Raw genomic sequence first — 52275 nt, forward strand, 5'->3', positions numbered from 1 at the left:
AACGGCTGGTGCGGCTGAAGGTGCCGGACACGGTGATCGTGCTCGGCTGGGAAATGAACGGCACCACGTACACCCATCGTTGCGGGCCCGACCCGCAGGCCTGGAAGACGTACTGGAACAGGATCGTCACGGCCATGCGTGCGGTGCCGGGGCAGAGGTTCCGGTTCGACTTCGCGCCGTCCCGGGGGCGGGACGCCGTGCCCTGGACGCAGTGTTATCCGGGTGACGACTCGGTCGACATCGTTGGCATGGATTCCTACGACCAGCCGGCCGGGGTGACATTCGACGAACAGGTGAATGAGCCCTACGGCCTTCAGGCACAGGTGAATTTCGCCAAGGCCCACGGAAAGCCCGTCTCCTATCCGGAATGGGGACTGTTCCGCAACGGGGACAACGCCGAGTACATGCGGCGCATGCTCGCCTGGATGAACGAGCACAAGCCGCTCTACAACACCCTGACCGACTACTGCCCGCACGGTGTGTGGCAGTGCCCGGACAACCCGAGGGCGGCAGAGATCTACCGGTCCCTCCTCTCCGGCACCATCACCGACCCCGTCACGGAACCGGCCGAGCCCACCGATCCCGTTACGGAACCGGTCGAGCCCACCGACCCCGTCACGGAGCCGGCCGAGCCCACCGTCCCCGCCAGCCCGACGAGTCCGACGAGTCCGCCCAAGTGCTCGCCGTTGGATCTGGGTGACTGGGTCGAGTACTGGCTCGGCGGCAAGCTGTGCCTGCGCTTCGACTGGTTGACGCGCAACCGGTAGCGCGGCCGGCCGGTGGCGGCGGACTCCCTCAGGACCCGCCGCCACCGTGGCGCTCCTTCCGCTCCTGCCAGTGGAGCAGCAGTTCCTTGCCCCGCCGCCGCGCGGCCACGTCGCACTCGACCGCCGCCAGCAGCGGGGCCGTGCGGCGGCGGGCCAGCAGCAGCCGCTGGTTGACGACCGCCTCGGGCCGCCAGTGGTGCTTGTACGGCTCGTTGCCGCGCAGCAGGCTCAGCGCGCCGTGCCCGCCGTCCTGGGTGTGCCGGCTGCACGCGTCGAGCAGCATCACCGCCACGTCCGCCCTGCGTTCCCGCAGACACGGGTGGGCGCCGTACAGGTAGCCGCCCGCGAGCCGCCGCGACAGCAGGGTCAGGTCCACGGCCACCACGTCGTCGTCGAGGCGGAACTCGGTGACCACCGCGTCCCCGGAGCGCACCATCGGCGCGACCGAGCGCACCAGGTGTTCGCGGAACCGCGGCCGCAGATGCTCGGGCGTCACCCCGCGGCCCTCCCACTGGAGTGCGTGCAGTTCGATGAGCCGCCGCAGCGCCTTGTCCACCTCGTCCGGTGTCACGGTGTGCCGCTGGATCCCGAGCGCGGTCAGCTTGCGCAGCTTGGCGCGGACCCGCTGCTGGGCCTTGGCCGTGGGCAGGCGCGTGATCAGTTCGTCCATGGACACGGCGGGCAGTTCCAGGCACACCGAGTCGTCCACCCGGCGTCGGGGCCCGCTCCAGTGGCCGTAGATCCGCTCGGCGGCCCCGCCCGGGCGGACCTCGCGGAGGTCGATCAGGGCGGTGCGAGCGGCCGCGGACAGGCCCCCGGCGAGCGCGGTGACCGCCTCCGGGCCGCGCTCGTCGTCCAGCAGGACGTCCCCGTAGTCGGAGATGGACCCGCCGAGCGGCACCAGCGAGGGCACCGGGCGGTCCACGCGCATCAGCGGCGCGGCGGCGGCCAGCTCGGCCCCGTCGCGCACCAGCACCAGCCGCAGCCGCCCGCGTCTGCCGTACGACAGCCACCAGGAGTGCAGCCAGGCGTGACTCTGGAAGGGGGTGGCGGCCCCGCACCGGCGGTACAGGTCACCCCACTGCGCCGCCAGTTGGGCGAAGTCCCGCTCTGTGGTGACGAGTTCCGCCCGGTACGTCACAGCTGCCCGTGGGTGTCGGCGGCCAGGGCCGGACCCGGTACGGACGCGGGGCGCCCGGACGCGTCCCCGGCACGCCTGGGCCGGGCCAGCAGCGCCAGCCCGCCGAGCAGGCCGCCCGCGCTCGCACCCACCAGGCCGATCAGGGTCGGGGAGGCGGAGGACGGCTCGCTGGGCTTGATGGCCCGGGCGAACTGCTGAAGCTCGACGCGGGTGGCGTCCTTGGTGTCGTTCGCGTGCCGGGTCAGCGCGCGGGAGACGGCGTTGGCCATGTCGGCGGCGAGGTCGGGGCGGGTGGAGGTGGCCGTGATGGCGACCATCGGGGCGTCCGGCGAGGTCGCCGTCCGCACGCTCGACTTCAGCGTACGCACCGGCACCCCGGCCCACACCTGCGCGTCCCCGAGCACCGCGAGCTGCGTGGCGACCCGGCCGTAGGCCTGCGCGAAGCCGGTCGCGGACGCCGGGTCGGACTTCGCGGTCGGGACGGCGACGACGTAGGACGTGGCGGTGTACTCGGGCGGCTCGGCGAGGCCGTACACCCCGCCGAGCAGGCCCCCGACGAGGGTTCCGGCCGCGAGCAGGGACCAGGGCGGCAGCGTCCTGACGCGGGCCAGGCCCGTGGCCGGGTGGCTCGGTCCGGTGGGGTTCTCGGTCATGAGGAAGGGACTCCCTGAGGTGATGGAGACATGGAAGGGGCGGCCACCGCGGCCGTGTAGACGTTCATCAGGCGATCGGCGCTGCGGGTGATGCTGTAGCGGTCGGCGGCCTCGGGCGCGGTGCGCGGGCCCGGGCCCATGGCCCGGGTCGCGGTGACGGCCCGCGCGAAGGCGTCGGGGCCGCCCCGGACGAGGCGCGCGGCCGCCGCGGTGTGCGTGGGCAGCTCCTCGATCGCCGGGCAGGAGGAGTAGAGGACGGGCAGCCCCGACGCCAGCGCCTCCACCATCGCCAGACCGAAGGTCTCCTCCGGGCAGGCTGAGGCGAGCAGGTCCATCGCCGAGGTGAGGGAGGGCAGGTCGGGGCCGGGGGTGCCGTCGGGGACGTAGGGGCGTTCGCCGGTGAACAGCACGCGGTCCATGACCCCGGCGTCCTGAGCGGTCCGCCGCAGCGCGTGCTCCTCCGGTCCGCCGCCGACCAGCAACAGCCAGTGGTCCGCGGGGAGTCGGGCAAGCGCCCGGATCAGGACGTCGAAGCGTTTGGCGGCCGTGAGGCGGCCGATGCCGCCGATGAGATAGGCCGTCTCGGGCAGGCCCAGCCGCTGTCGGGTGCGCAGGCGCCGGTCCGGGTCGAAGCGGAAGCGGTCCAGGTCGACGCCGTTGGGGACGACCTCGATCCGGGGGGCCGGAACGCCCCAGCGCCGCAGCCGTTCGGCGACGGTCGGGGAGACGGCGACCGTGGTCCGGCCCAGGCGCTCACTGGCCAGGTAGAGCCCACGTACCCCCGCCGTCAGCGGGCGGCCCTCCATCTGTGAGTCGCCCAGGGAGTGTTCGGTGGCGACGATCGCCCGGACGCCCGCGAGGCGCGCGGCGAGCCGGCCGTAGACGCAGGCACGGTAGAGGTGGGTGTGCACGAGGTCGTAGCCGCCCGAGCGGATCAGCCGGACCAGGCGGGGCAGTGCGCCCAGGTCCCGGTTTCCGGCCATCCCCAGGTGGGTCACCCGTACCCCGTCGGCGGCCAGCCCGTCGGCGACGGCGCCCGGGTTGGTGAGCGTGACGACCTCGGAGTCGACCGGCAGGTGCCGCAGCAGGAGCCGGAGCTGCTGCTCGGCACCGCCGACGCCCAGGCCGGTGATGACCTGAAGGACCCGCATGTCAGACCCCCTCGACAGGGCGTCGGCGCAGGCGGTGCAGCCGGTACTTCAGAAACAGGCGTACGGCGTTGTCGCCCTGCCCGACGTACAGGCGGGGCAGTGCGTACGGGCCGTTCAGAGGGCCGGGGTCGATCGCGCAGGCGTAGGTGTAACCGGCGTCGCGGACGGCGTCCACGGCACGCTGGTCGATCGAGCCGTACGGGTAGCAGAAGCCGTTGACGGGAGAGCCCGTCAACTGCTCGAGCGTGGCCCGGCTCTCGACGACCTCGGCCTTCACCAGGGCGTCGTCCGCCTTGGTCAGGTCGACGTGGGTCAGCCCGTGCGAGCCGATCTCCACCCCCTCGGCCGCCGCCTGCCGGATGCCGTCCGCGGTGAGCAGCGGCTTGCGCGGACCCAGCCGGTCCCAGGCGTTGTCCCCGCCGAGCCGGCCCGGCAGCGCGAAGAGCGTGGCGCCGAAGCCGTACCGGCGCAGTACCGGCAGGGCGTGGTCGACGAAGTCGGCGTAACCGTCGTCGAAGGTGAGTCCGACCAGCTTGCGTCCCTCGCCTCGGGCGCGGGCGGCCAGCAGGTCGGACACGGAGACACCGGTGAGGCCGCGTCCGCGCAGCCAGCGCAGCTGCCGGTCCAGCCGCTCGGGCGTGACCGTGACGCGGTAGGGGTCGTTCGAGTCGTCGCCCACGGAGTGGTACATCGCCACCCAGGGCACCGGGCCTCTGGGAGGGGCGCTGTCAGCGGAAACGGGCATACGGGAGCCTTCGGGTGACGGTGCGTACGGAACGCAGTGCGGAAGCCACGCCCTGGACGTTCAGGGCCCTGGCGAACAGGACGAAGACGGCGACCACGGTCGTGGAACCCGCGGCCAGACCCGGTACCGCCGCCTCGAACCGGCTCGCCGCGAACGCGCCGGCGACGGTCGCGGCGACCGCCGCGCACAGCGTCCTGCTCAGCCCGGTGAGAACCCGCCGGGTGCGGATCGGGACGTTGCGCTCACCCATGCCGGCGAGCAGCACCATGGCCGTGACGGTGATGCCGACGGCGTTGGCGGCGGCGATCCCGGCCACTCCCCACGGACCCACCGTGCAGGTGCCGACGCCGGCGGTGGTGACGATGCCGAGGGCCATCGCGCCGAGCGGATACCACGTGGAGCGGCCCGCCGAGAAGTGCGACCGGACCAGGCACCCGACCAGCGTCTGACTGAGCAGCCCGAGTGCGTACACGCGCATGACCTCCGCGGTCGCCGCCGTGTCCGCCGCGGTGAACTCGCCTCGCTGGAAGAGGAGTTCGACCATCTGCGGGGCGCAGGCGATCACCGTGGCCGCGCCGAGCAGCACCAGACACGCGGCCAGCGCCAGGTCCCGCTCCACGCGGTCCCGGGCCCGTTCCGTGTCGCCGTCGGCCAGTGCCCGCGCCACCACCGGGAAGGTGACCGTGCACAGCATCAGCGACAGCGTCATCGGGATCTGTGCCACCTTCTGCGCGTAGTTGAGGTGCGAGATGGCGCCGGCCGGGAGGGCGGAGGCGAGGAAGCGTTCGATGAGGACCTGGGACTGCCGGCACAGGGCGAAGAGGAGCACGGTGGCGACCATGGCCAGCGTCATGCTCTGCCCGGGCGCCCCGGCGGACGCGATCCGGGGCGCTGCCCGGCGTCGCGACTGCCGCCAGACGGACGGCAGTTGGATCGCCACCATCAGTCCGCCGCCCACCGCGACCCCGACGGCCGCCGAGCGCACGCCCCACTGCCCGCCGAGCACGAACATCGCGGTGATGATGCCGGCGTTGTAGGCCACGTAGATGGCGGCCGGCGCGAGGAAGGTCCGGTGCGCCCTGAGGGCTGCACTGCAGTACCCGGCGAGACCGAAGCCCAGCACGCTCAGCGCGGTCAGCCGGGTGCAGTCGACGGCGAGGCCCGGGTCGGGCAGCCCCGGTGCCAGGGCCTGGACCAGGTAGGGGGCGGCGCCGATGACCGTCGCGGACACACCGACGAAGGCCAGCGCCAGCCAGGGGAGCGTGGCGGCCACCAGCGAGCGGACCGGGTCGCCGGGAGCGCCCTGCGCACGGCGGGCCAGTGCCAGGCTGAACGCCGGGATCAGCGCGAAGGACAGCCCGTCCTCGATGAACAGGGTGGAGGCGAACTCGGGCACGGTCCAGGCCACCAGGAAGGCGTCCGTCTCGCTCCCGGCACCGAACAGCCGGGCCAGCGCCTGGTCACGGACCAGCCCGAGCAGGGCTCCGACGATCGAGAGGGCGGCCGTGATCAGGGTGGCCTTGGCGAGGAACCCCCCGGAGACGGGGGCGAGTTCGCTCGCGTCGGCGGTGCGTGCGGGGGGAACCACCATGGTGTCGGCGTGCGCGTCGGGCCTGGAGGGTGTCACCTTCATCGCACCGTGGCCCTTGCCGTCGTTCCGGCGCTCGCGATCAGCGCCCACCACGCCACCAGCCCGAAGCACACCGCTGTCAGCACGGTCGAGGGGCCGCCGATGTCGGCGTACAGGAAGTCGGTCAGCTGCCAGATCAACAGGCCGCAGGCGACGAGTGCGCAGTCGAGCCCCGGGCCGTCACGCCGTACCCGGAACAGCCCGTACAGCCCGCGCGTCAGAAGGCCCAGCCAGCAGCCCACGAGCGCGAGCAGACCGAGCAGGCCCTGTTCGGCGAGGACGAGGAGGTACATGTTGTGCGGGGACAGCAGCGGCTGCTTGCGGAAGTCCGCGCCCGCGCCCTCCGTGTCGCTGCCCGCGGACAGCGCGAGCGAGGAGTGCGCGTCCCGGTGCTCGGGGAAACCCTTCAACCCGACGCCGGTGAGCGGCTGTTCGCGCCACATGCCGGCCGCCGCCGCCCACAGGGTGTAGCGGTCGGTGACGGACTGGTCGGGTGCGTCGGTGACCCGTGTGACGCTGTCGATCCGCTCCTGGAGCAGCGCCGAGCCCCATCCGAGCCCGCCCACCAGGATCACGCCCGTCGCGGCCGCGGCCGCCACCACCTTCAGCGCCCGCCGCGGCCCGGCCAGCACCAGCTGTGCCCCGCACGCCACGGCCGTCGCGATCCAGGCGCCCCGGCTGAGGGACAGCGCGAGCGGCAGCACCAGCGCGACCGCGCAGCAGGCGGCAACCGCCCGCTGGCGTACGGAGGTCCGGCCCAGAGCCAGTCCCACCGCGCACACCAGCCCGAAGGCGACGACGGTCGCCATCCCCATCACGTCGCTCGCCCCGAAGGTACCGACGGCCCGGATGTCCTCGCCCTGGTACGAGGCGCCGGTCCCCGTCACGTACTGATGCGTGCCGACCGCGCCCTGCCACAGCGCGAGCCCCACGAACGCCCAGGCCAGCAACCGGAAGTCACCCCGGTCGCGGATCAGCAGCATGACGGCGGCCGGGACCAGCACGAACACCTGGAGGTAGCGGCCCATGCCGCCGATCCCCGCGCCCGGCGAGGCCGCCCCCGTCGCGGCGAGCGCGAGCCCGGCCACGGGCAGGCCCAGCAGTACGACCGCCGTACGGGACAGGGGGCGCCGCCGGTCCCGTACGAGACGGATCCCGCAGTACACGACGACGAGCGCGGAGAGCGCGTCGGCCGGTCCCGGGCCGCCGTCGTCGCCCGGTGTGAGCGGCAGCGCGAGCAGGGCGACCACGGCGACCACGGGCAGGACGGGGGGCCACTGCCGCACGCGGGGCAGGGTCAGGGCGTGGGTCATGTGCTCAGCTCCCCGTCGGGCGCACGAGCGCGGCCGCGGTGCGCAGCAGGATGCAGATGTCCTGCCACAGCGACCAGTTGTCGATGTAGGCGTTGTCGAAGCGGGCCCGGTCCTCGATGGAGGTGTCCCCGCGCAGACCGTGGATCTGGGAGAGACCGGTGATGCCGGTCTGCATACGGTGGCGGGCCGCGTAACCCGGGTGGGCCTGGCTGAACTTGGCGACGAAGTACGGGCGTTCGGGGCGCGGTCCGACCAGGCTCATGTCGCCCCACAGGACGTTCCACAGCTGGAGCAACTCGTCCAGTGAGGTGCGGCGCAGGAAGCGGCAGAACCACGGCATGCGGTGTTCGTTCGCCACACTCCAGCGGGTCGCCGCCTCGTGCTCGTCGACCGGGCGGTGGGTGCGGAACTTCAGCAGGGTGAAGGGCCGGCCGTCCCTGCCGATGCGCTCCTGCCGGAACACCACACCCGGCCCGCCGGTCAGCCGCAGCGCCACCGCGCACACCAGCAGAAGCGGGCTGACCATCAGCAACAGCGTCCCGGAGACGGCCACGTCCAGCGCCCGCTTGCCGAGGCCGCCGCGCCGCCGCGAGCCCATGTCCAGCCGGCGACAGGAGAACCCGGCGAGCTGGTCCTTCGAGGCGTACGACGGTGAGTCCGGCTCCACCTCCCACACCGTGCAGCCCGACTCGGCGAGCGCGCGCAGCAGCGGCCCCTGGGCGGACCGTACGGAGGGATGGACGATCAGGACGTCCCGTACACCGTTCTGGATGAGGGCCCGCTCGACCTCCTCGCCGGTCGTCAGCACCGGCAACTGGCCGCCGCCGTCCGGCTGTTCGGTCACGATCCCCACCGGCCGCACCCCGCACCGCGGATGCCGCAGCACGGCGGCGGCCACCCGCTGCGCGGTCCCGGCCGGGCCGACGACCAGCGCGGCCCGCGGCCGGGCGTGCCGCAGCACGCGCCGCCGCCAGTGCACGGTGCCCCGGGTCGCGCAGGCCGTCGCCGACTGGAGCACGAAGCCCGCGGCGAGGGTGCGGGCGGACAGGGCGTGGTGGGGTGCGTACGCGGCGACGAGCGCCGCGACCGCCAGCCAGGCGACCGCGATCCGGCCGCACACGGCGGGCAGTTCGTCGAGGATCCCCGGTACCGGCCGGGTCGGGTGCCGGCGCAGCAGCATCGACGCGGTCACCAGCAGTGCCACCAGCAGCACTTGGTGCTCGGTGCCGGCGAGCGGCACCGCGCCGAGCAGGGCGGCGACGCTGTCCGCGGCGAGCAGCGGGGCGGGGGAGGCGGGGCGGGACGGGGGTCTGCGGGCCGGGAAGCGGAAGCCGGCTGCGGGGCCGCGTGACGGCTTGACGAACAGGGGCGCGAAACCGGGATCCCGTGGCTGGGCACCGGGCGAGGGGACGGTACTTTCCGCGGTCACGAGTGGATGAACTCCCTGTACTCGGTGGGCACGGCGCTTGCGGCGGCCGGGCCGCCGAGCACGGCGCGGTACACGGCCGCCACCGCCTCGGCGGTGAGCCGTACGTCGTGCGTGGACAGGACGTGGCGGCGCCCCTGGTGGCCGAGCGCCTCGCGCAGCAACGGGTCGAGCAGCAGCGTGGTGACCGCCTCGGCGAGCGGTCTCGGATCACCCGGTGGCACCAGGCAGCGGGGGACGAGCGCGGGCGGCAGGCTCTCCCTGGCACCGTCCACGTCCGTCAGCACCACGGGCCGCCCGCAGGACATCGCCTCCAGCGGGGCGAGCGCCATGCCCTCCCAGAGCGAGGGCAGTACGACCAGGTCGGCGGCCTGGTACCAGGGCGCGGTGTCGGTGACGGCCCCGGCGAACAGCACGGAACGCGGTGCGCGGGCGCGCAGCCGTTCCTGGTCGGGCCCGTCACCGACGAGCACGAGCCGGGCGTCCGGAACACGCCGCGACACGCTGTCCCAGGCGTCCAGCAGGACGTCCTGCCCCTTCTGCCGGCACAGCCGCCCCACGCACACCACGAGGGGCGCCGCCGGATCGACGCCGGGAAGGACACCGGACCGTACGGTGTCGACGGGGGCGGGGTGGAAGCGTTCGGGCCGGATGCCGTTGGGAACGACCGTGCAGCGCCCGCCGATCCCGGCGCGCACGCCGGTCGCGCGCTCCGCCGCGCTCACACACACCACTTGCGAGGCCCAGCGCGCCCCCCATCGCTCCCACCGCAGTGCGAGCGCCGCCGTCATCCCGCCGACCGCCTCGAACGACCAGGCGTGCGGCTGGAAAACGGTCGGGATCCGCCCCCGTACCGCGAGCCGGCCGACCAGGCCGGCCTTCGCGCTGTGGGCGTGCACCAGGTCGGGCCGCACGTCCTCGAGCACCTGACCGAGCCGCCGTACCTCCCGTACGAGGGCCGGACCCGGTGAGCGGGTGGCGTGCCAGTGCCGTACGTCGGCGCCGAGCCCGCGCACGGCGGGGGCGAGGGGACCGTCCGGGCAGGCGACCGTCACGTGCAGACCGGCCGCGAGCTGGGCTCGGGCCAGGTCCGTCACCACACGGGCGACCCCGCCGTCCACGGGCTGGGTCAGATGCAGAACCCGCGGCCGGGGGTCGGGGGCTGACTGGTGCATGCGCGTTTTCCTCGCTCACGGACGGCGCTCGGGACGGGAGGGAAGGCGCCTACGCGCGGGCGGCAACAGCGACGAGGAGCACGCCGGCCCAGGCCGCGTCGCGCTGGGAAACGAGCCGGAAGGCCAACTGGTCACCACCGGACGGCAGCGCCTTGCCGAGTTCGGACAGATCGGAGGCGTGATCGAGGGCGTTCACGCCGAGGCCGTGCAACCGCTTCCGCATCCCGGTCCGGGAGTTGAGAACCTCGAACCCGCCGAAGCCGTTGTCCGCCGAGCGGACGCCGCCCCTCGCAACGTGGCACAGCGGGACCCGGGAAATACGCATGACCGGCATTGCCCTTTCGGGAAGGTGACGTGACGAATGCGATGTGCTGGCTGCATGGGTGCCTCAAGAGCTTCGCAACCCTATCCGGTATGCGCATTTAGTCCGTGAAACCCGACATGTGTGTCGGAGCGGTGAGGCACGTTCGTTCGTGAGATCACCCCATTGGCGGCACAACCCGCGCGGGCGCCACGCGTTGACACAGCGCCGGGCATCCCCGCCCGGTTGTTTGTGTCAACCCAAGGAGCACCTCTCCATGTCGCGTATCGCGAAGGGCCTGGCCCTGACCACCGTTGCGGCCGCCGCCGTTGCGGGCACCGCAGGCATCGCCGCCGCCGACAGCGGCGCGCAGGGCGTTGCCGCCCACTCCCCGGGCTTCCTGTCGGGCAACGTCATCCAGGTCCCGATCCACGTCCCGATCAACGTCTGCGGCAACACCGTCAACGGCATCGCCGCGCTGAACCCCGCGTTCGGCAACAAGTGCGAGAACGACTGACGTCGGCTCTCCGTCTTCGCCGGCCGCCCTCCCGTGGACCTCTCCACGGGAGGGCGGCCGGTTCGCGTTTCCCCGGATGGGGGTGGCCTGCGGAGAGGGTGGTCCTCGTCTTGACGCGCCTTTCACCAGGGGCGATGCGCGAGGAGCGCAGGTGGGGCGGTGTCAGGGTGTGATCGCTGGGTTGCAGGGCGCGGTGGTCGCTTCCACCGTGGGCTCAAGATCCGTACGCACATCGAAAGGAACACCCATGCGTGGTCTGCCCGCACGGTGTATCACCTCCTGCGCACTCTGCGCCGCGCTTCTCGTCGCGGTCGCCGGTCCCTCCGCGGCGGCCTCCCGTGGGCCCGTGCCCGTCCCCCACGCGGACGCGCTGCGCCCCCAGGTCGAGGCCCTGGCCGAGCTGGGCGGCGTGCTCACCCCGGTCACCGACCTGCTGAACACCGTGCTCAAGGCCGACAACGGCCAGATCTCCGTCGAGCAGGCGGCCAAGCTCGGGGACGCCGTCAAGGACGCCACCGCGAAGATCACCGAAGAGGCCTCGGCGGCCGCCGTCACCCCGCCCGCCACGGGCATGACGACGACGCCGAGCACGACGACCGGCACTACGGCGACGTCCAGCACTACGACGGACGGCACGACGGTGCCGACCCCCTCCCTGCTGCTCACGCTCATCCAGAACGCCGGCGACTCCGGGGCGCGGTCCGTCAAGGCGCCGGCCGACCTGCTGGACGACGCGATCGAGGCCCTGGAGAAGGCGATCGACGCCCTGATCACGGCGGTCACCTCCGGAGAGTCCACCCAGGTCGAGTCCACCCTCCCCGCCGTGATCAACGGCCTGGTCGACGCCGTCGCCGCCACCATGCTCGACACCGAACTGCCCGCTCCCGACCTGGCGGGCCTGTCCTCCCTGCCCAGCAGCTCGCAACTGCCCGTGTCGTGAGACGCGCGCACTCGGCATTTTCATGAAAGCCCAATATCCGCGCACGGAGTTTCCGCTCCGGCCGGGACTCGTTGGACACGGTGTCGGACTGCCCGCCCGATGACATGAATTGCCGAGAAGAGGAACATGATGAAGTCCCTGAAGGTCGCTGCTGTCGTTGCCGGTTCCCTGGTTCTCGCCGGTGCCGCCGCGCCCGCGTTCGCCCAGGACACCGCCGACCTCACACCCACCAGCCTCAACGGTGCCCTCAACACGCTCACCAAGGGCCCCCTCGACGTGCGGCCGCTGCAGCACCAGTCGGACGTGCTGAACACCGAGAAGAAGAAGTCGCCGCTCCACACCGCCAAGAAGGCGACCGCCAAGCTGAACTCCAAGCCCGGACTCCTCGGCGGGCTTCCCCTGGGGAAGTGACGTCATCTCCACGCCGGGGCCGATTCCCCAGCGGCGGCTGCCGCCCGGGATCGGCCCTTCGTGCTGTTCGAGCCGGACAGCACGGCGCGGCGGCGCCTCCCTCGTTCGGATGGAGAGGACATCAGCGCTCCCCCGCCCGAGTGAGAAACGGCCCGCTCCCGGTGCGGCCCGTGGATACGGTCGCGCGGTGACCACAACCTCCAGCGAATCCCGCCCCCTGCGCACCGCCGATCTCGGCACTCTCGTGATCATGGCCTGGAGCGGCGAGGCTCCCGACGGCCACGACATGCCCTACCTCCTCGCGTGTTCCCTCGGGGACGCCCCCGACGGTCCCGAGGCCGCGACCGCCGCTGTCGAGAGGCTGCTGAACGACAACGGCCTGCCCGTCGGCGGTGACCTTGTCGACGGCAACGCCAGGCCGAGCCTGCCGGTCTCCCTGCTCGTGGTGGCCGGGCACGCCGTCGTCACCATGCCGGGGCTGAACGCCAAGTGCCCGGTACGGCCGCCATGGCTCGCGGCGGTCGCCAAGCGCGGTTACGCCTGCCTCGTGTTCACCACCCGCCCCTGGCCCGAGGCCTCGGGCCCGTCCGTCACCCCGGACCAACTGGCCGCGTTCGCGGGGTCCGACGAGACATTGAAGGCCGCCGCCCACATCGTCCTGCCGGCGCGCAGCCTGCGCTCCTGATGCGGCGGGCCGAGAGCGGCGGCCGCGGATTCGCCCTGCTCCTGCTGCTCACCGGCGCGGCGGGGCTGCTGGCCTCCTGGGTCATCACCCTCGACAAGTTCAAGCTGCTGCAGGACCCCGACTTCACCCCAGGGTGCAGCCTGAACCCGGTGGTGTCCTGCGGCAGCGTCATGGAGAGCGACCAGGCCGAGGCCTTCGGCTTCCCCAACCCGATGCTCGGCCTGGTGGCGTACGGCATCGTGATCTGCGTCGGCATGAGCCTGCTGGCCGGCGCCGCCTTCCCACGCTGGTACTGGCTGACCTTCGACGCCGGCTGCCTGTTCGGCGTCGGCTTCGTGTCGTGGCTGCAGTTCGAGTCGCTGTACCGGATCAATGCCCTGTGTCTGTGGTGCGCCCTGGCATGGGTCGCCACGATCGTCCTGTTCTGGTACGTCACCTCGTTCGCCGTCCGCCACGCGTTCCTGCCCGCGCCCGGCTGGTCGCGGGCTCTCTTCGCCGAGTTCACCTGGGTGATCCCGCTGTCGCACGTCGGGATCGTCGGCATGTTGGTCCTGACCCGCTGGTGGGACTTCTGGACGAGCTGACCGCCGTACGTCGTACTACTGCGGCAACCGGGGGAATCTCGCGCTGGTCAGCGCACCAGGATCGTTACCGGTACGGACGTTGAGCCTGCCGAAACCTGAAAGGGACCGAATCTGCCATGAGGTCGACCACCCGAGGAACCCTTGCCGTTGTCATCACGGGCATCGCGGCCGCGGTGGGGGCTGCCGCGTCCCCCGCCGCGGCGGTGGGCACGGTCCCCGTACCCGTGCCGCTGGAGGGCGCCGAGCGCGCTCTCCACATGGAGCTGCCGGAGGTCGGCGGGAAGATCCCGGTGGCGACGCCGGGCGTCCCCGAGGCGCCGAAGTTCGTCGAGGGCCGGATCATGCCGGAGCGGACGATTCCGCGCGTGCCGGTCAACGGCGGGCTGCCCGGCGCCGACCTGACCGCGCCGGTGCCGCACGTCCTCGACGACGACTTCGACCACCTCGGCCTCGACGCGCCCGCCGCCGACGTGCGCACGCTGACGCCGGGCCTGGCCCTGGACGCCCCGCTGACCGTCCCCAAGCCCGGCAGCGGCGCTCTGCCGCAGCCGAAGCTCCCCGAGGCGGGCGTCCTGCTGCCGATGGTGCAGGCCGCGCCGGGCGCCGACCTGACCACGGGGCCCGGACTGTAGAGCGCGTCGACCCTTCCGACGGGGCCCGGACCATGGCACGGTCCGGGCCCCGTCGGCGCTCCGGGCGCGGAGTTCACCCCCTTGGGCCCTCGGACGGTGACCGCGCAGGCCGTCGGGCGGTTACCGGTACGGACAACGGAACCCGACCCCGCTTGCGTACGAGACGAGGAGCACACGATGGTCATGAGCGTCGGCCGAGAACCGGTGGGCGCCGATCCCTCCCGGGCGAGCCCGGAGGGCGGCGCTCCCGCCCGCCGGAGCAGGCGGGGCCTGCTGCTCGGGCTCTTCGGCCCGGCCGCCGTAGCGGTGGCGCTCACCCCGGTCGTCCTCGCCTCGCGGGTGCCGCACGCGGCCGAACGGGCCGCCCGCCTCGTCTTCGACGAGACGTACCGGGGCCGCCGGATCCGCGGAGTCCGCACCGCCGCGGCCGCCGCCCGCGGCGCTCTCGGCGCCGGAGGGTGGCACGTCACCGTGGACGGACGCCCGCTGCATCTGATGCGCCGCGCCGACGGCACCTGGCTGAGCATGGTCGACCACTACCGGTCCTACGCCACCGTGCTGGACGCCGCCCGGGCGGCCGTCGACGAACTGGGACCCGGACAGCAGCTGCGGGAGACGTACAGCGACGGGGCGGACATGGGGGGACACAGTGGCGTACACGCGTAAGGACGTCAGCACACTGACCGCGGCCGAGAAACGGCGGTTCGTGCGGGCGATGCTGGAGCTGAAACGGCGCGGCGAGTACGACGAGTTCGTACGGATGCACATCGACTTCTACGTCTCGGACGGCGAGGACGGACTGCGTACGGCGCACATGGCGCCCTCCTTCCTGCCCTGGCACCGTCGCTTCCTGCTGGAGCTGGAGCGGGCCCTGCGGCGCGTCGACTCCTCGGTGACCGTGCCGTACTGGGACTGGACGCGCGACCGCACGACGAGCGCGGCGCCCTGGACGGACGATCTGCTCGGCGGCACCGGCCGGCCCCCGGACCGGCGGGTGACGACCGGACCGTTCGCCTACGCGACCGGCAACTGGACGCTCAAGGAGCGCATCACCGACGAGGACTACCTCACCCGGGAACTCGGGCGTCCCGCCGATCCGATCGAGCTGCCCACGCGCAGCGACCTCGAGTGGGCCCTGCAGGACCCCGTCTACGACACCTCGCCCTGGAACTCGACGTCCACCAAGGGGTTCCGCAACAAGCTGGAGGGGTGGGGGAGAGGCCAGGGCGCGGCCGCCTGGCGCAACCACAACCGGGTGCACCGCTGGGTCGGCGGGGTGATGGTGAGCGGCGCCTCCGTCAACGACCCGGTCTTCTGGATGCACCACGCCTTCGTCGACCTGTGCTGGTCGCGCTGGCAGCGACGGCACCGCGACCACCGCTATCTGCCCGCGGGCCCACCCGGCCGGGGCAGCGCCCAGCGCGGTCGCATCGTCGCCCGCCACGAGAAGCTCCCGCCGTGGGACGTGACCCCGGACGAGCTCGAGGACCACGGCGGGATCTACCGGTACGCGTAGGCCGTACGGCGGCACGGAACCACGCGTCCGGACACACAAGAGCCCCGGCGCCGGAAGGTGCCGGGGCTCTGGGGTGGGTACGGGCGATCAGCCGCCGTAACCCTGCCCGTGGCCGCTCTTGTGGCCACCGGCGCGGTGCTCCTTGTGGGCGCCGTTCTTCTTGTCGGCGTCCTTCGTCTCCTTGTGGTCACCACTGCCGTTCTCGCAGTGGTTGCCGAACGCCGGGTTCAGCAGGCCGAACACGTTGACGGTGTTGCCGCACACGTTGACCGGGATGTGGATCGGGACCTGGATGACGTTGCCCGACAGGAAGCCGGGCGAGTGGACGGCTGCGGCGTTGGCGCCCGCGTCCGCCATGGCCATGCCGGCGCCGCCGATCATGACGGCACCGGTGCCGAGGGCGACTCCGGCTGCCTTCGCGATGCGAGACATCACGTTCTCCTTTGGTTCGGGGGGTACGACGGCAGGACGCGCCGTCGCACTCCCCTTCAACGCCGCCCGTCACGGCTGGTAACGGCGCTTCGGTGCAGATCACCCGTTTTGAACAAGGACGGGGAGTGACGTCAGGGCAGTCGACGTATCGGGGAGCCCGAGAGGAAGGCCTGGATGTCCTCGACGGCCTGGCCGTAGTACGTCGTGTAGTTGGCGCGGGAGACGTATCCGAGGTGGGGGGTGGCGAGCAGGCGGGGGGCCGTGCGCATCGGGTGGTCGGCGGGCAGGGGCTCGGTGTCGAAGACGTCGACGCCCGCGCCGGCGATGCGGCCCTCGTGCAGGGCGGCGAGGAGGGCGTCCTGGTCGACGATGGCGGCGCGCGAGGTGTTGATCAGGTAGGCGGTCGGCTTGAGGAGGGCGAGCTCGGCCGGGCCGAGCAGACCGCGGGTGCGGTCGCCGAGGGCCAGGTGGACGGAGACGAAGTCGCTGGTGGCGAGGAGGTCGTGCAAGGAGGGGGCCAGGTCGGCGCCCGCCGCGTCGGCGCGCTCTTCGGTGAGGTTCTGGCTCCAGGCGCTGACCTGCATGCCGAAGGCGAGGCCGACCCGCGCCACCTGGCTGCCGATCTTCCCGAGGCCGAGCAGCCCGAGCCGGCGGCCGTGCAGATCGGCGCCGACCGTCCGCTGCCAGGGGCCGTTCTCGCGCAGGGCCCTGCTCTCCTCGACGATCCCCCGGGCGAGGCCGAGCAACAGGGCCCAGGTCAGCTCGACGGGCGGGGTGGAGGAGCTCGCCGTACCGCACACGGTGACGCCGTGCTTCTCGGCGGCGGCGTAGTCGATGACGGTGTTGCGCATGCCGGAGGCGACGATCAGCTTCAGCCGGGGCAGGCGGGTGATCAACGAGCCGGGAAAAGCGACGCGTTCGCGCAGGGTGACCACGATGTCGACGTCGACGAGGGCCGCGGCGAGCGCGTCCTCGCTGGGGAAGTGGGTGTCAAAGGTGACGACGTCGACCTCGTCGGCCAGCGGTGACCAGTCGGCGACCTCGGTCGCCACGTCCTGGAAGTCGTCCAGCACAGCACAACGCAGCCGCACGTCGGGTCCCTTCGGTTCCGCTTCATCGTCAACGAGGGCGACTTTACGTGGGGGACGGCCGGCGAGGCGCATGACCGAACACCGCTGTGCGTGCTGGACATGAGAAAGCCCCCCACCTGTCGTTGCTGGTGAGAGGGTGTTGGCGCCCCCGGCAGGACTCGAACCTGCGGCCAAGCGCTTAGAAGGCGCCTGAGCGGACCACCGGATGAGCAGGCCTGACCTGGCCGTTTCCGGGCGCTGAGTGCGGACGTTCGGCGACTTCGACACGCATTCGGCAGACAGCTTCCGCCGGGTCGGTTGTCAGTCGCCGGAGCATCCTTCCCGGTCAGTACGGGTGAGAATAGAACCCAGCGGAACCACGTCATTGGCTTCCCTGACAGTGCATGGGAGTGAAACCTCCTTCAGTCTGCCCTCATGCAGCATCCAGAGCCCGAAGCAGTCGTCGTCCTGGTCCCGAAGCAGGACTTGGACCGAGCCAGGGAAGGGCCAAGGCATCTTCTCCAAGTGAGGCAGAAGCCCTGTCCAGTTGGGCCGCCAGAAGTCGATGGCCCATGCCTCCATGCCGGGGATCGGTTCGAAGCACTGGTGCCACGCGCGATGTTCGTCGGGCTGGGTAAGGGGCTCCATCACCTCTCGGGCTCCGAACGCGATAACAATCACTTCGCAATCTCTGCTCATACGTGCCATGTTCGAGCTTGTGTTGAGACGAGGTCAACGTCCGCCTGCGCACGAGTGGCCCCATCGGGTGGCAGGCTCGCCGCTGGCTAGCGGTTGATCGGGATCTCGTAGACGATCTCGCAGTGAGCGGCAGGCACCACGATGTCCGCCGTCTCCACGGGCCGCCCCTCGTCGCTGTAGTACGTCCGCCGAATGTGCGTGACGAGGGCGGCCTTCTGGATGCCAAGGAGTGACGCCTCCTCGGCGGTCGCCTGCCTCGGCTCCGGCTGCTCCACGGCGTGGCCGACGGTGATGCCGATCGCGGCCATGCGGTTCACGACGCCCGCCCCGGCGTGCGGCCCTCCCTCGGGGAGGACGACGAGGGTGCCGGCCGTGAGGTCGTACGGCTCCCAACTCGTCGACAACTGCACGGGCCTGCCGTTCGCCAGAAACTCGTACGTCGTACGCACGCACAGCTCGCCCTCGGCGATGCCCAGCCGTGCCGCGATCTCCGCAGGCGCCGGCACCTTGGCGTCGGTCCGGCTCTCCCAGTCCCCTTGCCTGCCGACAGCCTTCATGTCCGCACGGAAGGGCGACCCGTCGGGCTGCTCACGCGCCGAGGAACGGACCACCCGCACTCGCTGCCGAGGCTCGGCGACGAACGTGCCCGATCCGGCGCGACCCTCCAACACACCTTGGGAGATCAGCAACTCCTGCGCCCGGCGTACGACGTTCTCGCCCACGCCGCACTCTTCGCCGATCTGGGCGCGGGAGGGCAGGCGGTCTCCCGGCTCCCACACGCGCTCCGCGATCCGTCGCCGGAGTTCGTCGGCGATGCGGAGATAGGGCGGTTGCTCAGGCATATGGAAAATCTAGTCCACTAGCTCTAATCTAGTTAACTAGCTTCACTCAAAGTGATCGCCGGTGACGGAGGCTGCCCTGTGCCCGCTTCGGGAGTTAGCGCGGCGGCCCTCGCCGCCCGGCTGTCTGCTATCGGGCTCCTCACGCGAGTGGAGGAACACCCCCGGCATACGTCGGTCGAAGCGGAGGTGCCGGACGCGCTCTCCACCGAGTCGTGGCGGGAGGTCCTGGACGTGGTGGCGGAGGCCGATCGATTCGGGCTACTGGCCACCAGCATGAACGGCCGCACCCTCTGGGCGGTCGTACGCAAAACGGTCCCCACGACGGGCGATGTCGGGGGACCGGGCCATCAGCGATAGGAGCTGACCAGCGTGCTCAACCGTATCCGCCGTGCCGTCTCGCTCACCAGAGAGCGACACTTCCCCAGGGGCAGGCACCGCCGCCCCTTAACGACCTCCGGGCCCTCGGCCGCCCCCGCCTCCTCCCTGTCTTCGGACAGGACGACGGCTGCCTCCTGGCGTTCCTCCGACGACGTGGACCACCGGCAAACGCTCAGGGGTGAGGACATCGCGCTCGTCCGCCCGTACGTGTTCGCCTGGGGGAAGCGCGTGGGAACGCGCGAAGTAGTCGTCGCTCCCTATCTGCCGGCCGACGCATGGCCGGCCTTGGTGGGGGTCCACTGATGCCTCCCCGTCGACAGACCCGCGTCACGGACGCCTCGGCCGTTCCCTACCGGTCCACCGCATGCCGGATCGGCACCCACCTTGCCTGCGCGGAGTCCTCGCCGGCCTCGGCGCCGGTCGACCTGCCGGTGGTCTACGAAGCGTGTGACTGCCCGTGCCATTCGATGTCCGGGCAGATCGCGCCCTCGGAGGTGCAGCGGTGAGGGAGTGGGCACCCGGCGGCACGCTGGCATCCAACGTGGAGGTGACCGCGGCCACCGTGCAGCGCGGCGACATCATCCAACTCGGTGGCCGGGCCTGCAGGGTGCAAGATCTCTTCCAGCTTTCCCAAGGCGCGAAGCAAATCCTCTTCGAGTCTGGCGAGTTGCTGACCATACACACGCGAACTCGGCTCGCTGCCGTGCGGATGCTGAGAAGGCGGTGACCCGATCCGTGCCTGCACGCCATCACGACATCGCCGACGATCTCCGGCACCAGATCACGACTGGCCACCTCAAGCCCGGCGAACGACTCCCGTCCGAGACTGACTTGGCCTCCCGGTACAAGGCCAGCACTGTGACGCTGCGGAGCGCCCTCGCGGTGCTCCAGGGCGAAGGCCTCGTCGAGAAGATCCACGGCAAGGGCAACTTCGTCCGTCGCCCTCTCCGTCGGATCATGTACGTGAGTGGCTGGGGGACGCTGGACCCGTGGACCGCCGCCGAACCGGCCCTACGCGTCACCGTTCGCACCACTACGGTTCAGGCCGACGGACACCTGACGACCTTGCTGAGGGTGCCGACGGGCAGCCCTCTCGCGGAGTTCTTCTGCGTCAGCCACGAGGGGGAGTCACCGCACGGGCTGGCCCGTATCTACGTCCCGCGCGACCTGGCGCCGGCCGGAGTGCTCGACGACGAATCCCCGTGCCCGGAGGCAGTCAAGAGATTCGCCGTACTCGGTCCTCCGCCGGCTGCAATTCGGGAGACGGTAAGCGCCCGCCCGCCGACGTCGGACGAGTCATTGACTCTCCGAACCAACTCCGCCGCGCCAATTCTGGCGGTTACGCGCGTCGCAACCGACCGCACCGGCCGAGTGGTCGAGGCGGCCCTTCTGGTCTTCCCAGGGGACCGAGCCGACGCAGTCTTCACCACCCACCACACGCCCGACGAGAGGCAGACGGCAGGATGACAGCACAGAACGAACTGCGCCTCCTCCCGTGGTCGGGCCCGGAGGGCAAGCCCTGCTACCTGAGCACGGATGACAAGGGCGGCTACATGTCCCGCCTGGCCGACAACATCGAAGAGGACCAACTCGACGCGGCGGCCATCCTGTTGGAGCACGCTTCGGCCACCCTCGACCACCAGGACGCGAACCCGGAGGACCTACGACAGTTGACCGGGGAACTGACCGGGATTCTCCGGGGCGTGCTCCGCATCGCAACCAGTCGCGGTCATCTCCTGGGGGTGAGCGAACCACACCGCTTCTGAAACAGCGGCCGCAGGCTGGTCCCACGGCCCCGCCGAATTCCCCCGGGCGGGGCCCCAACCATGCCCGGCGTGGCACCATGCCCCCTCCAGCAAGCCGTTCATGGGGGACACATGCGCACCCGCGCCACCATCACACTCACCACCGCCATACTCGCCACCCTCGCCGCCTGCTCCTCGTCCAGCGACGACAAAGCCGACACCCCGAACAGCAGCCCCACCACGGCCGCCGAGACGCCGACCCCCACCCCGAGGGCGCCCGACGCCACCGAACTGGAGCGCGTCGCGGACACGTACGTGAGCCTCTACTTCGGAGGGGCCGGGGAGGGGGCGTACGCCTTCCTGTCGAAGCGCTGCCGCGCCAAGGCAGACCCGGCCACGTACGCGGCCACCGTGGATCAGGCAGCGAAGGACTACGGGCCCGACCATCCGGCGACGGACGTGCACGCCACCGTCTCAGGGGCCATGGGCCGTGTCTCGTACAAGGTGAAGGGCCTGCCGAAGTTCGACCAGCAGGGGCAGCCGTGGACGGTTGAGGGGGGCGCCTGGAAGTACGACGCCTGCTGACCCCGCGCCACCCCGGGCACCGTCGACCAGCGTCGGCGGTGCCCCTATCGTGCCCGGCGGATTGCAGCCCTCAAGATCCTGCCGCGCCCGGCCCACCGACGACCGCCCGCCACGATGGCGGGTGCGCCGACGGACAGGCTGGCCCGTGTGTCTCGCTGCACCCCCACTGGCCTCAGCCACGCTGCATGGTTCCGTCGACCAGAGCAAGCCGTGATAGCTGGCGCGTGCTGACGAGGCCTGAGGCCTTAGCTTGGGAAGCTGTGGGCACTCGGGGGGCAGTTTGGGCGCTGACCTGGGCAAATGGCTGAGCTGTGTCGTCGTCGGCGGCACTCAGGTTCACCGTGATTCCCCGCTGTTCCCCGCACGATCTGGTGCCGTTGTGGTGCTGCGGTCGGCTAGGGGCCCTCCAGGTGCTTGCCGATCGCACGGCTGCTCTGCTCGATGAACGAGTGCACGGCGGTACGGCACCGGTCCCGCCGGATTCGGTACTCGGACTCTTCCGCATCGCCCCGTCGCCAGTAGGCTCCCAGGGCCTGACCGGCGTCATTGACCTCGCGTAGTGCGGCCAACAGCCCAGCGTCGTGGGACAGGATCTGTAGCCGAGCGGATGCCAGACGATGACTCGCCAAATCCCACTCGACCACGCGGCCCTCAAGATTCAGCACCTGCTCTTCCCAGACGCGGTTGAGGAAGTCCCCACTTGATGCAGCTACTTGAGCACACGCGTCCATCAGCAGCTCAACAGTCTTGGCGCGCGCCTCGCTGCGTTTGTTCAGGTGCTGCCCCAGCAGAGCGATCGCCGCGCCAGTAATGGTTGCCAGAAGCGTCCCCCATGCATCCATGCCGGAAAGGCTTCCCCCACCAACACGCTTCCAACTGTGGGGGTGGGGTGGTGGTTCGCGTACAGGGGCGTTCACCTGCGTTCGTGGGCGGCTGGCTCGTGAGGCGAGATCGGCGTGCGGTCCTCGATGAACGCCCGCGAACGGGGCTGAATGAGACGGAAACTGAGACGGTGGCGCGGAGAGGCTGCTTCACTCTTCCCCGGGTGGGATGAGGCGATCGGCGCTCTCGGCCTCATCCACGTGACCGTGGGCGTCGACGGTGATCGGGGTGGCTCGGCCCTTGGACGTGACCAGCCATGCAAGCACCTGCTCGGTCAACGGCCCGTTGTCCGGCCCCTCGTCCTTCCAGTACGCACGCCAGCCGCCTCCGGGGACGGCGGACACGACCTGGTCGGCTCGCTCCAGATGGGAGAAGTCGGGATAGTCCGTCACCGGCCGTCGGGTGCCGCCCTGCGGATCGACGACGAGGGCCACGCCGGTCGACTCGTCCCAGGCGTCTACGTCCACGGTCCGACCGATCATCGTTTCCGTGCCGGTGAAGATCGCGAGCCAACCGGTCCCGTTGAAGTAACGCATGCGGCAATCGTCCATGACGGAGGCCGGCCTCGCCGTAGGAGTAATCAACTTCGGTGCCTTGGTGGGCCCTTAGCTTGGGAAGCTTGGGGCTTTGACGGGTGATTCGCGGGCTGACCAGGGGCGGAGCTGCTGACGGAGCCGGACCGGTCGGCGGGTGCTCCCCGCCATTCCCCGTGGTCCCCCGCACGACCTGGCACGAGTCTGGCGCGGCGCTTCGGCCTCGGCTCTACAGGACCAAACTCAGCACCGTTGCAGCACATAGCAGGATGACTCCGGCCAGGATGAGGTTGATTCCAAGACGGAGCCGGCGGAACTTGATCACGACTGTGCGAGAGAGGAAGGAAACGCGCTCGGCTCGCAGATCCGCGCGCATGTGGTCATGTAGCGAGTCGGGCTCCAGTGTCGCCCAACGGGACCAACCTTCGGCGGTCACAGTGTCGATGTGGACTGGTCGGACGGTGACGAGCAGAACCACGATGGCAATCACGAGGCACATCGCGCCAGCCGAGCCGACGGCCAACACGGCGTCTCCTTGGTGCCTGGAGCCCTGTGTCACCACGAAGCCAAGGCCCACGCCGGTCATCGCCAGCACGATGCTTGCTTTGGCGTCGGCCCGTGCGAGTTCGCTGGTGAGCGTCCTGAGTGCGTCATCCAAGTTGTCGGACGAATGGTCCGCGCCACTGTTCAGTCCCTGTGCCATGAGGCCTCCGTCTTCTGCCACAGAGACGTTGATGAGTAGCCACCGGTTCTTCCACGCCGAGCACGGCCGACGGCCTTACCCACAGACCGCTTCGTCCCGAAGCAACTTGGGTGGGGGTGGTGCCTTGGGCTGGTGCGGCTCTCACGTGCGCTGATGGCCCGCAGACGTTCGTGCGCGTCCGCTGTTGTTCGTCGGCGTTGTCACGCAGTTAGACACTCACCCTGTCGCTCCTCTTGGCTCGGTCGCTGCACCAGAGATCTCGAGCGCCAACTCCTCGACGATTTGGGGCACGACGTCGTCGTGGACCGCTTCGGCAGGTGCCTGATGGACCGCCGCGAACGTCTGTCCTGCATGTGAGGCACGGGTCCGGTCAACTGTGCTCGGTCTTCGCAAGATGGGCTGCCACGATCGGCATTGCCGATCACACACTGGACGAGGTGCACGACTTGCTCAGACTGCTGTTGACCGTCGCCCGCGCCTACGGGCCGGTCTCCTCGCAGGCGGACCGGCAGAAGATCGCCGCATGTCGGCCATCACTAGTGGAACCGCGCCCCTCGGGCTGACTTCCGATGGGGCACAAGTAGCTGTCACAGCAATTCACTTTCGATGGCGTCTGTAGGCATGCTCCTGCCCTCTTCTAAAGGCGCACGACCAGGCACTTTCCCCTCATACGCCTCTAAAGAAGCAACGCCCACAACGATCCTTGCCTTCGAGCACACTTTGGCTGACTCTGCGGATATGACCCGACGCGTAGTCCGCATCCTGGGAGCAGCGCTGGCGCTTTCGGCGACCGCGGTGTTGTCTATATACCTGATCCATGTCGGTCTCGATCGAGCGGACAAGGTCTCCAGCATCACGGGAGTCTTCCTAGCGATCATCGGCCTACTCGCGACTCTCTATGGCGATTCGTCGGCATCGGAACTCACCGACCGGCGGAGCGATCCTCAGCACGGCCCTCGCGCAGGTCTCGCCAACGACGCAGGGCAGAGCGTGAACGACAGCGAGTCCCCCTTCACGCATGTGATCAGAAAAGTGAAATTCCGTCCCCTAGTCAAGATCGGCAAGTTGTTGGCGCGGTCCGGTGGACGTGTGACTATGCCCTTTCCCCGCCTCTCCCATGTCCTACCTCAGGGGATACGCACATGGGTAGGAGACCTGGACTATCGACCGAAACTGCTGATCAGAATCCTTGATGTGAGCGACGGTGGGAGTGCTGATATAGGCACCGGCACACCCCGTCAGGGAACGCCGGGAGGCACCGGCCGTGGGGGTGCCGGAAGTGCTGGTGGTGCTGGCCAGGTACCGCCCACAGACGGTGGCCCAGGCCCCCGTCGCGGAGGCCCCCGTCGGGGAGGCCCTGGCCGTGGGGGCCCAGGTCAGGGAACGCCGGGAGGCACCGGCCGTGGGGGTGCCGGAAGTGCTGGTGGTGCTGGCCAGGTACCGCCCACAGACGGTGGCCCAGGCCCCCGTCGGGGAGGCCCTGGCCGTGGGGGCCCAGGTCAGGCAACGCCGGGAGGCACCAGCCGTGGGGGTGCCGGAAGTGCTGGCCAGGCACCACCCGCAGCCACCAGCCAACCGCCACCGGGAAGCACCAGCCGTAGAGGCACCAGTGCACACCGCCAGGCACCACCCGCAGCCACCAGCCAACCGCCACCGGGAAGCACCAGCCGTAGAGGCACCAGCGCACACCGCCAGGCACCACCCGCAGCCACCAGCCAACCGCCACCGGGAAGCACCAGCCGTAGAGGCACCAGCGCACACCGCCAGGCACCACCCGCAGCCACCAGCCGCCAACGCTCAGACACCAGCACACCCCGGCAGGCACCCTCCACGAGGGAGGCTCTTTCTCCAGGACTATCTGAAGCGTCTCCCTCGTCGTCACGCCAGCCTGCCCCTGCTCCGCACGATCAGCCTGGGGCGCTCCCGCCCGTAGCACGCCTACGCGCTGAACGGGCGGTGACGCCGATCGCGTCTCAGATCGACCTGCCGCCCTACGTACCTGCAGCGGAGCGGGACCGGCCGTCTGTGACGCCGATCGCGTCTCAGATCGACCTGCCGCCCTACGTACCTGCAGCGGAGCGGGACCGGCCGTCTGTGACGCCGATCGCGTCTCAGATCGACCTGCCGCCCTACGTACCTGCAGCGGAGCGGGACCGGCCGTCTGTGACGCCGATCGCGTCTCAGATGTCTCAGATCGACCTGCCGCCCTACGTACCTGCAGCGGAGCGGGACCGGCCGTCTGTGACGCCGATCGCGTCTCAGATCGACCTGCCGCCCTACGCACCCGCAGCGGAGCGGGACAAGCCGTCCGTGACGCCGATGACAGAGCACGAGCCTCGGAGGTTGCGGCGCGCACCAAGTAGGCCCCCCCGGGTTGACTCTCCCTCAGAAGGCCGCCGGCTGAGGGGGCCCAGCTTGGGTTGGTAGCCAAAGCTAAGGTCCGCGCTATCGCATATCGGCGAGGCATCGGCCCCCACATCGCCAATGCGATTGACGCTGGGCCAGTCTGTGAAGGCAGTTATGTTAGATCTCCGGGTGCAGGCATAACCCTTCCAGTGTGGCAGATCATCGCCGGGAGCCCAGGCCACAGAAGGGTGGGGGTGGTCACCTGTGGGTGCCGACTGTCGGCGTTGGTCGGCTTCGGACGGCCCAGGACTCAGTCAGCCTCCGACCGGGTGTGCAGGCAGCGGCGCTACCGCCCGTCACTCCATCTGCGCGGAAGCGACCCGGAGCTGTTCCCTGTAGGGCCACGTGAAGGTGCGGTCGGGTTCAAGGTGCGCGTCTCCCCAGTGGATGGCATGGATGCCGTTTTCGACGTCGGCCGTGAAGAACACACAAACCAGCCTGGTGGCAGCTCCCAGTTCCTCGAACGCTTCGTGCAGCCCCAAGTACTCCTCGGTCGCCAAGTCCTCATCGACGTCGAACAGGCCCTCGGGAGGCTGCGGCCCGTGTGCCCGGAGCAGCCGGTGCCGAGTGGGCGACGCATTGGCGGGCAATCGTGCTCGGTCCAGGGGCTTCGGCCTGTCCGCGTATCGGAACGGGAAGAGTGCGTGGTCGTTGATCACCGCATACTCATATCCGCGCACGTCTCGCACGGCTTCCCCCAGCTCCCGCGCCGTCTCCGCCAGGTTCTCGCGCACCAACCCAGCAAGGGCGACACCGTACGGACTCCGTTTCTTCAGCCCCGCAGCGAGATGCGCGGCATGAGCCTTCCCGTGCGCCTTGGTCAGTTGCACCGGGACCGCAGCGGCAAGCGCGCCGGCATGCCGCCCAAACCGCTCGACGGCCCAGGCCGACGGCCCAATCGGATAGCCACCCAACACCGACATGCAGTGCTCCCCTCCCGCAGGTCCCGCCTCTGACCTGTGTGACAGGTACACGAAGGGCACACAAGAGGGCGATCTTAGCCAGGACGCGGCCACACAGGGAGAATTAGTACCAGCGGCGATAATGGTTGCTTGGGATATGGATTCGGTCACCCTTTCTCTTATTGCATCTTTCGCAGAGAAGTTGGAGGTTAGTTACGTCATTCAACCCGCCGCGGGCCAGCGGAATCATGTGATCGTAGTTTGCGACATCAAACGTATCAATGAGACCAGACAAGTTGACCCTACATCCTGTGCAGCGTCCACGATCGCGGTAGAAGACGGCCCTCCTTGCCCATATCGGCGGACGGACTCGCTTCAGCTCTCCCTCTCGCTCAAACAGTTTGGTCAATTCCTTATCCCCTTCGTCGAAGTATTCAGGGCTGAAGCCGTGAAGGTACATGGAGAGGAATTTGTTCAGACTGGCCAGGGCTCGTCGGTTCGCGAACATGACGAAGAACACTTCGTCGGCGATTCGATTCATAAGATCTGTGTAAACTTGGAGCAGTGGCAGGTGCGTGAGGTAGTTGTAGCAGGCGTTTTGAACGAAGTAGGGGTCACCATCTCCTTCCCTGCTGGTGCGACCAACTGGTTCACCGCCTGATGGGTCGTCCGGAATGAAAAACAAGGGCTCGTCAATAATGCCGTAATTGATCATCGCCAGATCGGCGGGGAGAATCCACTGTGGATGGACTGGATCTGGCCCATATGGGACCCGGCTGGGCCCGTGGGAGTCGGCCATGAAGATATCGTCGGCGATGAATCGAATGAACTTATGGAGGGCTGAATCTTTCTGCCAGTGCGGAAGGAAATCTATGATTCCGTCATCTACGGTCAGCCCTTCGAGTTCGCGTAGGTAGGCAAACGGATCGCGCATAATGGTGTCGACAGTATTGGCAATCCGGTAGGTGCGGAAGTACTCGTGAGTTAGCCATTCACTGTTTTTCGCTCGCATCCTCGCTCCTCATGGCTGCGGGGTTATCGCTTGCCTATCTTGCCTGGTTCGCATTCGCGGGCCGTGGTCGATTTCAAGTCGAGGTCGGTGGAACGGCTTTGGGCTGGAGCTGCTTTGGGGCGAGTGATCATGGCCCCGTAAGCTTCCGGCGAGTCGGGCAGTCTGTGGACCTGCCCGTTAAAGCACGACGTTGGGGCCATGATCTTAGAGGCTCGCCCCAAAGTGGCTGCCTAAAGCCGTGGAGCCGACCGCCCCAGCCACAGAGGGTGTCTCCCACTTCATGCCCGCAGCTCGCCAGCGCGTCGCCGGGCGCGGCCAGCCGGGGCGCAGACAGGAGGCAGGCCGCGCCGCAGAGGCGGCGCGCGCCCGCGCCGTGCGCGGGCCTTGATGAAGTAGGGAAAGTTCTATCCCGCTGGGATGAGGCGCTTGCCGTCGTGGCTCCGCACATGGGGGCCGTTGCCGTCCAAGGCATCCAAGAGCCTGATCGCGAAGACTTCGGACATGCGCTCTGCGACCTCGTCGGGCGTGAGCCAGGAGACTGCCGTCGACTCACTCGATGTGCGCTCCGTGCCGCCGGACGGCTTGCAGCGGAAGACCAGGGCCACGATGCCGCGGGTCGTGTTCTTGTAGACGCCGGTGAGTTCGTCCACCTCGACGTGGATGCCCGTCTCCTCCAGGACCTCACGGGCTACGCCCGTCTCGGGGGTCTCGTCGAGTTCGAGTACGCCGCCGGGGAGCTCCCAAGTGCCGTTGTCCGCCCGGCGGATCGCCAGGAGGCGGCCGTCTTCGCGCACCACTACTCCGGCCACAGATACGGAGTGCAGCGGCGGCGACGTTGCTTCCTGTGATTGACTCATGTACAGGAGCATAGGAGGAAGAGAAGGACTATGGGAACTGCGGTAGGAGGAGAGAGGTCCGTACCCCGGTACGTACAGATCGCCGAGGAGATCGTGCAGCAGATCCGGGCGGGGATCCTCAAGCCTGGTGAGATGGTGCCGAGTGAGTCGGATCTCGTCGAGCGCTACGGCGTCTCGGGCGGCACTATCCGCAAGGCCATGGTCGAGGTGCGCGCGAGCGGGCTCGTCGAGACTCGGCACGGCAAGGGCTCGATCGTGAAGGATCGGCCGCCGGTACGGCACCGCTCCTCTGATCGCTTCCGGCGCTCGCTCCGGCAGGGTGGCAAAGCCGCGTACATCGCCGAGTCAGAACAGTCCGGCGCCATGGCCAAGGTGAGCGTCCTCTACATCGGCCCGATGGAGGCCCCCGAGGATGCGGCCCAACGGTTGGGCGTCCCCGCCGGCACTCAGGTCCTCGCCCGGCGACGGCTCTACTTCCGTAACGGCACCCCGGTCGAGACGGCAACGTCCTACCTCCCATGGGACGTCGTCAAGGAGATCCCCGAGTTGTTCGCCGAGAACCCTGGCGGCGGTGGGATCTACGCCCGACTCGAAGACCACGGGCACGAGTTCACCGAGTTCGTCGAGACGCTGCAAGCACGCCCGGCTTCCAAGGCGGAGGCGTCCGAGCTGGCGCTCAGCCCCGGTGCGCCGGTAGTTCACCTGATCCGTGAGGCCCGAACGACGGAGGGTCTCGTCGTCGAGGTCTGCGACACGCTCATGGCCGCTGACCAGTTCGTTTTCGAGTACCGGATCCCCGCCGCCGACTGACGCGCACTCAACTCCCCGCAGCCCGTCGTGAGTTCTTCTTCGCGGCGGGTTGACTCATGTATAGGAGTGAGGCACTCTTCTTCATGTCACTCATATACATGAGTGACGGAGTCCCACCTCTATAGAGGAGTGAACTGCTGTGCGTCAGATTCCCGTCGACACCTCCAACGCGACCGTGATGGTCGCCAAGGCTCCGCAGCCGAAGGTCAAGGACCGCCGCACCGGTGAGATCGCCATCGACAAGGACGGCGTCACGCTGATGACCGTCGAGGTCATGTTCTCCACGCCCGACGAGGTGGAGATCCTCAAGCTCACCGTCCCCCAGCCCGGCGTCTCCGAGGACCTGGCCATGGGCACCCCGGTCGCCTTGACGGGCCTGGTCGCCTCGGCGTGGGAGAACGAGTTCAACGGCCAGAAGCGGCACGGCATCGCCTTCCGCGCGGTCGCCGTGACCTCGCTGGCTGCCGCTGCCTCGAAGCCCAAGGCGGCCTGACCATGACCTGGTTCATGGTCGCGCTGATGCTGGTCGTCGCTGCCGCAGTCATCCTGCGGTGGCGACGCCCCGCCTGGTACTGGCTCACCTTCGGCGTCAGCCTCGCCGCCGTGCGGATCGCCTTCCGCTACGCCTCCGTCATGGACGCCTGCGGGCTGACGGTCCCGCCCTCGCGCTGGCGCCTTGCCCTCGCCCGGATGGCCAACCGTCCGGCACCCGAGTCTCGCCCGCCGCGCATCCTGCGACTGCGTCCAACCCGGACCGGCCTGGTCCTGCGGCTTAAGCTCCGCCCCGGACAGGACGCCTTCGACGTCTCGGCCGCAACAGACCGGCTGCGCCACTCCTTCGGCCTGTACGGCGTCACCTCACGCGAACTGCGCTCCAGCGTCGTCGAGTTGCGCATGACCGGCTACGACGTGCTCAAGCGGGTGCAGATGCCCGCCAAGACCGGCTCGGCTCCGATGCGCATCCCCGTCGCCCTGCGCGAAGACGGCGCCGTCCACTACCGCGACTACCGCACCGTCCCGCACGGCCTCACCCTCGGGGCCACCGAGTCCGGCAAATCCGTCTACCAGCGCAACCTGGTCGCCGGACTCGCCGCGCAGGATGTCGCCCTGGTCGGCATCGACTGCAAGCAGGGCGTCGAACTCTTCCCGCTCGCCCGTCGCTTCTCCGCCCTCGCCGACAACCCTGACACCGCCCTCGACCTCCTCGAAGCACTCGTGACCCACATGGAGGACGTCTACCAGCTCATCCGCGCCCAGCAGCGCATCAGCGTCAACGTCCCAGACGCGGAGATCGCCGCCGACATCTGGGACCTGCCCGCCGACCTGCGCCCGGTGCCCGTCGTGGTCCTGGTCGACGAGGTCGCCGAACTCGCCCTGTTCGCCACCAAAGACGAGGAGAAGCGCCGGGACCGCATCATCACCGCCCTGGTCCGCCTCGCCCAGCTCGGCCGCGCCGCCGGCATCTACCTGGAAATCTGCGGACAGCGCTTCGGTTCCGAACTCGGCAAGGGCATCACCATGCTCCGCGCCCAGCTCACCGGCCGCACCGCCCACCGCGTCAACGACGAATCCTCCGCCAACATGGCCTTCGGGGACATCGCCCCGGACGCCGTCCTCGCCGCCATCCAGATCCCCACCGAGACCCCCGGTATCGCCGTCACCGGCGACGCCTCCGGCGGCTGGGCCCGTATCCGCGCCCCGCACACCTCGCTGCGCGAAGCCGTCAACATCTGCAACAAGCACGCCGAGCGCACCCCGGACCTGCCCGCTCTGGCGGCCTTCCGCCCCGCGGTTACCCCGCTGCCCTCGGCCCGCGTGCCGCTGTCCAAGACAGCCCCCGCCACCGCCTGACGACTCCGCTCCACCAGTCGGCGCGACCGCCTTCGCGCCAGGTCCCTACCCGAGTCATGCCCGAAACGGAGTGATCACCGTGAGCGTCATCCCGTTCCCCGACCGCAACCCGACTCCGCGCCCGGTCGATCCGCTGGAATCCGCCCTGCTGTCCGCCTGGAACAACTCGCCAGAGGTCATGGATGACTACCGCGACGAGGAGCCCGAAGACGTCGCCGCTCCCGACCAGGACCAGTGACCGTGATGGCCGCGCGACTGCGTATCGATGCCGTGTTGGTCCAGGCCGTCATTGCCGGGGCACTGTCCTTCGCCCACCTCCACGATCTGGCCGCCGCTGCCGGTCAAGACGGCTGGAAGGCCTGGGCTTACCCGGTCTCGGTTGACCTGCTCCTGGTCGCCTCTTGGCGGCGGCTGCGCTCGGACGGTCCGTCCCGGCTGGCCTGGTGCTGGTTCGTGATCGCGCTGGTGGCCTCGCTCGGAGCCAACGTCGCCACCGCCGGGCTCCTTGACCTCCAGCAGGTTCCGGCCTGGCTGCGGATCCTGGTCGCCGCTTGGCCCGCCTTGGCCTTCATGGGCGGAACCCTCCTCGCCCACTCGACCGCAGACCACCCGGCACCCGAAGTGCTGGCCGCTTCAGCCGAGCCCGAGCCGGTCGCCTCACCTGAGCCGGAAGCCGTCCCGGCCCCCGTGACCGAGGCCGAGGAACCTCCCGCGCTTCCGGCTGCCGAGCCCGTGACCGCTGCGCCTGCTGTCCCAGCTCCTTCGGTCCCGGCCGCGCTGGTCGACCACGCCCGCAAGGTCGCCGACGACCACCACGCCCGCACCGGATCGCCGATCGACACCGACACCCTGCGCGCCCGCCTCGGCGTCCCGCCCCAGCTGGCCGACGCTATCGCCGCCCAACTCACCTGACCGGAAAGGACACCCCGCCATGCCTGCCCGCGATCACTTCCACTCCGTCATGCGGATCGGCCCCGTGCAGATCGGCACCCACCGCGACCGCCACGGCCACACCAAGCACGCCGCCGTGTGCACCAACGACCGCTGCGGCTGGTCCGCCGACTACTCCAGCCAGAGCGCCGCCCAGCTCGCCGCCCGCACTCACCGCTGCACCGCCCGCTAGGAGGCCACCACCCATGGACGTCCCCCTCTGGTTCGCCCTCGCCGTCGTCGGCTACCTCGGCATCAAGCTCATCCGCCCGCCGCTCTGGCTGGTCCTGGTGCTCCTCCTCGGCGGCTATCTCATCGCCGACAGCCTCCTCGCCCCCGTCATCGACACCGCCATCAAGTAACCACCCGCGAAGGGAGATCCACCATGTTCCGCCCCAAGCTCCCCGTCATGCCCCAGCCGACCGGCCTGCTCACCCCGCCCGCCGTCGTCGAACCGACCGCTGTCATCCAGCAGCCGCCGACCGCCACCCCGGCGCCCGCCCCGGCTTCGGTGCCTGCCCGGCCCACCGTTCAGCTCACCCCCGGTGCCGTCGTCGCCTTGGCGGGCGGTGGGACGGCCGTGGTCCTGGTCGTCGGCGCGGTCCTGGTCTCGATGCTCCTCGCGGTCGCCATCACCGGCGCCTCGGTCGCCGTCTGCGCCCTGGTCATCCGCTCGCTCATCAACAGCGAGGCAAGGCACCGCTGACCGGCTCCCGGGCGGCCTCAACCGCCAAGTCTCCGCCGCCCGGGAGCCCTGCCCATTCCGAACCCGAAGATCCGGAAGGAACCTCCAGCATGACGCACCGCGCCACACCGCCGCCCCGCATCTGCCCCAACTGCGACGGCCAGGCCTCCGCCGCCATCACCTTCGGCGGCCGCGACCATCAAGGCCACCTGCGCACCATCACCGCCCACTGCCCGGCCTGCCAAGGCACCGGCACCACCCACCGCCGCACCCGTAGCACTCGGGAGGGCGCCCGTGCCTGACACGCTGCTCGACCCGACCACCCTCGGCGACCTGCTGAGGGTGGCTTCGGCCGCCGACTTCGACCGCTGGCACGAACAGATCCGCCGCACCGGCGGCTGCGCCGACCCGATCCACCTCACCGGCTGGACCCTTACCAAGGACAAGACGACCGGCGAGACCCTGCACCACTACTCGACCGAATGCGAGCCCGGCGGACGCCTCCGCGTCGCCTGCGGCAACCGCCGTGCCTCCCGCTGCCCCTCCTGCGCCTTCACCTACGCCGGAGACACCTACCACCTCATACGCGCAGGACTGGCCGGAGACGACCGCCGCGACATCCCCGCCACCGTCCGCGACCACCCCCGCGTCTTCGCGACCCTCACCGCCCCGTCCTTCGGCCCGGTCCACAACCGCCCCGACAACGGCACCTGCCGCTGCGGCACCCGCCACACATCAGATGATCCAGCCCTCGGCACGGCGCTCGATACGGCGACGTACGACTACGCCGCCGCCGTCCTCTTCAATAACCATGCGGGCAACCTGTGGCAGCGCTTCACGACTCGGCTCCGCCGCGAGATCGCCGCCCGCGCCGGACTGAGCCGCCGCGAACTGGCCGATCACGCACGAATCTCGTACGGCAAGGTCGCCGAGTTCCAGAAACGCGGCGCCCTGCACTTCCACGCCGTCATCCGGATCGACGGACCCGACGGACCTGACACCCCTCCCCCGGCCTGGGCCACCGTGCAGCTGCTCGACGACGCGATACGCGCCGCCGCCACGCACTCTTACACCTCGGTCTCGGTCCCCGCTGCCGACGATCAGCCCGCCCGCACCTTCCGCTGGGGCAAACAGCTCGACGTACGCCCCGTCAGGGCCTTCGGCGACGGCTCCGACATCACCGAACAGGCCGTCGCCTCCTACGTCGCCAAGTACGCCACCAAAGCCGCCGAGAACACCGGCACCCTCGACCGCCGCATCGGCGAACTCTCCGAACTCGACCGGCATGACGTCCCCGACCACACCCGCCGCCTGATCGAAGCCTGCAAGCTGCTCGACCCCCTCTACCCCGACCGCCGTATCTGGGCCTGGGCGCACATGCTCGGCTTCCGCGGCCACTTCAGCTCCAAGTCCCGCCGCTACTCGACCACCCTCGGCGAACTCCGCCAGGCCCGCGCCGACTTCCGCGCAGCCCAGGAACGCGAAGCCCTCGGCCTGGACGACCGCGAGCCGGACACCGTCCTCGTCCTCGCCGACTGGCAGTACGCCGGACACGGCCACACCCCCGGCGAATCCGCCCTCGCCGCCACCATCGCCCGCGACCTCCAACACAACCGCGAAACCGCCCGCGAAGCCCTACACGACCAACTCGCCCAGGAAGGAGCCGCAGCATGACCACCGCCACCCGGTCACGCAACATGCTCACTCTCGCGGAGGTCTGCGAGCAGCTGAGCATCTCGCGATCGACTTTCTACGACTGGCGAGCGAAGAGGCGTGCGCCGCGTTGCATCAAGCTCCCGAACGGCGACCTCAGGATCCGGCAGAGCGATCTCGACCACTGGCTCGACGACCGTGAGGACGCCGCCTGATGGAGACCACGTACGACGTGAAGGTCTACAAGATCCTTACGTACAAGGGTGCCCGGAAGACCACGTACACGGTGCGTTGGGAGGTCGCGGGCAAGCGCTGGCGTGAACCCTTCGGCACCGTCGCACTCGCTGAGGGCTTTCGCTCCGAACTGATCCGGGCCACGGGGAAGGGCGAGGCCTTCGTCATCGCCACTGGGCTGCCGGTGTCCCACCGTTCCAAGTCGGCTTCGATGAGCTGGTACGCGTTCGCAGTCGGGTACGTGGACGCCCGTTGGGCCGAGCTTGGCGGCAACAGCCGTAAGAACACGGCCAAAACCCTGACGGCGGTCACCATCGCACTGCTGCGTGTCCAGCCGACCCAGTTCACCCCGGTGGCCGTGCGGACTGCGCTGCGCGAATGGGCGTTCAACGCGAGTCGTCGTGCGGAAGCCCCGCGAGACGTGGTGACCATCCTCCGGTGGGTGGAGCGCAACTCCCTGCCGGTCTCGGCCTGGGAGGAGGCAGAGAGGGTGGATAAGGTCCTGCGCGCCGTCGACACGCGCCTCGACGGCAAGCAGGCGGCGGCCTGGTCCAGGAAGCGCCACCGCCGGATCCTCAACGTCGTCATGAAGCACGCGATCCGGCGGCGTGTTCTGCGGACCAACCCCCTCCCCAAGGGGAAGGAGTCGACGACTGTCACCAAAACCAGCAACGCCGTGGACAAGCGGTCCTTGATAAATGGGGACCAGGCGGCGGCTCTCCTCGACTGGATCCGCCGCCGGCCGCGTGGAGGAAAGCGGCTGCACGCGTTCTTCGCCACGCTCTACTACTGCGGTCTGCGGCCGGAGGAAGCCGTAGCCATGCGAGTGGAAGACGTGACGATTCCCGGCCCCGACGCCTGGGATCAGTGGTGTGAGCTGCTGATCCACACGGCGACTCCGGAGGTCGGCAAGCAGTGGACCGACACCGGAGAGATCCACGAGGAACGTGACCTGAAGGGCCGTGCCGAGGGCGAGACGCGCACCGCGCCGGGGCATCCCGCCCTGACGCGCATCCTGCGACAGCACATCGAGGACGAACAGCTCAAGCCGGGGGATCTGTTGTTCCAGGGGGAGACGGGTGGCATCCTCGCGGGTTCGGTCATCCGCCGGGCCTGGCGCAGTGCGCGCAAGGCCGTCTTGCCCCCACACGTCTTCGAGTCGCCCACGGGCAAGCGGGTGTATGACAACCGGCACACCCGCCTGACGAAGTGGCTCAACGACGGCATCCCGCCCGCCCAGGTGGCCGAGTGGGCCGGCAACAGCGTCCCCGTGCTGCTTGCCACCTACGCCCGGTGCGTCGACGGGCAGCTGCCGGACTTGAAGAAGCGCCTTGAAGCTGCCGGAGACCTCCCCGAGCTGCCCGACGCTGGTTGATCTTCGGCCAAAGAACTTCGACACGTATTCGACACAGCCACCCGCAAAAACCCGGTGAGAGCCGGACAGCCCCGGAGTCCTCCCTTGATCGTCAGGGGAGTGCCCGGGGCTTCGTCGTGCCGAGTGATACCTGCTCTGAGCAGCAAAAACGCCCTCCCGAAGGAGAGCGAGGAAAGAGCGCCCCCGGCAGGACTCGAACCTGCGGCCAAGCGCTTAGAAGGCGCCTGCTCTATCCACTGAGCTACGGGGGCCGGGTGTGGTGGCCTCTGTCTTGGGGTGCCCGGGTGTGGGCCGTTCCGTGACGTTGCCGGGGACAAGGATAGGGCTCCCGCGTCCTTGTCCCTGTTGCTTCGCCTCCGTGGCTCGATGTGGAGGTTCGGTGAAGCGGTCCTGATAATCGCAGGCAGGTACGAATCGTGCATCGCTTTTGGCGCCTTGCGCCACGGGTGTTGTGCACTCGTTATGCCTGGACTGTGCCTGTGTCCCAGTCGCCCCTTCCGTCCGATGTATTCCGTCGGCGCGCAGACATGCTCATATGCTTCAGAATTCCCCTAAAATTGGGCATTCTTCACATGTGGTGACCTTGGACGTACGGCCTCAGCTGCTCGACGCACTCTCCGCCCTGCGCGACCGTGTCGCCGCCGCACGCTTTCCGCTGCCCCTGCCGGGGGCCCCACGCGCGCGTGCCAACCGCGACGAACTGCTCGCCCAGCTCGACGACTATCTGGTGCCCCGGTTGAGGGACCCCGAAGCGCCGTTGCTGGCCGTGGTGGGCGGTTCCACCGGAGCCGGCAAGTCCACCCTCGTCAACTCCCTTGTGGGACGGCGGGTGAGCGAGGCGGGCGTGCTGCGGCCGACCACGCGGACACCGGTGCTGGTCTGCCATCCGGAGGACCATCACTGGTTCAGCGGAATGCGCGTACTGCCCGACCTCACACGCGTGTGGGTGCCTCAACAGGAGGCGGGGGACGAGCTCCTGCTGCCCGGCGAGGACCCCACGCGCGTACTCCGCATCGAAACCGCCGACACCCTCCCACCGGGCCTCGCGCTCCTGGACGCCCCCGACGTCGACTCCCTGGTCGCCGACAACCGCGTTCTCGCCGCCGAACTGATCTGCGCCGCCGACGTCTGGATCATGGTCACGACGGCCGCCCGCTACGCCGACGCCGTCCCCTGGCATCTCCTGCGCACCGCCAAGGAGTACGACGCCACGCTCGTGACCGTCCTCGACCGGGTGCCGCACCAGGTCGTCTCCGAGGTCTCGCGGCAGTACGGCGCCCTGCTCACCAAGGCAGGCCTCGGCGACGTACCCCGGTTCACGGTGCCGGAGCTGCCCGAGTCGGCCTGGGGCGGCGGGCTGCTGCCGGCCACCGCCGTGGCGTCCCTGCGGACCTGGCTCGTCCACCAGGTACAGGACCCCGCGGCCCGGCGGTACGCCGTCGCCCGTACGGCCCACGGGATGCTTGCCTCCCTCAAGGCCCGGATGCCCGAGCTGGCCGGCGCGGCCGCCGCCCAGCACGCGGCCGCGCTGCGGCTCACCTCCGCCGTCGAAGGGGCGTACGACAGCGAGTACGCGCGCCTGCGGGGCCGGCTGCAGGCCGGTGCCGTGCTCGCCGGTGACGCCCTCAAGCGCTGGCGGGCCTTCCCCCTGGACTGCACCGCCGCGGAGCTCCTGGACGCCCTCGTGGAAAGCCTGGCCGCCCTCCTGCTGTGCTCGGTGACCGCCGCCGACGAGCGCGTCGGCGAGGCCTGGCGGCGCGAACCGGCCGCGGCCGCGCCGGAACTGACGCACCGGGACCCGACCCCGGAGAGCGCCGAGCACCGGATCGGGATGGCCGTACGGCGCTGGCGGCGGGAGCTGGAGGAGTACGCCGAGGAGGAGATCCGCGACCTCGACCGCGGGGTGGCCCCCGACCCGGAGACGGTCGCCGCTCTCGTCGCCACCGCGCTGCTCGGCGGACGCCGGGCACGGGTCGCGGGCGAGGGGCTCGCCGAGCGGATCGGCGCTCACGGAGCCCTGCGGCTGCGCGACCGGGGCGGACGGCTGCTCGCCGAGCACCTCGACCGGGTCGTGCACACCGAACGCGAACGCCGGCTCGCCCCCCTCGACGCACTCGACGTACACCCCGAACACCAGGCCGAACTCATCGCCGCGCTGTCCGTACTGCAGAAGGAGAGGTGACCGATGACCGCCGTCACGGATCAGGACCACACGGAGCAGGCGGGGAACGCCGTACCGGGGGAATCGGGGGAGGGGCGGAGAGACGGGGAGAGGCCGGTCGAGGAGCCCCTGCCCGAGGTCGAGGCCCGGGCGGAGCCGGAGGGCGAGGACGAGCACGCGCGCGTGGAGACCGTGTCGGGGCCGGAGAGCGGTCCGGAACGGGACGAGGAGCGGAACGTGAGCGAGGCTCCTGGTCGTGCGCGTGCGGGACGGGGGCGGAGGCGCGGGGACGCCGGTAGCGGCTCCCCGGAGGCGGTCGCCGACGCTCCCGCCGCCGACGACGACTCCGCGGGCGCCTGGGACGACGGGCTCATCGCGCGCCGGGTCACCGCCGAGACCGAGCAGGCCGCCGTCATGGAGGTCCGTGGGAACAACGCACCGCCCGCCGCTCCGCTCACGTACGACGGCCCCCTGCACTCCCGTCTGGACGCGCTGCGGGAGCTGGTCGGGCTCTCGCGGGCCCGGCTCGACAGCCGCACCCTCGCCGAGGCCGGCCAGGTCCTGGACGAGGCGGCCGCCCGGCGCAGGCTCTCCGGGCAGCACACCGTCGTCGCCGTCGCCGGCGCGACGGGCAGCGGCAAGTCGCAGCTGTTCAACGCGCTCGCCGGAGTGGCCATCTCGGAGACCGGCGTACGCCGGCCCACCACGGCCGCGCCGATCGCGTGCAGTTGGAGCGACGGTTCGGCCAGTCTCATCGAACGGCTCGGCATCCCGCCCCGGCTGCGGCGGCGCCCGCTGCAGAGTGCCGAGTCGGAGGCCCAGCTGCGCGGACTCGTCCTGGTCGACCTGCCCGACCACGACTCGGCCGCGGTCCAGCACCGCGAGCACGTGGACCGGATCCTGGCACTCGTCGACGCCGTCATCTGGGTCGTCGACCCCGAGAAGTACGCCGACGCGATCCTGCACGAGCGCTATCTGCGGCCCATGGCGGGCCACGCGGAGGTCATGTTCGTCGTCCTCAACCAGATCGATCGGCTGCCCGGAGAGGCCGCCGAGCAGGTCCTCGACGATCTGCGGCGGCTGCTGGACGAGGACGGGATCGCCCTCGGGGAGTACGGCGAACCGGGCGCCACGGTGCTCGCGCTGTCGGCGCTCACCGGGGACGGCGTCGGTGAACTGCGGGAAGCACTCGGCCACTTCGTCACGGAACGCGGGGCTCCCGCGCGGCGGATCGCGGCCGACGTCGACGCGGCGGCGTGGCGGCTGCACCCCGTCTACGCGACGGGCCGGCGCACCGGGTTGAGTGAGGAGGCGCGCGACGACTTCGCCGACCGGCTCGCGGACGCGGTCGGTGCCACCGCGGCGGGCGAGGCGGCCGAACGCGCCTGGCTGCGCAACGCCAACCGCGCGTGCGGGACACCGTGGTTGCGGCTGTGGCGCTGGTTCGGGGACGGAGGAGGCGACCGCGCGCCAGCGTGTGGAGCAGGCCGTACGGACGCTCGCCGACCGGGCCTCGGCGGGACTGCCCGCGCCGTGGGCGCAGGCGGTGCGTGAGGCGGCCGTACGCGGCTCCCAGGGGCTGCCCGAGGCGCTGGACCAGCTGACGGCCCGAGCCGGGCTGCCCCCGGGCCGTCCGCCGCGGCCGGGCTGGTGGCCGGTGGCCGTACTGGCGCAGGCGTCCATGACACTCCTTCAAATCGTCGGTGGGCTCTGGCTGGTGGGCCAGATCGCCGGGGTCATGGCGCCCAATCTGGGGGTCCCGGTGCTGCTGATGGTGGCCGGCATCATCGGCGGCCCGATCGTCGAGTGGAGCTGCCGGATGGCGGCTCGGGGGCCCGCGCGGCGGTATGGCGTGGAGGCGGAACGGCGGCTGCGGGAGGCGGCGTCCGGGTGCGGGCGGGCGCGGGTGCTGGATCCGGTGGCGGCGGAGTTGCTGCGCTACCGGGAGGTCCGGGAGCAGTACGGGAGGGTCGTCGGGGTGGGGTGACGGGGGTGAAGGGGGTGACAGCGGTGCGGTGACGGGTGTGGTTGCGGTGGGGGGACGCGTGTTCATGTGGACCCGGTCCCTCGTTCGGGTGGCGGAGTTGTCCACAACCCGGGGACGGTCCACAGGGCCCAGCGGGCTCGGCCCGACGGAGGCAGTCTGGCTTCGCGGCCGTCGCGGTGACGCGGTCGGCCCGCAGACAGCAGCAGCCGTACGGGACGGGCCCGTACGCATGTCCGGGAGGGGATCCCAGCGATGAACGAGACGATGATCTGCGCGGTGGGCAACGTGGCGACACAGCCGGTGTACCGGGAGTTGGCCACCGGCGCGTCGGTGCGGTTCCGGCTGGCGGCGACCGCGCGCTATCTGGACCGTGAGAAGAACGAATGGACGGACGGGCACACCAACTTCTTCACGGTGTGGGCGAATCGCCAGCTCGCCACGAACGTGTCGGGGTCGATCAACGTGGGTGATCCGATCGTCGTCCACGGCAGGTTGAAGGTGCGCTCGGAAGGACGCGAGGGGCAGCCGGCCTGGACCTCGGCCGACATCGACGCGGTGGCGATCGGCCACGACCTCGCGCGCGGCACCTCGGCCTTCCGGCGCACCCAGCGGCTGGAGAACGCCGTCGGGGGTGCGTCCGCGCAGCCCGAGCCGGCCTGGGAGACACCGCCGGGTGAGACCGCGGACCGACAGGAGGCCGTCGCGGTGACGTGACGTCGGCCGAGGGCGCCGCGACCCTGACCGAAGCGCGGCTTATCGGCGAATGTGTTCCGGATGCCTCTGGTCGATTTGTCGATAAGCCCTGCGGGTGAAGGTTCTTGGCGATAACGATTCCGAGTCGGATCGATCTTCCGACCGCATCCCCGGGAAGAGGGGGGCGGCTGCGTCCCTAGGATGCCGAACACAGCTCCCGGGGTTACTGATTCTGCTGGTGGGACCGCCACCCCGCTCGTCAACGGGTCCTGTTCGAAGGGGAATTCCGTGTTTTCTGCGTTCTCTGCGCTGTCCGTGCGCGGACGGGGTGCGGCTCGCCTCGCGGCCGTCACGTTCGTCTCCGGCCTGCTCGCCGCCGGTGCCACGGTGGCCGTCGCCGACACGGCGTCCGCGGACGAGGCGGCGCAGAACCAGAGAGGGGCGACCGCCACCATAGGGGGCCTGAAGACCTACGGCGACGCGGTGATACACGACACCGCCGGCGATCTGCGGGTGCCGGCCGGGCTGTTCGAGATGTCCGTCGAGGGCGGCGGAACCCTGCAGACGTACTGCGTCGACCTCTACAACCCCACGCAGAAGGACGCCAAGTACCACGAGACCGACTGGAGCGGCACCTCACTGGGTGCCAACAAGGGGGCCGGCAAGATCCGTTGGATCCTGCAGAACTCCTATCCCCAGGTAAACGATCTCGCGGCGCTCGCCGCCAAGGCCGGTATCGCCTCGGGCTTGACCGAGCAGGACGCGGCGGCCGGCACCCAGGTGGCGATCTGGCGCTACTCGGACCACGCCGACGTGGACGCCGTCGACCCGCAGGCCGAGAAGCTCGCGGACTACCTGGAGAAGAGCGCCCGTGACGTCGTGGAGCCGGCGGCGTCGCTGACGCTCGACCCGCCGGCGGCCTCCGGCCACCCCGGCGAGCTGCTCGGCCCGGTCACGGTGCACACCAACGCAGCCGGCGCGACGGTCACCCCGCCGGCGGACGCGGCCACCAGCGGCGTGCGGATCGTCGGCAAGGACGGCAGGCCGGTGACCTCCGCGAGCAACGGCAGCGAGCTCTACTTCGACGTTCCCGAGGACGCGGCGGCGGGCTCGGCCGACCTCACCGTGCAGGCCTCGACCACTGTGCCGGTCGGCCGTGCGTTCGCCTCCGAGAGCCGGAGCCAGACGCAGATCCTCGCCGGCTCCAGCGAGTCGACGGTCGCGGCGGCGGCGAGCGCGACCTGGGCGAAGGAGGGCGCCGTACCGGCCCTCTCCGCGGCGCGGAACTGCACCGAGGGCGGCCTGGACATCACGGCCGTCAACCAGGGCGACGAGGAGTTCGGGTTCGAGCTGATGGGCACGGAGTACGCCATCGCGGCGGGCGAGACCCGCACGGTGACGGTCGCGCTCCAGGAGGACCAGGCGTACGACTTCACGATCACCGGCCCCGACGGTCTCGCCAAGCGCTTCACCGGCGTCTTCGACTGCCGCACCCGCAGCAGCGAGACGGGCGCCTCGACCCAGACGCTCAGCGAGCCCAGCCCCGCCACGGTGGCCGTCCCCACCACCGACGTCAACCTCGCCGAGACCGGCGGCTCCGCCACCACCCCGCTGATCGCCGGTACCGCCATCGCCCTGGTGGTGATCGGGGGCGCGGCCCTGGTCCTCACCGGCAGGAAGCAGAACCGGGCACAGGACTGACCGCGGCGCGTCGGTGCCGGGCACAATGGCGTCATGACCAAGCCATCCGCATCACCGGCGCGTCACACCTCCTCGGACTCGGCGCTGTCCCTGTGGTCGCAGGACTCGGTTCTTTCGATCGGCTCGGTGGGCTCGGTTCTGTCGATCGGCTCGGTGGGCTCGGCGCTCTCGGTCGGCTCGATCGGCAGCGCCCTGTCCGTCGGCTCGATCAGCTCGGCCCTGTCGCTGATCTCGGCGGGGTCCTGGCTGAGCACGGGGTCGCTGCTGTCGGCGCAGTCGAAGTGGTCGGTGCTGTCGTGGCGCACGTCCCACGGGCTGATGCGGTCCGCGGGTGCGGTGGGGGCGGTGGCTGTGGGCGCCGCCGTGTTGCTGGCCGTGCGGCGCGGCTCTGACGACTAGGGGCTGCCCGTCAGGGGTTGCGGGGCGGCTCGCGCGTCGACGAACCGGGTCGTGAGGTGCTGGGCGGCGCCGGGAATGACGGCCCAGGCGGCGATCTGCGGGCCGGCGACGAGATCACTCGGACCGGGAATGAGCGCGCCCCCGTCTGGGCTCCCACGGTCCCTCCCCGATGGTCACCGTCCATGACGCTCGGCCCCGCGTATCGGGCCGCCCTGGGCCGTCCGAGGTCACCCGAGGCCGACCCACGGCGACCGACAGTGACAGTCGGCCCACAGCCGCCGACGACGAACCCCCAGGTCACAGCCCCCCGACCAAACGGGTTACCACCCAAGGGTGGACCTCAGGCAAGATGGGGTGTATCTGCCCACTGCCAGATCTCAAGTTGCCGGACGGTTTCTCTTGGCTGAGTACATCTACACCATGCGCAAGACGCGTAAGGCGCACGGAGACAAGGTGATCCTTGACGACGTGACGCTGAGCTTCCTGCCCGGCGCGAAGATCGGTGTGGTCGGACCTAACGGTGCCGGTAAGTCCACCGTTCTCAAGATCATGGCGGGCCTTGAGCAGCCGTCGAACGGTGACGCGTTCCTGTCGCCCGGCTTCAGCGTCGGCATCCTCATGCAGGAGCCGAAGCTCGACGAGTCCAAGACGGTCCTGGAGAACGTCCAGGACGGCGCCGCCGAGATCATGGGCAAGCTCCACCGTTTCAACGAGGTCGCCGAGCTCATGGCGACGGACTACTCGGACGCGCTGCTGGACGAGATGGGCAAGCTCCAGGAGGACCTGGACCACGCCAACGCCTGGGACCTGGACGCGCAGCTGGAGCAGGCCATGGAGGCCCTGGGCTGCCCGCCCGGCGACTGGCCCGTCACCACCCTCTCCGGTGGCGAGAAGCGCCGCGTCGCGCTCTGCAAGCTGCTGATCGAGGCCCCGGACCTGCTCCTCCTCGACGAGCCCACCAACCACCTGGACGCCGAGTCGGTGAACTGGCTGGAGCAGCACCTCTCGAAGTACGCGGGCGCTGTCGTCGCCGTCACTCACGACCGGTACTTCCTGAACAACGTCGCCCAGTGGATCCTCGAGCTCGACCGCGGTCGCGCGATCCCCTACGAGGGCAACTACTCCACGTACCTGGAGAAGAAGGCCGCTCGCCTCAAGGTCGAGGGCCGCAAGGACGAGAAGCGCGCCAAGCGCCTCAAGGAAGAGCTGGAGTGGGTCCGCTCCAACGCCAAGGGCCGCCAGACCAAGTCCAAGGCCCGCCTGGCTCGCTACGAGGAGATGGCGGCCGAGGCCGACAAGATGCGGAAGCTGGACTTCGAGGAGATCCAGATCCCGCCGGGCCCGCGGCTGGGCTCCATCGTCGTCGAGGTCAACAACCTCTCGAAGGCGTTCGGTGACAAGGTCCTGGTCGACGACCTCTCGTTCACGCTGCCGCGCAACGGCATCGTGGGCATCATCGGCCCGAACGGCGCGGGCAAGACCACGCTGTTCAAGATGATCCAGGGTCTCGAGCCCGCGGACTCGGGCACGGTCAAGATCGGCGACACGGTCAAGATCAGCTACGTCGACCAGAGCCGCGCCAACATCGACCCCAAGAAGACCCTCTGGGCCGTGGTGTCGGACGAGCTGGACTACATCAACGTGGGCCAGGTCGAGATGCCGTCGCGGGCCTACGTCTCCGCCTTCGGCTTCAAGGGGCCGGACCAGCAGAAGCCGGCCGGCGTCCTGTCCGGTGGTGAGCGCAACCGCCTGAACCTGGCGCTCACGCTCAAGGAGGGCGGCAACCTGCTGCTCCTCGACGAGCCCACCAACGACCTCGACGTCGAGACCCTGTCCTCGCTCGAGAACGCTCTGCTCGAGTTCCCGGGCGCGGCTGTGGTCATCTCCCACGACCGCTGGTTCCTGGACCGGGTCGCGACCCACATCCTCGCGTACGAGGGTGACTCCAAGTGGTACTGGTTCGAGGGCAACTTCGAGTCGTACGAGAAGAACAAGGTCGAGCGGCTCGGCCCGGACGCGGCGCGTCCGCACCGCGCCACCTACAAGAAGCTGACCCGGGGCTGATCTTGCGGCACATCTACCGCTGCCCGCTGCGCTGGGCGGACATGGACGCGTACGGCCACGTCAACAACGTGGTCTTCCTCCGCTACCTGGAGGAAGCCCGTATCGACTTCCTGTTCCGCCCGGAGAAGGACTTCAAGCAGGGGTCCGTGGTGGCACGCCATGAGATCGACTACAAGCGGCAGCTGGTCCACCGGCACGCGCCCGTGGACATCGAGCTGTGGATCACCGAGATCCGGGCGGCGTCCTTCACCATCACCTACGAGGTCAAGGACGGCGACGACGTCTACGTCCGGGCCTCGACGGTGATCGTGCCGTTCGACTTCGAGGCCCAGCGGCCGCGCCGGATCACGGCGGAGGAACGGGAGTTCCTCGAGGAGTACCGGGACGACGACGAGGAGGAGGCCGTCGCCGCATGACGGTGCTCCACCTCGCCGACGAGGGGGAGGCCGCGGACCTCGCCGCCTTCCTCTCCCGGCTGCTGCACTACGACCGCTCGGCCGCGGTCCGGCTCCAGGGGGCCGGTACCGCGCTCGCCGTCTTCGGACGTCCGCCGTCCTTCGAGGTGCTGGCGATCCGGGCGGTGCGGCTGGCCAAGCCGTACGAGAACGGGCTCGACGTCACGCTCGACGTGACCGTGTCCGCCGGGGAGCTCCTCGAGTCCGTCGACGAGGGCGCGGGCACGGCCGTCGTGCCGCAGGCGGTGACCGGTCCGCCGTGGGCCGGGGTACTGCCACCGCGTGGCGGGTGGCAGGCGGTCGCCGGGTTGCCGGGGCCTGAGGCACTGCGGGCGCTCGTGCACGCCGGGGTCGCCGAATTCCGGTCCCGTACCGAGGAGTTGGACCCCGAGACGCGTACGCGGGCCGAACTCGACCGGCTCGGGCGGGAGATCTGGTCCCGCACCGTGGCGGACACACGGCTTCCCGTGCGGGCCGTGCACGCGGCCCAGTCCCTGGGTTTCCTGCGCTCCGGCGGGGAATTGGCGCTCTTCTCGTCGGGGGCGTGGCTGCGGCTTCGTACGCCCTACGGCTCGATCGCCGTACGGCAAGGGGGACTTGGGACCCTCGGCGTCAGCGTGCGCTGATCGGCCGACCGTCAGTCCCGGTCGCTGTCGTCCGGCCATACGCCGATGTGGTCCGGCTCCAGTTCCAGCGCCACCCTGTCGCGCATACCCAGTGCCTCGGTGTACTCCTTGGGGAGCTGGAGGCGGCCCGCGCGGTCCAGCATCGCGTACTCACGGGCGACCAGGGTCTCGTGGCCCGTCGTCGCGTCCACCTCGCTGCGGCGCAGGACCTCCGTGGACGTACGGCCGTCCCTGATGGCCACCGTCCGGCGGACCTCTCCGGCCACCGCCTGGTCGTGGGTGACGATGACGATCGTGGTGCCGAGCTGCTCGTTGGCGGTGCGGAACGCGGCGAAGATCTGTTCCGCGGTGTGGGAGTCGAGTTCGCCCGTCGGCTCGTCGGCGAGAAGAACCGCGGGGCTGTTGGCCAACGCCACCGCTATCGCGACGCGTTGCTGCTGGCCGCCGGACATCTGGTGGGGGCGGCGGTCGCGGCAGTCGGCCACCTCCAGCAACTCCAGCAGTTCCAGGGCGCGTTCGGTCTGGGCGCGGCGGGGTGTCCTGGCGCCCGAGAGCTGGATGGGGAGGGTGATGTTCTGGGCCGCGGTGAGGTAGGGGAGCAGGTTGCGGGAGGTCTGCTGCCAGACGAAGCCGACCGTCGCGCGGCGGTAGGCCAGGCGGTCCTTCGCGGTCATGGTGAGGAGGTCGTGGCCCGCGACTCTGGCCGCGCCCGCGGTGGGGGTGTCCAGGCCGGCGAGGATGTTCATGAGGGTGGACTTGCCGCTGCCGGAGGCGCCCACGAGGGCGAGGAGTTCGCCCTCGCGGACCAGGAGGTCGAGGCCCTGGAGTGCTTGGACCTCCACGCCGTCCGTGGTGAAGATGCGGACGAGCCGGTCGCAGGTGATCAGGGCGTCGTGGCCGTAGGCGGGGCGGTTGCGGGCCTGGGTCGCCTTGTGGGCGAGGTCGGTGAGGGTGGGGTTCGTGGTCATCGGCCTTCTCCTGGACTGCGGTCCGGCGTGCGGGCTGGTCGACGGTGGGGTTCGCTCGCCGCCGTTCGGATGCCTCTCGTTGCGGGTCGGAAGCGGTTCCGGCGGCACGACCGCCCGCCGCCGGGTGCGACGAACTCGTTCATCTCGCGTCCCCTGCCCTGAGCTCCTGCACCGATCCCCGTCTCCCTGACCACCACGCCTGCCCGACCCCCGTCCCCACCGCGAGCAGCAGTACGGCCGCCGCCGGTATCACCAGGGACAGGGCGTCGGTGCGCAACGCCGCTCCTGACGAGGAGGGGTCGGCCGACGGGAGGGCGATGGCCGTCAGGTCGAATCCCGGGGACAGGAGGTGGATCGTGGCCCAGCCCGTGAGGGTGCCTCCGACGGCGGCCACGACGGCCTGGGGAAGGGATTCGAGGATCAGGAGGCGGCGGCCCGCGGCCCGGGTCAGGCCCATCGTGCGCAGCCGGGCCAGGAGGGCCGTACGGTCCGGGGACGTGCGCAGGAGGGACAGGAAGAGAGCCAGGACCGCGTATCCCGTGCCGGCCGCCACCGCCGTCGCGTAGACGCCTTCGGCGCCGGTCTGCAGGGGGGAGTCGACGTAGAGTCCGCGTTCCTCGGACTTCAGGTGCACGGACGCCGCCTTCGGGGCGGCCTTGCGTATCGCGGTGCCGTCCAGCGACGTCCCCGTCAGCAGCACCGTCGTCGGCCGCGCCGCCGCCGGGCTCAATGCCTTCCGGTTCACGACCAGGAAGTCCGGTCCCAGCACCGCGGGCGTGCGGTCGAGGACGGTGGTGATGCGGACGGTGAGCGCGCTGCCGTCCGGGAGGAGGACCGGGAAGGGGCGGGTGCCGTACGTCCGGGCGGTGGCCGTCGAGGCCAGGGCCGGGGCCGCCTCCGCGGTGGTCCCTTCCCTCAGCCGGGCCGCCTCGAAGGCGCCCAGGTCAGTCCGGGACGACAGCGCCGCGTAGTCCGCGGGGTCCACCCCGACCAGCGGTACCGACACTGCCCCGTTCTCCGGTTTCGCCTCGGAGGTGACGCTCACCGCCGACAGCGCGGTCACCCCCCGTGAACGGCGCAGCCGGTCCGGCAGCCCGGACGGCAGCGGCGCCCCCGTCTCCACGCGCGCGTCGGCGCCGACCGCGAGCAGGGCCGCGTGGTCGCGGGCCTCCTGTACGCCCGCGAGGACAGAGCCGCCGAAGGCCGCCGTGGTCAGCGCGGTCAGCAGGGCCAGCAGGGGCAGCACCGCCGAGGCCGAGGTGCGGCCCGCCCGGGCCAGGGACAGATGCGCCACCGCGCCCCGCAGACGGGCGGCCGGACGGGCCAGACCCCGCAGCGGAAGCGGGTACAGACGGACCAGGACCAGAGCGGCGACCACTCCCATCAGCACGGGTGCAAGCGAGACGAGGTCGTCGGCGGAGCCCGAGGTGCCACGGCGACGCAACGACTCCACCGCTCCCGCGGCCAGCGCCAGCAGCGTCAGCTCGGCGACCGTACGGCGCCGCGACGGTCGTACGGACGAGATGTCCTCGCGGCCGGTGTGGACGCGGACCACGCGGTGGACGGCCGCCGCGCGGAGGGGGAGGGCCACGCAGGTCACGGCGGTGACCGCCACGGCGGCCGCGATCGCGTACGGGAAGCGGCCCTCGGGGACCGTGAGCAGCGCGGCGGCGAGCCCCAGGGCGCCCGCGGGGACGGCCACGACCGCCGTCTCGGCGAACAGGCGGACGGTGAGACCCCGCAAGGAGGCGCCGCGGGCCCGCAGCAGGGCGAGTTCGCTGCGCCGGCGGTCCGCTGTGAGGCCGCCCGCCATCAGGAGGACGACAACGGCGACCGTGCCGGCGCCGGCCGCGGCGACCGCGACGAGCGGGGCGACGCTCTCGCGGAGCCGGTCGTAGGTGATGAGGACCTCGTCGAGGTCGGTGCTGATCTCGGTCTGGCCGTCGAGCGCCGTCAGCTCGGTCACCGGCCCGTCGATCTCCAGGCGCAGCTTCCGCAGTGCCGGACCGGCCTCCAGGGAGGCGAGCGCGGACCGCAGGGCCGGGGCGTCACGGGCCCGGAGCGTCTGCACTGTGGGCGCCAACTGCCAGTACCGCTCCGGGCGTCCGGGGCTGGCCAGCAGGACCGGGGCCGCCTCGGGGGCGACGAGCAGGGCGCCGAGCCAGTGCATGTCCACGGACGGCGCGGGCTCGCGGATCAGGGAGGGGGTGCGCAGGATGGAATGTGTGGACCAGTAGGCGCCCTTCGGATCGCGGGGCGTGACGATGCCCGTGACCCGGATGGGGAGGGTACGGCCGGCGGCGGGTGAGTGGATCACCGAACCGACCTTGATGTGGAGGGACTTGGCGGTGTCGACGGTGACCGCCGCCTCCAGCTCGGGTGCGGTGGCGGTCACGTCGTCGTCCGCCCGCGGCAGACGCCCCTCGGTGACCGAGGCGTGGGCGCCGAGGCCCGCCTGGGCGACCAGGGTCACCTCCGCGGGCTTGCCCGTCGGCCTCGGCAGCCACGGGTCCGGTACCGGGATGTCCAGCGTGGTGCGCACGCCGTACGTCGACTGGCCCGGGTCGAGGACGAGCGGGCGCGGGACTCCGGCGCGGACCTTGGCGTACTGCGCGGCCAGCAGGTCGGGACGCAGGACGTCCTCACGGTCGCTCGGCTTCAGCATCATGGACGGCTCCGGGGCGTACACCTCTATGCCGGTCCGGTCGGGGCGGGCCTGCTCGGCGGCCCGGCGCAGTCCGGCGTCCTCGTAGCGGTCGACCGCCCGTGGGAACGCGGCCGCGAGGCACGCCGTCAGCGCGACCAGCACCGCGAGCGCGCACGCGGCGCCGGGCGCGGTCCGCAGCCGGGTGCGGACCCAGGGCACGGTCACCGGGGGAACCCCCGTCTCCTTGAAGCGTCTCACCTCACTCACCCCCCTCACGCAACGCCCGCGCCGGATCCGCCCGCCGCAGCGCCGGCGCCGCCGTGACCAGGATCGGGGCGAGGGCCACCGCCGCCAGCAGCGCGGCCGCCTGCGGGAGCGGGAGTTGCACCAGGACCGGCGGGACCGGTCTGGCCGCCTCGTCCGTCAGCACGATCAGCGGGACCACGGCCCGGGTCAGAACCGTGCCCAGCAGCGCGCCCACCAGCAGCGCCAGCACCACCAGGACCCCCTGCTCCACGGCGACCGCGCGGGCCAGCCGGCGGCGCGGGGCCCCCAGGGCGCGCAGTACGGCGAACTCCGCGCCACGCTCCCGCAGTGACCCCGCCGCGCCCACCGCGAACCCGACCGCGGCCAGCGCCGCCGCCACCCCGGCCGCCGCGGCGAACGCGGCCTCGGGGCCCGCCCCGAAGGGGTCGTCGCGCAGCTGCCCGGCGAGCTCGTCCCGCACCACGACCTGCGCGGGGTCCATGTCGGGCCGGGCCCGCAGCGCCGCCGCGACCTTCTCCGACCCGCCCGGTTCCGTCATCAGCCACCACTCGGTCGGCGCCACGCCGCGGTTGTACTGCGCCTGCAACTCCCGGTTCACGGACCGCAGATCGATCAGCAGGGCCCCACCGCTGTCCGACGCCGTGGGCAACTCACGGATCGACCGTACGATCCGCACCGACACCGTCTCGCCGCCCAGCGGCACGTCCAGTGTGTCTCCCGGGGAGGCGCCCGCAGAGGCGAGGAAGCGCTCGGTCGCGACGGCGGTGACCTCGGCCGGCTCCGGCTGCGGGGCCTGCATCCGGACCGTCAGCGACCCCGTGCTCCAGGTGTCGTCGGACGGGATGAAACCGGTGCCGTAGTCCACCGTCAGCCGACCGGATCCCGAACTCAGGCGTGGCGGGGCCGGTCCGGCCTTCGGGTTCGCCGTAGGGGCGACCCCGTCGCTCCTCGATGTCACCTTCCACGTGGTGGGCAACGGCAGCCGCCGTACCGCCCCTTCGGTGTCCGTGGCTGTCAACGCGGTGAGGATGAAGCGGTGTTGCTCGGCCTCGCCGCTCGGCACGGAGACGATCAGTTCCAGGTCGGTGAGGGTCAGCGGGCCCCCGGACACATAGACGTCCAGCGCGTGGGCGCGGCCGTCGGCGGGGAGTTGGCCGGCCGGGACGCGGTAGGGAGTGCCGTAGCGGTCCTCCAGGGTGAGGGTGACCTGCGCCGACGTACCCGGGAAGGAACCCCGCAGGGCCGCCGTCAGCCGCAGCCGGGCCGTGTCCGCGGGCACCTGCACGCCCGTGACCGAGCCCTTGGGCCCGAGACCCTGGAGGAAGGGTCCGGAGTGCAGGTCGGGACGGATCAGCATCGAGGCGCGCGAGGTGTCCAGGGCCAGCACCGTCGCCACCTTGCTGCCCGACAGCGGCAGTTCGGAGCGGGCGGCGGGGGCGGTGCGCCGTACGCCCGCGACGGCCGCGTACTCCTCGGTGCGGCCGAGCCCCGCGTCCCCGGGGGTCAGCACCCGCACCGGCGTCCCGGCCCGGAAGTCCGCCTGGTCGGACTGCGAACGGTCCCAGGAGGCGCCCTGTCCGATGGCCAGCATGCCCAGTGCCATCGCGAGGACCAGCAGCAGCACCGGGCCCGCCCCGCGCATCGGGCGGCGGGCGATCTGCCAGCCCGCCAGGGCCGCGGTCAGGCCGCGCCCGCCGGTCGCCCGGCGTTCGGCGAGCCGGGCCAGCGGCGGCAGCAGCCGCAGCGTCAGGACGGTCCCGGCCAGCAGCGCGAGCGCGGGCGCCGCCACCAGCAGCGGGTCCACGCCCAGGGTGCCGGAGGTGTCTCCGGACACGGCACCTGAGGTCTGGTGGCTGAGCTGGAAGTACGCCACCGCGGCCACGGCCAGCAGCCCGAGGTCCGCCCCCGCACGCACCGCACCGGGCAGCGCCCGGGCCCGGCCGCGCGCGAAGGAGGAGGTCGGCAGGGTCACCGCCAGCGCACACCCGAGCGCCACCGCCACCGCCGCCGCCACCAGCCACACCCCGGCCCGTCCGCCCGTCGGCACCTCCAGGTGCAGTCCGATCCGGGCCAGCGGTCCCCGCCCGGCCAGTGTCCGGGTCAGCGGGCCCGCCAGCAGCGGCGCGCACAGCAGCG

Annotated in this window: 54 protein-coding genes, 2 tRNA genes and 2 pseudogenes (1 of these 58 running past the window's edge); 35 read left to right on the forward strand and 23 right to left on the reverse strand. The window is 70.7% G+C overall.

Annotation, left to right across the window (positions count from 1 at the left end; translation table 11 throughout):
• Positions 1–767: the 3' portion of a glycoside hydrolase family 26 protein gene (locus BFN33_RS35195; protein WP_069764245.1), read on the forward strand. The gene continues 559 nt to the left of window position 1, outside the view; the window shows 767 of its 1326 coding nt (coding positions 560–1326); the start codon falls outside the window, past its left edge; its stop codon occupies positions 765–767.
• 28 nt (positions 768–795) lie between these two features.
• Here the strand turns inward: BFN33_RS35195 and BFN33_RS35200 are convergent, their stop codons facing one another.
• The 9 genes and pseudogenes from BFN33_RS35200 to BFN33_RS54710 all read right to left on the reverse strand — a co-directional run.
• Complete coding sequence (locus BFN33_RS35200) at positions 796–1908, reverse strand: GNAT family N-acetyltransferase (protein ID WP_069764246.1); 1113 nt, start codon at positions 1906–1908, stop codon at positions 796–798.
• On the reverse strand, positions 1905–2561 hold the full coding sequence (locus BFN33_RS35205; protein WP_069764247.1) for a lipopolysaccharide biosynthesis protein: 657 nt from the start codon (positions 2559–2561) through the stop codon (positions 1905–1907). The genes BFN33_RS35200 and BFN33_RS35205 overlap by 4 nt, the downstream gene beginning before the upstream one ends.
• Complete coding sequence (locus BFN33_RS35210) at positions 2558–3712, reverse strand: glycosyltransferase (protein WP_069764248.1); 1155 nt, start codon at positions 3710–3712, stop codon at positions 2558–2560. Before BFN33_RS35210 ends, BFN33_RS35205 begins: the two co-directional genes overlap by 4 nt.
• Before the next feature lies 1 nt (position 3713).
• On the reverse strand, positions 3714–4457 hold the full coding sequence (locus tag BFN33_RS35215; protein WP_079141154.1) for a polysaccharide deacetylase family protein: 744 nt from the start codon (positions 4455–4457) through the stop codon (positions 3714–3716).
• A complete protein-coding gene (gene murJ / locus BFN33_RS35220) occupies positions 4441–6090 on the reverse strand; it encodes a lipid II flippase MurJ (protein WP_069764306.1) in 1650 nt (549 codons plus the stop codon). Before murJ ends, BFN33_RS35215 begins: the two co-directional genes overlap by 17 nt.
• Positions 6087–7400, reverse strand: a complete 1314-nt coding sequence (locus BFN33_RS35225; protein ID WP_069764249.1) for an O-antigen ligase — start codon at positions 7398–7400, stop codon at positions 6087–6089. Before BFN33_RS35225 ends, murJ begins: the two co-directional genes overlap by 4 nt.
• A gap of 4 nt (positions 7401–7404) precedes the next feature.
• Positions 7405–8829: a sugar transferase gene (locus BFN33_RS35230; protein ID WP_069764250.1), complete on the reverse strand. Its 1425-nt coding sequence runs from the start codon at positions 8827–8829 to the stop codon at positions 7405–7407.
• A complete protein-coding gene (locus tag BFN33_RS35235; protein ID WP_069764251.1) occupies positions 8826–10001 on the reverse strand; it encodes a glycosyltransferase in 1176 nt (391 codons plus the stop codon). The genes BFN33_RS35230 and BFN33_RS35235 overlap by 4 nt, the downstream gene beginning before the upstream one ends.
• A gap of 49 nt (positions 10002–10050) precedes the next feature.
• Positions 10051–10194 (reverse strand): annotated as a pseudogene (locus BFN33_RS54710) (DUF3344 domain-containing protein); the annotation flags it as partial.
• A gap of 385 nt (positions 10195–10579) precedes the next feature.
• Here BFN33_RS54710 and BFN33_RS35245 point away from each other — a divergent pair.
• The 8 genes from BFN33_RS35245 to BFN33_RS35280 all read left to right on the forward strand — a co-directional run bounded on the left by BFN33_RS35245 (position 10580) and on the right by BFN33_RS35280 (position 15587).
• The gene (locus tag BFN33_RS35245) at positions 10580–10819 is read left to right on the forward strand and encodes a chaplin (protein ID WP_069764253.1); all 240 of its coding nucleotides are present in this window, start codon (positions 10580–10582) and stop codon (positions 10817–10819) included.
• A gap of 247 nt (positions 10820–11066) precedes the next feature.
• Positions 11067–11759, forward strand: a complete 693-nt coding sequence (locus BFN33_RS35250) for a hypothetical protein (RefSeq protein WP_069764254.1) — start codon at positions 11067–11069, stop codon at positions 11757–11759.
• Between the two features lie 129 nt (positions 11760–11888).
• Positions 11889–12170 carry a hypothetical protein gene (locus tag BFN33_RS35255; RefSeq protein WP_069764255.1) on the forward strand — a complete coding sequence of 94 codons (282 nt, stop codon included), beginning with the start codon at positions 11889–11891 and terminating at the stop codon, positions 12168–12170.
• A 187-nt stretch (positions 12171–12357) separates the two neighbouring features.
• Positions 12358–12855, forward strand: coding sequence for a DUF5949 family protein (locus tag BFN33_RS35260; protein WP_069764256.1), 498 nt, complete (start codon positions 12358–12360; stop codon positions 12853–12855).
• Positions 12855–13439 carry a vitamin K epoxide reductase family protein gene (locus BFN33_RS35265; protein WP_069764257.1) on the forward strand — a complete coding sequence of 195 codons (585 nt, stop codon included), beginning with the start codon at positions 12855–12857 and terminating at the stop codon, positions 13437–13439. Before BFN33_RS35260 ends, BFN33_RS35265 begins: the two co-directional genes overlap by 1 nt.
• Positions 13440–13555: 116 nt before the next feature.
• A complete protein-coding gene (locus BFN33_RS35270; RefSeq protein WP_069764258.1) occupies positions 13556–14071 on the forward strand; it encodes a hypothetical protein in 516 nt (171 codons plus the stop codon).
• 177 nt (positions 14072–14248) lie between these two features.
• A complete protein-coding gene (locus BFN33_RS35275) occupies positions 14249–14737 on the forward strand; it encodes a tyrosinase family oxidase copper chaperone (protein WP_069764259.1) in 489 nt (162 codons plus the stop codon).
• Positions 14721–15587 carry a tyrosinase family protein gene (locus tag BFN33_RS35280; RefSeq protein WP_069764260.1) on the forward strand — a complete coding sequence of 289 codons (867 nt, stop codon included), beginning with the start codon at positions 14721–14723 and terminating at the stop codon, positions 15585–15587. The genes BFN33_RS35275 and BFN33_RS35280 overlap by 17 nt, the downstream gene beginning before the upstream one ends.
• 87 nt (positions 15588–15674) lie before the next feature.
• Here the strand turns inward: BFN33_RS35280 and BFN33_RS35285 are convergent, their stop codons facing one another.
• The 4 genes from BFN33_RS35285 to BFN33_RS35300 form a co-directional block, all read right to left on the reverse strand.
• Positions 15675–16019, reverse strand: a complete 345-nt coding sequence (locus tag BFN33_RS35285) for a chaplin (RefSeq protein ID WP_069764261.1) — start codon at positions 16017–16019, stop codon at positions 15675–15677.
• A 131-nt stretch (positions 16020–16150) separates the two neighbouring features.
• The gene (locus tag BFN33_RS35290; protein ID WP_069764262.1) at positions 16151–17110 is read right to left on the reverse strand and encodes a D-2-hydroxyacid dehydrogenase family protein; all 960 of its coding nucleotides are present in this window, start codon (positions 17108–17110) and stop codon (positions 16151–16153) included.
• A 140-nt stretch (positions 17111–17250) separates the two neighbouring features.
• A tRNA-Ser gene (locus BFN33_RS53380) sits at positions 17251–17348 on the reverse strand.
• 526 nt (positions 17349–17874) lie between these two features.
• Positions 17875–18630: a GntR family transcriptional regulator gene (locus BFN33_RS35300; protein ID WP_069764264.1), complete on the reverse strand. Its 756-nt coding sequence runs from the start codon at positions 18628–18630 to the stop codon at positions 17875–17877.
• 78 nt (positions 18631–18708) lie between these two features.
• On the opposite strand from BFN33_RS35300, the gene BFN33_RS35305 reads away from it, so the two are divergent.
• From BFN33_RS35305 to BFN33_RS35330, 6 genes are all read left to right on the forward strand, one after another.
• Complete coding sequence (locus BFN33_RS35305; RefSeq protein WP_069764265.1) at positions 18709–18987, forward strand: hypothetical protein; 279 nt, start codon at positions 18709–18711, stop codon at positions 18985–18987.
• Positions 18988–18999: 12 nt separating this feature from the next.
• Positions 19000–19311: a hypothetical protein gene (locus tag BFN33_RS55625; protein WP_069764266.1), complete on the forward strand. Its 312-nt coding sequence runs from the start codon at positions 19000–19002 to the stop codon at positions 19309–19311.
• Positions 19312–19510: 199 nt separating this feature from the next.
• Positions 19511–19735: a hypothetical protein gene (locus BFN33_RS54715; protein WP_069764267.1), complete on the forward strand. Its 225-nt coding sequence runs from the start codon at positions 19511–19513 to the stop codon at positions 19733–19735.
• On the forward strand, positions 19732–20475 hold the full coding sequence (locus BFN33_RS35320; protein WP_069764268.1) for a GntR family transcriptional regulator: 744 nt from the start codon (positions 19732–19734) through the stop codon (positions 20473–20475). Before BFN33_RS54715 ends, BFN33_RS35320 begins: the two co-directional genes overlap by 4 nt.
• Entirely contained in the window at positions 20472–20774 is a 303-nt protein-coding gene (locus tag BFN33_RS35325) for a hypothetical protein (protein WP_069764269.1), read from the forward strand. Before BFN33_RS35320 ends, BFN33_RS35325 begins: the two co-directional genes overlap by 4 nt.
• A 111-nt stretch (positions 20775–20885) precedes the next feature.
• Positions 20886–21338 carry a hypothetical protein gene (locus tag BFN33_RS35330; RefSeq protein WP_069764270.1) on the forward strand — a complete coding sequence of 151 codons (453 nt, stop codon included), beginning with the start codon at positions 20886–20888 and terminating at the stop codon, positions 21336–21338.
• 395 nt (positions 21339–21733) lie between these two features.
• On the opposite strand, the gene BFN33_RS35335 is transcribed toward BFN33_RS35330, so the two are convergent.
• The 6 genes from BFN33_RS35335 to BFN33_RS35360 all read right to left on the reverse strand — a co-directional run bounded on the left by BFN33_RS35335 (position 21734) and on the right by BFN33_RS35360 (position 28645).
• Entirely contained in the window at positions 21734–22180 is a 447-nt protein-coding gene (locus BFN33_RS35335; protein ID WP_069764271.1) for a hypothetical protein, read from the reverse strand.
• A gap of 189 nt (positions 22181–22369) precedes the next feature.
• Positions 22370–22756: a hypothetical protein gene (locus BFN33_RS35340; protein WP_176742531.1), complete on the reverse strand. Its 387-nt coding sequence runs from the start codon at positions 22754–22756 to the stop codon at positions 22370–22372.
• A gap of 226 nt (positions 22757–22982) precedes the next feature.
• Positions 22983–23456 (reverse strand): Pycsar system effector family protein, encoded by a 474-nt coding sequence (locus BFN33_RS35345; protein WP_069764273.1) that lies wholly within the window; start codon positions 23454–23456, stop codon positions 22983–22985.
• Positions 23457–26158: 2702 nt separating this feature from the next.
• Positions 26159–26785: a hypothetical protein gene (locus tag BFN33_RS35355; RefSeq protein ID WP_069764275.1), complete on the reverse strand. Its 627-nt coding sequence runs from the start codon at positions 26783–26785 to the stop codon at positions 26159–26161.
• 103 nt (positions 26786–26888) lie between these two features.
• Complete coding sequence (locus BFN33_RS50445; RefSeq protein WP_079141156.1) at positions 26889–27776, reverse strand: HNH endonuclease; 888 nt, start codon at positions 27774–27776, stop codon at positions 26889–26891.
• Positions 27777–28180: 404 nt separating this feature from the next.
• On the reverse strand, positions 28181–28645 hold the full coding sequence (locus BFN33_RS35360; RefSeq protein ID WP_069764276.1) for an NUDIX hydrolase: 465 nt from the start codon (positions 28643–28645) through the stop codon (positions 28181–28183).
• Positions 28646–28663: 18 nt separating this feature from the next.
• Here BFN33_RS35360 and BFN33_RS35365 point away from each other — a divergent pair, with 18 nt between their 5' ends.
• The 12 genes from BFN33_RS35365 (at position 28664) to BFN33_RS35410 (ending at position 36171) form a co-directional block, all read left to right on the forward strand.
• Complete coding sequence (locus BFN33_RS35365; RefSeq protein WP_069764277.1) at positions 28664–29443, forward strand: GntR family transcriptional regulator; 780 nt, start codon at positions 28664–28666, stop codon at positions 29441–29443.
• A gap of 139 nt (positions 29444–29582) precedes the next feature.
• The gene (locus BFN33_RS35370; protein WP_069764278.1) at positions 29583–29936 is read left to right on the forward strand and encodes a hypothetical protein; all 354 of its coding nucleotides are present in this window, start codon (positions 29583–29585) and stop codon (positions 29934–29936) included.
• A gap of 2 nt (positions 29937–29938) precedes the next feature.
• Positions 29939–31294: an FtsK/SpoIIIE domain-containing protein gene (locus BFN33_RS35375; RefSeq protein ID WP_069764279.1), complete on the forward strand. Its 1356-nt coding sequence runs from the start codon at positions 29939–29941 to the stop codon at positions 31292–31294.
• Positions 31295–31373: 79 nt separating this feature from the next.
• Positions 31374–31532: a hypothetical protein gene (locus BFN33_RS53385; protein ID WP_176742536.1), complete on the forward strand. Its 159-nt coding sequence runs from the start codon at positions 31374–31376 to the stop codon at positions 31530–31532.
• A gap of 5 nt (positions 31533–31537) precedes the next feature.
• Positions 31538–32206 carry a DUF2637 domain-containing protein gene (locus BFN33_RS35380; protein WP_069764307.1) on the forward strand — a complete coding sequence of 223 codons (669 nt, stop codon included), beginning with the start codon at positions 31538–31540 and terminating at the stop codon, positions 32204–32206.
• 19 nt (positions 32207–32225) lie between these two features.
• The gene (locus BFN33_RS35385) at positions 32226–32417 is read left to right on the forward strand and encodes a mobile element transfer protein (RefSeq protein ID WP_069764280.1); all 192 of its coding nucleotides are present in this window, start codon (positions 32226–32228) and stop codon (positions 32415–32417) included.
• Positions 32418–32430: 13 nt separating this feature from the next.
• Positions 32431–32586: a hypothetical protein gene (locus BFN33_RS51475; RefSeq protein ID WP_088245459.1), complete on the forward strand. Its 156-nt coding sequence runs from the start codon at positions 32431–32433 to the stop codon at positions 32584–32586.
• Between the two features lie 23 nt (positions 32587–32609).
• Complete coding sequence (locus BFN33_RS35390; protein ID WP_069764281.1) at positions 32610–32930, forward strand: SpdD-like protein; 321 nt, start codon at positions 32610–32612, stop codon at positions 32928–32930.
• 89 nt (positions 32931–33019) lie between these two features.
• Entirely contained in the window at positions 33020–33211 is a 192-nt protein-coding gene (locus BFN33_RS35395; protein WP_069764282.1) for a hypothetical protein, read from the forward strand.
• Positions 33204–34583, forward strand: a complete 1380-nt coding sequence (gene repSA, locus BFN33_RS35400) for a replication initiator protein RepSA (RefSeq protein WP_069764283.1) — start codon at positions 33204–33206, stop codon at positions 34581–34583. The genes BFN33_RS35395 and repSA overlap by 8 nt, the downstream gene beginning before the upstream one ends.
• Positions 34580–34777, forward strand: a complete 198-nt coding sequence (locus tag BFN33_RS35405) for an AlpA family transcriptional regulator (RefSeq protein ID WP_062043655.1) — start codon at positions 34580–34582, stop codon at positions 34775–34777. Before repSA ends, BFN33_RS35405 begins: the two co-directional genes overlap by 4 nt.
• Positions 34777–36171, forward strand: coding sequence for a site-specific integrase (locus tag BFN33_RS35410; protein ID WP_069764284.1), 1395 nt, complete (start codon positions 34777–34779; stop codon positions 36169–36171). The genes BFN33_RS35405 and BFN33_RS35410 overlap by 1 nt, the downstream gene beginning before the upstream one ends.
• Before the next feature lie 178 nt (positions 36172–36349).
• On the opposite strand, the gene BFN33_RS35415 is transcribed toward BFN33_RS35410, so the two are convergent.
• Positions 36350–36422 (reverse strand) — tRNA-Arg (locus tag BFN33_RS35415).
• Positions 36423–36745: 323 nt separating this feature from the next.
• Here BFN33_RS35415 and BFN33_RS35420 point away from each other — a divergent pair.
• The 8 genes and pseudogenes from BFN33_RS35420 (at position 36746) to BFN33_RS35455 (ending at position 46257) form a co-directional block, all read left to right on the forward strand.
• On the forward strand, positions 36746–38353 hold the full coding sequence (locus BFN33_RS35420) for a dynamin family protein (protein WP_069764285.1): 1608 nt from the start codon (positions 36746–36748) through the stop codon (positions 38351–38353).
• 3 nt (positions 38354–38356) lie between these two features.
• Positions 38357–40316, forward strand: a pseudogene (locus BFN33_RS35425) (YfjP family GTPase); the annotation flags it as partial.
• A 255-nt stretch (positions 40317–40571) separates the two neighbouring features.
• Complete coding sequence (locus tag BFN33_RS35430) at positions 40572–41033, forward strand: single-stranded DNA-binding protein (RefSeq protein ID WP_069764286.1); 462 nt, start codon at positions 40572–40574, stop codon at positions 41031–41033.
• Between the two features lie 267 nt (positions 41034–41300).
• On the forward strand, positions 41301–42713 hold the full coding sequence (locus BFN33_RS35435) for a TQXA domain-containing protein (RefSeq protein ID WP_069764287.1): 1413 nt from the start codon (positions 41301–41303) through the stop codon (positions 42711–42713).
• A gap of 33 nt (positions 42714–42746) precedes the next feature.
• Positions 42747–43112 carry a hypothetical protein gene (locus tag BFN33_RS50450; RefSeq protein WP_079141157.1) on the forward strand — a complete coding sequence of 122 codons (366 nt, stop codon included), beginning with the start codon at positions 42747–42749 and terminating at the stop codon, positions 43110–43112.
• Positions 43113–43511: 399 nt separating this feature from the next.
• A complete protein-coding gene (gene ettA / locus BFN33_RS35445) occupies positions 43512–45176 on the forward strand; it encodes an energy-dependent translational throttle protein EttA (RefSeq protein ID WP_079141158.1) in 1665 nt (554 codons plus the stop codon).
• Between the two features lie 2 nt (positions 45177–45178).
• Positions 45179–45592, forward strand: a complete 414-nt coding sequence (locus BFN33_RS35450; protein WP_069764289.1) for a thioesterase family protein — start codon at positions 45179–45181, stop codon at positions 45590–45592.
• Positions 45589–46257, forward strand: a complete 669-nt coding sequence (locus BFN33_RS35455; RefSeq protein WP_069764290.1) for a hypothetical protein — start codon at positions 45589–45591, stop codon at positions 46255–46257. Before BFN33_RS35450 ends, BFN33_RS35455 begins: the two co-directional genes overlap by 4 nt.
• Positions 46258–46268: 11 nt before the next feature.
• On the opposite strand, the gene BFN33_RS35460 is transcribed toward BFN33_RS35455, so the two are convergent.
• From BFN33_RS35460 to BFN33_RS35470, 3 genes are all read right to left on the reverse strand, one after another.
• A complete protein-coding gene (locus BFN33_RS35460) occupies positions 46269–47225 on the reverse strand; it encodes an ABC transporter ATP-binding protein (protein WP_069764291.1) in 957 nt (318 codons plus the stop codon).
• Positions 47226–47364: 139 nt separating this feature from the next.
• A complete protein-coding gene (locus BFN33_RS35465) occupies positions 47365–50139 on the reverse strand; it encodes an FtsX-like permease family protein (protein ID WP_079141159.1) in 2775 nt (924 codons plus the stop codon).
• Positions 50132–52275, reverse strand: a 2144-nt coding sequence (locus tag BFN33_RS35470; protein ID WP_069764293.1) for an FtsX-like permease family protein, incomplete at its 5' end; no start/stop codon positions are given. The genes BFN33_RS35470 and BFN33_RS35465, both read right to left, overlap by 8 nt.

Source organism: Streptomyces sp. LUP47B, from assembly GCF_001746295.1.
Taxonomy (GTDB): Bacteria; Actinomycetota; Actinomycetes; order Streptomycetales; family Streptomycetaceae; genus Streptomyces.

Bases quoted from the DNA above. Each gene is read 5' to 3' on its own strand.
- murJ (WP_069764306.1), bottom strand. From the start codon at position 6,090: ATGAAGGTGACACCCTCCAGGCCCGACGCGCACGCCGACACCATGGTG.
- BFN33_RS35460 (WP_069764291.1), bottom strand. From the start codon at position 47,225: ATGACCACGAACCCCACCCTCACCGACCTCGCCCACAAGGCGACCCAG.
- BFN33_RS35275 (WP_069764259.1), top strand. From the start codon at position 14,249: ATGGTCATGAGCGTCGGCCGAGAACCGGTGGGCGCCGATCCCTCCCGG.
- BFN33_RS35225 (WP_069764249.1), bottom strand. From the start codon at position 7,400: ATGACCCACGCCCTGACCCTGCCCCGCGTGCGGCAGTGGCCCCCCGTC.
- BFN33_RS35405 (WP_062043655.1), top strand. From the start codon at position 34,580: ATGACCACCGCCACCCGGTCACGCAACATGCTCACTCTCGCGGAGGTC.
- BFN33_RS35355 (WP_069764275.1), bottom strand. From the start codon at position 26,785: ATGTCGGTGTTGGGTGGCTATCCGATTGGGCCGTCGGCCTGGGCCGTC.
- BFN33_RS50445 (WP_079141156.1), bottom strand. From the start codon at position 27,776: ATGCGAGCGAAAAACAGTGAATGGCTAACTCACGAGTACTTCCGCACC.
- BFN33_RS51475 (WP_088245459.1), top strand. From the start codon at position 32,431: ATGGACGTCCCCCTCTGGTTCGCCCTCGCCGTCGTCGGCTACCTCGGC.
- BFN33_RS35360 (WP_069764276.1), bottom strand. From the start codon at position 28,645: ATGCTCCTGTACATGAGTCAATCACAGGAAGCAACGTCGCCGCCGCTG.
- BFN33_RS35245 (WP_069764253.1), top strand. From the start codon at position 10,580: ATGTCGCGTATCGCGAAGGGCCTGGCCCTGACCACCGTTGCGGCCGCC.
- BFN33_RS35385 (WP_069764280.1), top strand. From the start codon at position 32,226: ATGCCTGCCCGCGATCACTTCCACTCCGTCATGCGGATCGGCCCCGTG.
- BFN33_RS50450 (WP_079141157.1), top strand. From the start codon at position 42,747: ATGACCAAGCCATCCGCATCACCGGCGCGTCACACCTCCTCGGACTCG.
- BFN33_RS35335 (WP_069764271.1), bottom strand. From the start codon at position 22,180: ATGGATGCATGGGGGACGCTTCTGGCAACCATTACTGGCGCGGCGATC.
- BFN33_RS35215 (WP_079141154.1), bottom strand. From the start codon at position 4,457: ATGCCCGTTTCCGCTGACAGCGCCCCTCCCAGAGGCCCGGTGCCCTGG.
- BFN33_RS35210 (WP_069764248.1), bottom strand. From the start codon at position 3,712: ATGCGGGTCCTTCAGGTCATCACCGGCCTGGGCGTCGGCGGTGCCGAG.
- BFN33_RS35455 (WP_069764290.1), top strand. From the start codon at position 45,589: ATGACGGTGCTCCACCTCGCCGACGAGGGGGAGGCCGCGGACCTCGCC.
- BFN33_RS35205 (WP_069764247.1), bottom strand. From the start codon at position 2,561: ATGACCGAGAACCCCACCGGACCGAGCCACCCGGCCACGGGCCTGGCC.
- BFN33_RS35395 (WP_069764282.1), top strand. From the start codon at position 33,020: ATGACGCACCGCGCCACACCGCCGCCCCGCATCTGCCCCAACTGCGAC.
- BFN33_RS35390 (WP_069764281.1), top strand. From the start codon at position 32,610: ATGTTCCGCCCCAAGCTCCCCGTCATGCCCCAGCCGACCGGCCTGCTC.
- BFN33_RS35255 (WP_069764255.1), top strand. From the start codon at position 11,889: ATGAAGTCCCTGAAGGTCGCTGCTGTCGTTGCCGGTTCCCTGGTTCTC.
- BFN33_RS35410 (WP_069764284.1), top strand. From the start codon at position 34,777: ATGGAGACCACGTACGACGTGAAGGTCTACAAGATCCTTACGTACAAG.
- BFN33_RS35270 (WP_069764258.1), top strand. From the start codon at position 13,556: ATGAGGTCGACCACCCGAGGAACCCTTGCCGTTGTCATCACGGGCATC.
- BFN33_RS35430 (WP_069764286.1), top strand. From the start codon at position 40,572: ATGAACGAGACGATGATCTGCGCGGTGGGCAACGTGGCGACACAGCCG.
- BFN33_RS35345 (WP_069764273.1), bottom strand. From the start codon at position 23,456: ATGGCACAGGGACTGAACAGTGGCGCGGACCATTCGTCCGACAACTTG.
- BFN33_RS35330 (WP_069764270.1), top strand. From the start codon at position 20,886: ATGCGCACCCGCGCCACCATCACACTCACCACCGCCATACTCGCCACC.
- BFN33_RS35365 (WP_069764277.1), top strand. From the start codon at position 28,664: ATGGGAACTGCGGTAGGAGGAGAGAGGTCCGTACCCCGGTACGTACAG.
- BFN33_RS35375 (WP_069764279.1), top strand. From the start codon at position 29,939: ATGACCTGGTTCATGGTCGCGCTGATGCTGGTCGTCGCTGCCGCAGTC.
- BFN33_RS35265 (WP_069764257.1), top strand. From the start codon at position 12,855: ATGCGGCGGGCCGAGAGCGGCGGCCGCGGATTCGCCCTGCTCCTGCTG.
- BFN33_RS35380 (WP_069764307.1), top strand. From the start codon at position 31,538: ATGGCCGCGCGACTGCGTATCGATGCCGTGTTGGTCCAGGCCGTCATT.
- BFN33_RS35300 (WP_069764264.1), bottom strand. From the start codon at position 18,630: ATGCCTGAGCAACCGCCCTATCTCCGCATCGCCGACGAACTCCGGCGA.
- BFN33_RS35250 (WP_069764254.1), top strand. From the start codon at position 11,067: ATGCGTGGTCTGCCCGCACGGTGTATCACCTCCTGCGCACTCTGCGCC.
- BFN33_RS35235 (WP_069764251.1), bottom strand. From the start codon at position 10,001: ATGCACCAGTCAGCCCCCGACCCCCGGCCGCGGGTTCTGCATCTGACC.
- BFN33_RS35325 (WP_069764269.1), top strand. From the start codon at position 20,472: ATGACAGCACAGAACGAACTGCGCCTCCTCCCGTGGTCGGGCCCGGAG.
- BFN33_RS35340 (WP_176742531.1), bottom strand. From the start codon at position 22,756: ATGCGTTACTTCAACGGGACCGGTTGGCTCGCGATCTTCACCGGCACG.
- BFN33_RS35285 (WP_069764261.1), bottom strand. From the start codon at position 16,019: ATGTCTCGCATCGCGAAGGCAGCCGGAGTCGCCCTCGGCACCGGTGCC.